This is a genomic window from Arenibacter nanhaiticus, assembly GCF_900141935.1.
Classification (GTDB): Bacteria; Bacteroidota; Bacteroidia; order Flavobacteriales; family Flavobacteriaceae; genus Arenibacter; species Arenibacter nanhaiticus.
Genome location: NZ_FQYX01000016.1, coordinates 1 through 57,671, shown reverse-complemented (window position 1 = coordinate 57,671; position 57,671 = coordinate 1). Strand labels below are relative to the sequence as shown.

At 40.8% G+C, this 57,671-nt stretch carries 45 protein-coding genes (1 of these 45 running past the window's edge); 14 read left to right on the top strand and 31 right to left on the bottom strand.

The window, feature by feature from the left end; translation table 11 throughout:
• From BUA16_RS10870 to BUA16_RS10850, 5 genes are all read right to left on the bottom strand, one after another.
• Positions 1 to 576, bottom strand: the 5' portion of a protein-coding gene (locus BUA16_RS10870) for a hypothetical protein (RefSeq protein WP_072764778.1). Its footprint begins 276 nt before the window's first position; only the first 576 of its 852 coding nucleotides appear in the window; its start codon is at positions 574 to 576; its stop codon lies beyond the left edge, outside the window.
• 64 nt (positions 577 to 640) lie between these two features.
• The gene (locus BUA16_RS10865; protein WP_143150494.1) at positions 641 to 1,537 is read right to left on the bottom strand and encodes a GyrI-like domain-containing protein; all 897 of its coding nucleotides are present in this window, start codon (positions 1,535 to 1,537) and stop codon (positions 641 to 643) included.
• A gap of 86 nt (positions 1,538 to 1,623) precedes the next feature.
• The gene (locus BUA16_RS10860) at positions 1,624 to 2,967 is read right to left on the bottom strand and encodes a vanadium-dependent haloperoxidase (RefSeq protein WP_072764776.1); all 1,344 of its coding nucleotides are present in this window, start codon (positions 2,965 to 2,967) and stop codon (positions 1,624 to 1,626) included.
• A 1-nt stretch (position 2,968) separates the two neighbouring features.
• Entirely contained in the window at positions 2,969 to 6,226 is a 3,258-nt protein-coding gene (locus BUA16_RS10855; RefSeq protein WP_072764775.1) for a VCBS repeat-containing protein, read from the bottom strand.
• Entirely contained in the window at positions 6,219 to 9,566 is a 3,348-nt protein-coding gene (locus BUA16_RS10850; protein ID WP_072764774.1) for a VCBS repeat-containing protein, read from the bottom strand. Before BUA16_RS10850 ends, BUA16_RS10855 begins: the two co-directional genes overlap by 8 nt.
• 525 nt (positions 9,567 to 10,091) lie before the next feature.
• Between BUA16_RS10850 and BUA16_RS10845 the strand changes: the two genes are divergently transcribed.
• Positions 10,092 to 11,672, top strand: a complete 1,581-nt coding sequence (locus tag BUA16_RS10845) for a solute:sodium symporter family transporter (protein WP_072764773.1) — start codon at positions 10,092 to 10,094, stop codon at positions 11,670 to 11,672.
• A gap of 586 nt (positions 11,673 to 12,258) precedes the next feature.
• On the opposite strand, the gene BUA16_RS10835 is transcribed toward BUA16_RS10845, so the two are convergent.
• Together BUA16_RS10835 and BUA16_RS10830 are read right to left on the bottom strand one after the other, a co-directional pair.
• Complete coding sequence (locus tag BUA16_RS10835) at positions 12,259 to 13,833, bottom strand: RagB/SusD family nutrient uptake outer membrane protein (protein WP_072764771.1); 1,575 nt, start codon at positions 13,831 to 13,833, stop codon at positions 12,259 to 12,261.
• 12 nt (positions 13,834 to 13,845) lie between these two features.
• Positions 13,846 to 16,950, bottom strand: coding sequence for a SusC/RagA family TonB-linked outer membrane protein (locus BUA16_RS10830; protein WP_072764770.1), 3,105 nt, complete (start codon positions 16,948 to 16,950; stop codon positions 13,846 to 13,848).
• A gap of 377 nt (positions 16,951 to 17,327) precedes the next feature.
• Between BUA16_RS10830 and BUA16_RS10825 the strand changes: the two genes are divergently transcribed.
• The 6 genes from BUA16_RS10825 to BUA16_RS10800 all read left to right on the top strand — a co-directional run bounded on the left by BUA16_RS10825 (position 17,328) and on the right by BUA16_RS10800 (position 25,250).
• Entirely contained in the window at positions 17,328 to 18,347 is a 1,020-nt protein-coding gene (locus tag BUA16_RS10825) for a LacI family DNA-binding transcriptional regulator (RefSeq protein WP_072764769.1), read from the top strand.
• A gap of 5 nt (positions 18,348 to 18,352) precedes the next feature.
• Entirely contained in the window at positions 18,353 to 19,015 is a 663-nt protein-coding gene (gene pgmB / locus BUA16_RS10820) for a beta-phosphoglucomutase (protein WP_072764768.1), read from the top strand.
• A gap of 55 nt (positions 19,016 to 19,070) precedes the next feature.
• Entirely contained in the window at positions 19,071 to 21,389 is a 2,319-nt protein-coding gene (locus tag BUA16_RS10815; RefSeq protein ID WP_072764767.1) for a glycoside hydrolase family 65 protein, read from the top strand.
• A gap of 20 nt (positions 21,390 to 21,409) precedes the next feature.
• Positions 21,410 to 23,191 carry an alpha-amylase family protein gene (locus tag BUA16_RS10810; protein WP_245795552.1) on the top strand — a complete coding sequence of 594 codons (1,782 nt, stop codon included), beginning with the start codon at positions 21,410 to 21,412 and terminating at the stop codon, positions 23,189 to 23,191.
• 80 nt (positions 23,192 to 23,271) lie between these two features.
• A complete protein-coding gene (locus BUA16_RS10805; RefSeq protein WP_245795551.1) occupies positions 23,272 to 23,961 on the top strand; it encodes a glycerophosphodiester phosphodiesterase in 690 nt (229 codons plus the stop codon).
• A complete protein-coding gene (locus BUA16_RS10800; protein WP_072764764.1) occupies positions 23,961 to 25,250 on the top strand; it encodes a BaiN/RdsA family NAD(P)/FAD-dependent oxidoreductase in 1,290 nt (429 codons plus the stop codon). Before BUA16_RS10805 ends, BUA16_RS10800 begins: the two co-directional genes overlap by 1 nt.
• Here BUA16_RS10800 and BUA16_RS10795 read toward each other — a convergent pair whose 3' ends face one another.
• Both BUA16_RS10795 and glpK read right to left on the bottom strand, forming a co-directional pair.
• Positions 25,251 to 25,985 (bottom strand): MIP/aquaporin family protein, encoded by a 735-nt coding sequence (locus BUA16_RS10795; protein ID WP_072764763.1) that lies wholly within the window; start codon positions 25,983 to 25,985, stop codon positions 25,251 to 25,253.
• A 15-nt stretch (positions 25,986 to 26,000) separates the two neighbouring features.
• Positions 26,001 to 27,500, bottom strand: a complete 1,500-nt coding sequence (gene glpK / locus BUA16_RS10790; RefSeq protein ID WP_072764762.1) for a glycerol kinase GlpK — start codon at positions 27,498 to 27,500, stop codon at positions 26,001 to 26,003.
• Between the two features lie 163 nt (positions 27,501 to 27,663).
• On the opposite strand from glpK, the gene BUA16_RS10785 reads away from it, so the two are divergent.
• On the top strand, positions 27,664 to 28,143 hold the full coding sequence (locus BUA16_RS10785) for a DUF1697 domain-containing protein (RefSeq protein WP_245795550.1): 480 nt from the start codon (positions 27,664 to 27,666) through the stop codon (positions 28,141 to 28,143).
• Positions 28,144 to 28,367: 224 nt separating this feature from the next.
• Here BUA16_RS10785 and BUA16_RS10780 read toward each other — a convergent pair whose 3' ends face one another.
• Positions 28,368 to 28,841 carry a TspO/MBR family protein gene (locus tag BUA16_RS10780; RefSeq protein ID WP_072764761.1) on the bottom strand — a complete coding sequence of 158 codons (474 nt, stop codon included), beginning with the start codon at positions 28,839 to 28,841 and terminating at the stop codon, positions 28,368 to 28,370.
• A 94-nt stretch (positions 28,842 to 28,935) separates the two neighbouring features.
• Here BUA16_RS10780 and BUA16_RS10775 point away from each other — a divergent pair, with 94 nt between their 5' ends.
• From BUA16_RS10775 to BUA16_RS10755, 5 genes are all read left to right on the top strand, one after another.
• Positions 28,936 to 30,018, top strand: a complete 1,083-nt coding sequence (locus BUA16_RS10775) for a diphosphomevalonate decarboxylase (RefSeq protein WP_072764760.1) — start codon at positions 28,936 to 28,938, stop codon at positions 30,016 to 30,018.
• A gap of 73 nt (positions 30,019 to 30,091) precedes the next feature.
• Positions 30,092 to 31,030, top strand: a complete 939-nt coding sequence (locus BUA16_RS10770) for a mevalonate kinase family protein (RefSeq protein ID WP_072764759.1) — start codon at positions 30,092 to 30,094, stop codon at positions 31,028 to 31,030.
• Positions 31,031 to 31,040: 10 nt separating this feature from the next.
• Positions 31,041 to 31,946, top strand: a complete 906-nt coding sequence (locus tag BUA16_RS10765) for a geranylgeranylglycerol-phosphate geranylgeranyltransferase (protein ID WP_072764758.1) — start codon at positions 31,041 to 31,043, stop codon at positions 31,944 to 31,946.
• 74 nt (positions 31,947 to 32,020) lie between these two features.
• Complete coding sequence (locus BUA16_RS10760; RefSeq protein WP_072764757.1) at positions 32,021 to 32,896, top strand: pseudouridine synthase; 876 nt, start codon at positions 32,021 to 32,023, stop codon at positions 32,894 to 32,896.
• Positions 32,897 to 33,024: 128 nt separating this feature from the next.
• Positions 33,025 to 33,591 carry a hypothetical protein gene (locus BUA16_RS10755; protein ID WP_072764756.1) on the top strand — a complete coding sequence of 189 codons (567 nt, stop codon included), beginning with the start codon at positions 33,025 to 33,027 and terminating at the stop codon, positions 33,589 to 33,591.
• 200 nt (positions 33,592 to 33,791) lie between these two features.
• On the opposite strand, the gene argH is transcribed toward BUA16_RS10755, so the two are convergent.
• The 15 genes from argH to BUA16_RS10680 form a co-directional block, all read right to left on the bottom strand.
• Positions 33,792 to 35,078, bottom strand: coding sequence for an argininosuccinate lyase (argH, locus tag BUA16_RS10750; protein ID WP_072764755.1), 1,287 nt, complete (start codon positions 35,076 to 35,078; stop codon positions 33,792 to 33,794).
• Between the two features lie 102 nt (positions 35,079 to 35,180).
• On the bottom strand, positions 35,181 to 36,248 hold the full coding sequence (locus BUA16_RS10745) for a M20 family metallo-hydrolase (protein WP_072764754.1): 1,068 nt from the start codon (positions 36,246 to 36,248) through the stop codon (positions 35,181 to 35,183).
• Positions 36,249 to 36,250: 2 nt separating this feature from the next.
• Positions 36,251 to 37,030: an acetylglutamate kinase gene (argB, locus tag BUA16_RS10740; protein ID WP_072764753.1), complete on the bottom strand. Its 780-nt coding sequence runs from the start codon at positions 37,028 to 37,030 to the stop codon at positions 36,251 to 36,253.
• Positions 37,031 to 37,076: 46 nt separating this feature from the next.
• Positions 37,077 to 38,051 (bottom strand): Rossmann-fold NAD(P)-binding domain-containing protein, encoded by a 975-nt coding sequence (locus BUA16_RS10735; protein WP_072764752.1) that lies wholly within the window; start codon positions 38,049 to 38,051, stop codon positions 37,077 to 37,079.
• A gap of 6 nt (positions 38,052 to 38,057) precedes the next feature.
• The gene (gene proB / locus BUA16_RS10730) at positions 38,058 to 38,819 is read right to left on the bottom strand and encodes a glutamate 5-kinase (RefSeq protein WP_072764803.1); all 762 of its coding nucleotides are present in this window, start codon (positions 38,817 to 38,819) and stop codon (positions 38,058 to 38,060) included.
• Between the two features lie 200 nt (positions 38,820 to 39,019).
• On the bottom strand, positions 39,020 to 40,147 hold the full coding sequence (locus tag BUA16_RS10725; RefSeq protein WP_072764751.1) for an aspartate aminotransferase family protein: 1,128 nt from the start codon (positions 40,145 to 40,147) through the stop codon (positions 39,020 to 39,022).
• A 52-nt stretch (positions 40,148 to 40,199) separates the two neighbouring features.
• A complete protein-coding gene (gene proC, locus BUA16_RS10720; RefSeq protein ID WP_072764750.1) occupies positions 40,200 to 41,003 on the bottom strand; it encodes a pyrroline-5-carboxylate reductase in 804 nt (267 codons plus the stop codon).
• A 55-nt stretch (positions 41,004 to 41,058) separates the two neighbouring features.
• A complete protein-coding gene (gene argC, locus BUA16_RS10715; protein WP_072764749.1) occupies positions 41,059 to 42,033 on the bottom strand; it encodes an N-acetyl-gamma-glutamyl-phosphate reductase in 975 nt (324 codons plus the stop codon).
• Positions 42,026 to 43,216: an argininosuccinate synthase gene (gene argG / locus BUA16_RS10710; protein WP_072764748.1), complete on the bottom strand. Its 1,191-nt coding sequence runs from the start codon at positions 43,214 to 43,216 to the stop codon at positions 42,026 to 42,028. The genes argC and argG overlap by 8 nt, the downstream gene beginning before the upstream one ends.
• Before the next feature lie 74 nt (positions 43,217 to 43,290).
• Positions 43,291 to 43,920 carry a GNAT family N-acetyltransferase gene (locus BUA16_RS10705; RefSeq protein ID WP_072764802.1) on the bottom strand — a complete coding sequence of 210 codons (630 nt, stop codon included), beginning with the start codon at positions 43,918 to 43,920 and terminating at the stop codon, positions 43,291 to 43,293.
• A gap of 221 nt (positions 43,921 to 44,141) precedes the next feature.
• The gene (locus BUA16_RS10700; protein ID WP_072764747.1) at positions 44,142 to 45,503 is read right to left on the bottom strand and encodes an MptA/MptB family glycosyltransferase; all 1,362 of its coding nucleotides are present in this window, start codon (positions 45,501 to 45,503) and stop codon (positions 44,142 to 44,144) included.
• A gap of 140 nt (positions 45,504 to 45,643) precedes the next feature.
• Positions 45,644 to 47,128 carry a cellulose synthase family protein gene (locus BUA16_RS10695; RefSeq protein ID WP_072764746.1) on the bottom strand — a complete coding sequence of 495 codons (1,485 nt, stop codon included), beginning with the start codon at positions 47,126 to 47,128 and terminating at the stop codon, positions 45,644 to 45,646.
• 2 nt (positions 47,129 to 47,130) lie between these two features.
• Positions 47,131 to 47,820 carry a glycosyltransferase family 2 protein gene (locus BUA16_RS10690; RefSeq protein WP_072764745.1) on the bottom strand — a complete coding sequence of 230 codons (690 nt, stop codon included), beginning with the start codon at positions 47,818 to 47,820 and terminating at the stop codon, positions 47,131 to 47,133.
• A 153-nt stretch (positions 47,821 to 47,973) separates the two neighbouring features.
• Entirely contained in the window at positions 47,974 to 49,554 is a 1,581-nt protein-coding gene (locus BUA16_RS10685; protein ID WP_072764744.1) for a 4Fe-4S binding protein, read from the bottom strand.
• 124 nt (positions 49,555 to 49,678) lie between these two features.
• Positions 49,679 to 51,025, bottom strand: a complete 1,347-nt coding sequence (locus tag BUA16_RS10680) for an NAD(P)/FAD-dependent oxidoreductase (protein ID WP_072764743.1) — start codon at positions 51,023 to 51,025, stop codon at positions 49,679 to 49,681.
• Between the two features lie 201 nt (positions 51,026 to 51,226).
• Here BUA16_RS10680 and BUA16_RS10675 point away from each other — a divergent pair, with 201 nt between their 5' ends.
• The gene (locus BUA16_RS10675) at positions 51,227 to 52,231 is read left to right on the top strand and encodes a glycoside hydrolase family 113 (protein ID WP_072764742.1); all 1,005 of its coding nucleotides are present in this window, start codon (positions 51,227 to 51,229) and stop codon (positions 52,229 to 52,231) included.
• 137 nt (positions 52,232 to 52,368) lie between these two features.
• On the opposite strand, the gene BUA16_RS10670 is transcribed toward BUA16_RS10675, so the two are convergent.
• The 6 genes from BUA16_RS10670 to BUA16_RS10645 all read right to left on the bottom strand — a co-directional run bounded on the left by BUA16_RS10670 (position 52,369) and on the right by BUA16_RS10645 (position 56,868).
• Positions 52,369 to 53,076, bottom strand: coding sequence for a TIGR04283 family arsenosugar biosynthesis glycosyltransferase (locus tag BUA16_RS10670; protein WP_072764741.1), 708 nt, complete (start codon positions 53,074 to 53,076; stop codon positions 52,369 to 52,371).
• Positions 53,063 to 53,815, bottom strand: coding sequence for a DUF547 domain-containing protein (locus BUA16_RS10665; protein ID WP_072764740.1), 753 nt, complete (start codon positions 53,813 to 53,815; stop codon positions 53,063 to 53,065). Before BUA16_RS10665 ends, BUA16_RS10670 begins: the two co-directional genes overlap by 14 nt.
• 68 nt (positions 53,816 to 53,883) lie before the next feature.
• A complete protein-coding gene (gene arsM, locus BUA16_RS10660) occupies positions 53,884 to 54,849 on the bottom strand; it encodes an arsenosugar biosynthesis arsenite methyltransferase ArsM (RefSeq protein ID WP_072764739.1) in 966 nt (321 codons plus the stop codon).
• A gap of 73 nt (positions 54,850 to 54,922) precedes the next feature.
• Positions 54,923 to 55,738 (bottom strand): purine-nucleoside phosphorylase, encoded by an 816-nt coding sequence (locus BUA16_RS10655; protein ID WP_072764738.1) that lies wholly within the window; start codon positions 55,736 to 55,738, stop codon positions 54,923 to 54,925.
• 6 nt (positions 55,739 to 55,744) lie between these two features.
• The gene (locus tag BUA16_RS10650) at positions 55,745 to 56,356 is read right to left on the bottom strand and encodes a TIGR04282 family arsenosugar biosynthesis glycosyltransferase (protein WP_072764737.1); all 612 of its coding nucleotides are present in this window, start codon (positions 56,354 to 56,356) and stop codon (positions 55,745 to 55,747) included.
• Between the two features lie 20 nt (positions 56,357 to 56,376).
• Positions 56,377 to 56,868, bottom strand: coding sequence for a rhodanese-like domain-containing protein (locus tag BUA16_RS10645; protein WP_072764736.1), 492 nt, complete (start codon positions 56,866 to 56,868; stop codon positions 56,377 to 56,379).
• Between the last annotated feature and the right edge of the window lie 803 nt (positions 56,869 to 57,671).

The following is a 57,671-nucleotide window of genomic DNA, read 5'->3' as shown; positions in this document are numbered from 1 at the left end:
AACATCTAAATATTCGGCCGCATAGTTGCCTTTCTTGGCCGGAACCCTGTATAGGAAAGCCTCTCCGTTAAAGGGATGAGAACGGTTCTTGGTAATGATATAAAGATGGCCTTTGAAATAAAAAAGCGACTCGGCATCAAATAATAATTTGTCCTTTTTAGGCGGAAAATCTTTCTGCTCAGGATAATAAAAAGTTATTTTTTCGGCCGCTATCTCGCTGCCCGATACCGTTTCGGGATTGGGAATTTTATAAATGCTTAAGTTTTTTCTGAGATTGTCATTATTGCCAAAATCGCCAATGTATATATTTTGTTTGTCGTCTTTGGCCAAATCTTCCCAATCGTGGTTATCTGCATTTTTTACGACCAACGCTCTTAATAACTGCCCTTTATGATTTACCTTGTAAAGGATATTGTCGTTGCCGCTATCTTCTACAAACCACACGGTAGAATCGATAATAGTGGTGATTCCAGAATTTTCTTTGATACTTTTGGGCAGTTTTACGATATAGTTCAGTTGTCCATAATTGGAGCAGCTCACTAAAAAAATCACTGAAAATAAACTGATAAATTTCATCGCTTTGTGCTATTAAGATTCGCTAATGGTAGAAGCGGCAAAGTTAGCGATACCCTTGAGTATTTTATTTTTTTACGGGCATATAAATTTCTGCCTTCCAATTCAATTCGTTCCCTCCATAATTAGGGTTGCTGTAAAAAACCTCAATGGGGTTCTCATCAACCGCAATATTGTTTTTTTTAGCATAGTCTAATAAGGCATACCAGGCTCTGTCCGAAGTGATATAATTGCCGTTATAAATAGCCTTTATGGCCTTCCCTCCCTTAAAATGTTTGTAATGTAAGGATTTGTTTTGGGGCAGGCTGTCATTTTTTATAATGGGAAAACAAAAATTGTATGTAATGCTGTCATTGGTCCTGTCCCAATGGGAAATTTCTATAAACGGCTGTCCGTTTAACTTCACCTGATGATCGACAAGGATCGAGCTTAAAAAAGGATAGTTTTTCATCATGGACGAGGCCTTCCCAAACTGTGGTCCTTCTAAGGGGACATAAGCCGTGTAGGTCGATGGAGTGTCTTCTACGATGCCTACAATACTCACCTTGAAATTTTCAATATGATCGTGTAGCTTTTTATTAAAGTCTACCAAGGTGCTTTTAGTTCTTTTTTCAAAATTAGTAGTGCTAAATGGAATACTCAATCTATTAGATAGACTGTTGTTTAAATCTTTGACCCATACAGTAACCCGACTGCTAGAATCGGTTAAAGGAGTGATTTTCCATCGATATTCGTGAAGGGAATCGTTAAATTGTAGTTGTTGATCTAGTTCCAAAAAGCTTTCTTGTTCTAAGAACTTAGAATGGTTATTGGTACTGCTCCAAAGCTTAATACTTTGGTTGATGGTACCGGGATAGGTTTGGGCCTTAAAAACTACTTTGTAGTCGTATGGCTTAAGAAATAAGTACCAAATCAAATAACCAATGAGCGAGAAGACAATAAAAAATTTTAATTTATTTTTCACTTGAGTAATATTTATGCTGGTATCGTACCTATTATAAGAAAAGGTATCAAAGCGTTCAAAGGTACATTTTTAGAAGGTCTGGGGGCTTATTGGGTAGACACCAAAGATTCGTTTTTTTTCATTTCTAAGGTGTTTACAATAAAGTTACCAAGATCTTTACCTTGTTTTATCCCGACTTCTACGGCAGCTCTATAGTGGATACCCCCGTACATTCTACTCATGGCTGCCTCATTAGCCGCGTGGTAAAAGGAGGTAAAACTGCGAATAGGGAGCCCAAAAGGCACTTCAGTGTCGTCATCAAAATCAAATTCGTCTCCAAAAATACTGGTCAAGGCGGTTGCAGCGGCACCCGAAACAACGGAATGACCACTGGTGTATTCCGGAAAAGGGGGCGTTTGTAATAGAGGTTGCCAGCTGTCATCGATATATTGGTTGATCACCGTTTCTGGACGAATTAGGTTGCTTCTATATTTTTCGTCCCAACAACTGATGAAGCCATCGGCAATTGCCATGGATGTTTTGGTATATGCCAATACGGTTTTGTCAAAATCGGAAGCTGTTTTTTGGCAGGCTATTTTTGTAATTCCCAACCAATGGGCGCCAGGGGTAATCTTTTTGGTAGCAAACATCAAATGTCCACGGGTTACCGAAACATAAGGGTTACAGTCCCAAAATTGGGCAATGGCAACTTCTTCAGAGCTATCTCCTTTGGCCGTAATTTCCTTGTTTATATGATATACTTCCATAACTTCATTATAGAAATCGGATCCTTCTTCCATAGAAAAAGCAGGAGGCGGGGCAGGAACAAATTGATTGGCAGAATCTATCACGAAGGGACGAATCTTGCTCCAATGCGGTTCTATCCCATCCATATAAGAGGGAGGGGTAGGTTGCCAACGGGAAGCATCGTCCGTGTTTATCGTAAATTTAGGCATGGTTCGGGTTTGCTTGTAATTGTCCTTGTCTAACCATGCTGCAATATGTTTGGAAACTCGTAAGCCGTATTCTTTAGAATCGAGAAAGTCACCTTTGTTTTTTTTCTCCCAATGACTGTATAAACTGTCTCGATACACTTCAATTTTGTCTTCAGAGAAAATCAAGTGTTTGCTTAAATCGAGGTGGGCAATTAAGGCTGCCATCTGGTAGTTGACGGGTTTGTCCGGTTTTGGGATAGGCGTTAAATCTGTTACCTGTCCCACTAAGGAATTGTAGCCTGATTGGTGAAGGGCTACGATCTCATAAGCCGCAATATTTGGGTAAGCATATATTCTACTGGCCACAGGGGGCGAAAATATGTCGTGAATCATAACCTCGGTTACCTTATCGATAGCCTTGTGCAGTTCCTCAGCGGAAATAACAATTGGTTCTTCCTTTATATTACAAGAAACGATAAGGGCAACGAGTAGAAATAGTGGAATAAGTGTTTTCATTTTAGTTGTTATTATTTTCCAAGGCATATACTTGGGAACGATCATTATTATATGTTACAAGCAGAAAGGGTTTTTCCCCCATATAAATAATTTTGAGGTGCCTTGCGCTTTTGTGTTCTAGGTCTAATCCTATCTTATTGCCTAAAATTACGTCCTTTTCTGCTTTAATCAAGGCTCCCGGAAAAGAATCGAAGCGACCATGGTATGGTTTTACCCCAAAATAATTACCAGCGGCCAAAACCTCTGTACTTCCGTCCCCATCAAAATCATACTCCAAAAATGCCTGTATAGGAGCTAATTGTAGGGGTGTGGAAAAGGGAACAAAGGTAAATTTACCACCTTTATTTTTTAAATAGCCAGATGCGAGGGTATTTACTTCCAATAAGGTGGCTTTTTGTAAGGCTGGTTCCCCTAAGATTTCGGAAATTGGTTTTCCTGCAAATTCCTTATAATTGGTGAATTTTTTTCGGAGACTTACCAATTGGGACGATAGCTCGTCTAAGCCGTCCAAGGTATAATAGCTGCCATTTTTTGCCATGGCCAAAATAGTTTCGGTACTGCCATTGTTATCAAAATCTGAATAGTACATCTTTAAGGGATATTTCATAGAGGCACTTAGTTTGGTATTGGTACCCCAATTGCCCAACAGATAATCCATAGTGCCGTCGCGGTCAATATCAAAAGGAACAATACTCTGCCATAGCCCGGTATAAGCTTGTTCCAAGGTGAAATGTTCTGATAAATCCCCATTGTTGTTCCTAAAAAATTTAGGAGACATCCATTCCCCTACAAGGATAAGGTCCTTGATACCGTCCCCATCAAAATCGCTCCAAACAGCATCCGTAATCATCCCGGCACCTTGCAATTCCGCATTGGGCACCATAGAAAAAGTCCCCCCTTGATTCCGTAATAAAAAAGAATTTGGAATTTTTCCAAAATCATTGGTCACTGCATGGTTGCCCACAAAAACATCCAGGTCGCCATCGCCGTCAAAATCATATTCCCGAAGAATACCGGCATTTTCAAAATAGGAGGATAGGGGCATCTCTGTAAAAGTATCCTTCTCTTGGCGGTAATAACTATCCGTTAGGGGGGGCATTTGGTCATAAAAATCGCCTCCGCCCGTACCGATAAAAAGATCGTTTAGGCCGTCCTTGTCAAAATCGGCAATGATGGCACTGATATCTTCTTTAATAGAGTCTTTTGCAATGGACGGAATGGCGGTTTCTACATAGGTGCTGTCTTTTTGCAAAAATATTCTGGATGGAATGTATTTGGAACCTCCAAAGAAAATATCTTTTTTACCATCATTGTTAAGGTCCCCAATAGCGACAGCCGGACCCCGATCGGATATCTGATAAGGAATTAATTTTTGACGATTCACATCTAAATAGTGGTCTTCTTCATGGGTAAAATTAATGCCTAAATTATCCGTGGTTCTTTTAAAAATGTTCCTTGTGTCTTTCTTCAAAGAATCATAGTTAAAAGCGTTGGTGCCTTTGGGAGAGAGGGTGAGATATTGATTGGTAGCTACTTTTTTTAATACCTGATAGGTCTTATTAGGCCATACTATCTTAATTGAATCTATGAATTTTTCTTGACCATAACCAAAGTGAATCATCGGCTCCGACGATGCCTGAAACCCTCTCACCGTATATAACTCCTTGTATTGAAGCCTTCCCTTGTGATAAGAGAATGCCTTCGTCCCTATGCCGAATTTGTTTTTATCCGTATACTTAAAATTTAGCTTAAGGTAATTAGCCTTGTCATCGGTTTTGTTGACATACAAGCTAGCCGTACTATTAATGTTATTGATCACAAGGTCCAGATCGCCATCATTGTCCAAATCGGCATAGGCGGTTGCTCCAGAAATAAGGGAGTCTTTGATGGTCCAATGCCCAGATTCGTTGTTAAACTTTAAACCTTCCTCGCCTTTAAAAATATAATTATGCACTTTCCCCGATGGCATTAAATCAAACGCTTGCTGGTCTACGAGCTTGGTATTGTTCATTTTAGTTCTGATTTGCTCGCTAGAGGCAAACTTTATAAAATCGAGATCGTTGGGTCTTTTAGGAATGCCGTTAGAAATAAAGATGTCTTGTTTTCCGTCCATATCATAATCCCCCAAAAGGGCGCTCCAGCTCCAATCTGTGGCAGCCACTCCGCTGAGAAGCGCCGTTTCTGTAAAAGCTTTGTTCTGTTGGTTTACAAAGAGCATATTTCTAGAAAACTGATAATGGTATCCATACCGATCTACCTTTAAATTTTGGGTTTGGGTAAGGTCGTCCCCATCCGATGATTTAAGAACGGTTTCATCTTCCGGAAGCATGTCCAGGGTAAGGAGGTCTGGCCAACCATCATGATTGATGTCTGCGGCATCATTGCCCATAGAAAACCTGCTCGTATGCCCAAAATAGGTGCGTAATTGTTCTGTAAAGGTGCCATCGCCATTGTTCAGGTAAAAGTAGTCGTCTTCATGGAAATCGTTGCCAATATAAAGGTCGGGATAGCCGTCCTGGTTAAAATCGGCTACCGAAATCCCTAATCCATAGCCATTTACCCCACCGTAAATTCCTGCTTCTTCGCTTACATCGGTAAAAATGCCGTTATCATTACGCAAGAGCTTATCACCGGTTTGTGGATCTCTGTTTTTTCTTATATCGGCTTTGCCAAAAGAGGCCTGGGTATGTACCGCATGATTCAGCAAATAGATATCCAGATCTCCATCCAAATCATAATCTATAAAAGCGGCGGTACTACTAAAGTTTTCAAAATCTAGACCGTATTTTTTCGAACTTTCGGTAAAGGTATTGTCGCCATTATTTATAAAAAGTTCATTGTGTCCGTAAAATCCGTTGATTCCTACTACGGCGCATACATAAATATCTAAAAGGCCATCCCCGTTCACATCGCCCATGACGGCACCGGTGTTCCAAGAGCTATTGCCTTCGATGCCCGAAGTGGCAGAAATATCCTCGAATTTTAAACTCCCTTCATTGAGGTACAATTTGTTTTTCACCTGATTGCCAGAAAAAAATATGTCGGGTAGCCCATCGCCATTAATATCGCCTATGGCTACTCCGCCACCATTATAAAAATATAGGTAGTCTAAAATATTAAGATCCTCGGTAGGGGTAAGGGTATTTTGAAAATCGATACCCGTTTCTTCAGGACCGGGATTGCTAAAAAGACGCCCCTGCTTTTGACCGCAGCTCCCAAGGAGCATTATAGATAATATAAAGAGTAAGTGTTTAATCATTTAATGAAAAAATCTTAGGTTGATTATTGTTGATAGCCGTAATGATAAATCGCTTGCCTTGTTTGTCCTTAAACATTTGCAGGTGTTTAATCTCATCCTTGATAAAAAAGCCGCTTTCATCATAATTTTGCCATTCAAAATTTAGTTTTCCATCGCCTAAAAGGATGTTGCCATAGTTAGCGTCTAAACGGGAATACTGAGGTTTAAAGGCAAAATTGTTGCCCCCCATAATGATATCCAAATGTCCATCGTTATTAATGTCGGTACAGTAAATTCCACAGACACAAGAAAATTGAACCCGATTGGGAAGTTTTTTAAGAACAAATTGTCCCTGGCCTTCATTGATGGCAATGACCGATTCTTGGATGCTTGCCTTCTTTACAATGGTTTGCCGTATTTTCTCTGGAGGAAACAATTCTTCTACCGTCCTTTTGGCGTATTCCGAAGCTTTTAAGTTTTGCTTTTTTAAGGATACGATCTGGTTGGTCAGTTCTTTTTTCTGATGGATGGGATAATCTTTGCCATCGAAATTTTGGGACATAATTTGTTCAATGGTGCCGTTATCGTCAAAATCGTTGATCCACAATTTCATGGGGTTTTCCGTTGAAGCGGCATAGGGAACATTGCTCCCCTGATTACCTAAAATAAGATCTATGTCCCCGTCATTATCCAAGTCAGCAGCTTCAATAGCATTCCACCAGCCCGGTAAACTATCTAAGCTAGTGGGCATTAGGACCAACCGTCTTCCCGTATTCCTGTACACCGTTGCCGATCCCCATTCAGAAACAGTTACTAGGTCTTTCTTCTGGTCACCATCTATATCTGTCCAAATGGCATCGGTAACAAGCCCTGCTTTTTTGGTGTCAAAGGCCAAACGTTCCGTAGCGTCTACAAAAGTTCCATCACCTTTGTTTTCTAAAAATAAATGTTCAGGTTCTATACCATAGTTGCCAACTACGCTTCTAGAACCTATAAATACATCCATATCGCCATCTCCGTCAAAATCATACGGGGCAATGACAGATATGTTGTTGTAAACGCTTGGCAAGGTGTTGGAAGAAGCCGTAAACATCCCCTGCCCATTGTTGAGGTACAGTCGGGTTCCATACGATTTTTCGGCACCGGTCTGGTTGCCACTACTGCCTACCAATAAATCCATATCCCCATCCCCGTCAACATCCAAAAAGGCAGCCGCGGTATCTTCAAATACGGCATCTTTTTCCAAGGCAATCTGCTTGGTGGGCGTTAACTTTCCCTTGCCGCTATGCCTATAAATTACCGCACTGGCACTAGCACCACCTCCAATAAAAACATCCTCATGCCCATCGGCATTGATATCGGAGACCGCCAAGGCCGGACCTTCTTGGGAAAGCATTTTAGAAATGAGGCCCTCGTAGTCAAAATCGTTATAAGTGTTTTCCGTATGCGATAGAAGGCTAGTGGTATTCAATTCGGTTAGCAAAGTTTCCTTAGGAGTGTTTTTAATGGGTTTATACAGACCCTGGGCTTCCGGTTGATGTAAAACCAGTACTTGGTTCACCCCAAGTGAATCTAGTATTTGGGTTTGGTCATCGGGCCAAATTACCCGTAGGGAATCTATTATTTGTCGTTGGCCTAAACCTATGGTCATAATATAATCCATGGACGATTGAAACCCTCGAGAAGGAATTAGCTCTTGAACGATAACTTCTTTTTTATGATATAGTTTAACCGTTGCTCCTATGGCAAAAGTGTTGGGGGCAGTGCCTTTTAATTGTACCTTGATATAGTTGTTTTTGCTAAATTTTTCACTGTTATTTTCAAAAATAAAGGCCTGCATATTCACGTTGTTTACCACAAGATCTAGGTCTCCGTCATTATCCAAATCTGCATATGCAGCGCCATTGGAGAAACTTGGAATCTCGAGTCCCCAATTTTTGGTTTCATTGCTAAAGGTAATGTCCCCGTTGTTTCTAAAAGCGTAATTGGGTTGTGGCTCAGAAGGCATTTTATTGATAATAGAATCAATGGATTGCTTTTTCCCGGTCAGCGCCATTTTTTGGATGATTTCGTTGGCAAAAAAGTCTACAAAATCTAGATCTGTAAGGTCATGGTTAATGCCGTTGGTCACATAAATATCGCGTAAACCATCATTGTCCATATCAAATAAAAGTCCGGCCCAACTCCAGTCGGTCTTTGCAACGCCACTAAAATAAGCCACTTCGGAAAAGCTGTTGTTGCCATTATTCAACTGCAAGGTGTTTTGAATGTATTGCTGGAAAAAATCCTTGCTCTGCTTTAATTTAAATATATTATAACCTTCAAATTCCATGACAGATTTTACACGCTGGTCTCCCTCGGGTAACATATCTGTAATAAAAATATCGCTTTTTCCGTCGTTATTAATATCGGCCATATCTACTCCCATAGCCGATAAACACAGGTGGGAGGTCCAATCCTTTATTTCTTCCTCAAAGGTGCCGTCTTGCTGGTTGATATATAGGTAGTCTCGCTCATAAAAATCATTGGATACATAAATGTCCGGGTAAAGGTCTCCATTGACATCACTCACCATTACACCAAGCCCAAAACCAATAAGACTGCCATAAATTCCGGCTTCTTCACTGACATCTACAAACTTGCCATCGTCGTTTCTCAGTAGCATATCTCCAACGCCCCTAAAAATTTTGGGTACTCCTTCCCAGTCCTGAGCCCTAATGTCTCGTTGTTCGGCATAGCCCAAACTACTTACGGGAATATTGCTGTTGTTTAGGATGTATACATCCAAATCGCCGTCTTTGTCATAATCAAAGAAAGATGCATGGGTAGAAAATCCGGTTTTGGCCAAGTTATAGGCTTCGGCACTTTCCGTAAAAGTAAGGTCTCCATTATTAATGTAAAGGTCATTATCGTGGTTGTTGCCTTCCATATTCCCGGCGTTGCTGACATATAGGTCTAAAAGGCCGTCCCCGTTAATATCGACCATAACCACCCCGGTAGACCATGGTTTGTTACCGCTAACCCCGGCCTTTTCGGAGATATCCTCAAATTCTAAATTGCCCTTGTTCAAATAAAGTTTGTTAGGGCCCATATTGGCAGTGAGATATATGTCAGGAAGTCCATCGTTGTTAATGTCGCCAATGGCTACACCACCACCGTTATAAAAATTCCGGTATTTAAAAATATTGAAATCTTTTTGGTTAACCACCTCATTTATAAAGTCTATTCCCGTTCTTTCAGAGGGCAGTAAGGAAAATAAGGTTTTTTCCGGAGCCGTTTCTGCTTCTTTTTTTGGGGAACAAGAACTTACTAAAGCAATGGTACATAGGATTGCTATATTTTTTACTTTAAATATTGTCATATTTTTTGATCCTTCTTTTTTAGAGTGACCGCAATATTAAAATCGCCGGTGATATTATTGGTTTGTTTCCAATAAGTTGCTAGCGCAAGGAACAACGGACCTTGACTTTTTTGAAGACTGCGGTCTTGAATGAAAAATGGTGTTGGTTATGTTAATGCTTTGTAGGGTATAGAAGCGCTATGTTTTCTTGCAGAATTTTGTTTTTACACGAATGAGCTTTCCCCATATGGGCACATTGGATGTACGTTTGAAAGTATCTTTTTTTGGCATGTTTTGGTTGGTGTTAGCTATTTCATAATTCTTTGTTTTTGCCATAATTACGGCGGTCCAAAGACATGTGTAATATAGTTAAAGTAAAGTGAATATGGAAACCAAGGGATGTTAATTATCCTGTTGATAATCTTGTGTTTTAAGGCTAATGCCGTTAAATTTTAAACGAAATTGTCAGAAAATTAAATAGGTTGACTTCTATTAATAAATAATCCAATATATTTATCGGCTACAACCAAAAAAACTTAAGATATAATGTTGGGAATTCTTTCTTTTGCCGGCTTCACAATCCTTGTGGCCATAATAGCTTATTTAGCTACCAGAAAAACAGACGAAAATTCCTCCGATGGCTATTTTTTAGGTGGCAGAAGTTTAACTGCAGGGGTAATTGCAGGATCTTTATTGTTAACGAATTTGTCTACAGAGCAAATAGTTGGGCTAAATGGACAGGCTTATACCGAAGGGCTGTCGGTAATGGCCTGGGAAACTTTGGCAGCTATTGCCATGGTCGTTACCGCAATATTTTTATTGCCCAGATACTTAAAGGGCGGAATTACAACGGTTCCTCAATTTTTAGAGAAGCGTTACGATACTTCGACAAAAACCATTACCTCGGCCTTGTTTTTAACAGGTTATGTGGTGGTGCTATTACCTGTAATTCTGTATTCCGGAGCAGTAGCTATTAGTACTATGTTCGATGTTTCCACCATGCTCGGGGTGTCCGATACGGCCGCCTTAACCATTTGTGTTTGGGGAATAGGGATAATAGGTTCTATATATGCGGTATTTGGAGGGTTGAAGGCAGTGGCAGTATCAGATAGTATAAATGCTATAGGATTGCTTTTAGGCGGACTTTTAATTCCGGTATTCGGGTTGTTGGCAATCGGTGATGGAAGTATTTTCGATGGACTAAATATATTGGTCGATGAAAATCCGAATAAATTCGTATCCATAGGAGGTCCGGAAAATTCAGTGCCTTTTTCAACCATATTTACAGGAATGATGCTGGTACAATTGTTTTACTGGGGAACCAACCAACAAATTATTCAGCGTGCTTTAGGAGCAAAGAACCTTAAAGAAGGTCAGAAAGGGTTGTTGTTGGCCTCCTTTTTAAAGATTTTAGGCCCGTTAATTGTGGTGCTTCCCGGGATTATCGCGTACCATTTGTTCAAGGGAGAGCTAGAGGTTCCAGATCAGGCATACCCTGCCTTGGTCAATGCTGTTTTACCGGAATATTTGGTCGGATTTTTTGCGGCAGTTTTATTCGGAGCTATTTTAAGTTCGTTTAATAGTGTGCTAAACTCTTCGGTAACCTTATTTGGGATCGATATCTATAAACAACACATTAATCCTGAAGCTACGGAGAAAACAGTAGTGAAATACGGGAAAATGTTTGGGATTGTATTGGCCATAGCAGCCATGATGATTGCGCCGTTAATCGCCAATGCCGGAAGTTTGTTCGCGTACTTACAAGAAGTAAACGGAATATACAGTATACCAATTTTGACCATTATCGTGGTGGGGTACCTGACCAAAAGAGTGCCCGCAATCGCCGCTAAAATCGGAATTATCTCGGGTTCTTTACTGTATATAATCAGTCAGTTTATTTTAAAGCCAAGGTATGATGAATACCCACATTTTTTACACGTGATGGCTATACTGTTTGTCCTGAATATCATCATTATGTTGGTCATCGGGAAATTTATGCCTAGGGAAAAAGATTTTGAACTAGAATATACCAAGCAGGTTTCTATAGAGCCCTACAAGTACGTAAAACAAGTCGGAATTGCCATCTGCTTGTTGGTAGTAGGGATTTATATTTATTTTGCGCAATAATAAGATTGTGTACCTATAACAAAGGGTGTCTTGCAAAAGGCACCCTTTGTTGTTTTGCATAGGTGGCAGGTGAATTATTTGGGCGTTCCCTCCTTCCGTCGGGCGGGCCCTTGGCTGTATCCCTTGCGCTGCTTCGGGGATGCCGCCGCGGTCCCTAACGCAAAATAAACGGAATTGAAACTAGGATGTGTTTTGCTGATTCGTCACCAGATTATGTGTGGTCCTTCACAATAGTCGGGTCCTTCTTAAAATATGCTGTGTTGGTTTTGAAGCAAGGAAAGTGGAGGTACGGCCTAAAACCCTTCCTTTCAGGTCTATTTTAAAAAAAAGGCGGATTTCTAATAAAGGAATTGGCATCTTAAGTTATAGGTCCTTATCTGGAATAGTCGAATTTCGCTTGGCGATGCTTAATGAACAATCAAAAAAACAAACGGGCTACCTTTTTAGGGCAGCCCGTTTTTATTGGATTTTATGAGGTATTTTAATCAGCCGTCGTATCGGTAAATAAGGCTTTTTCGACTCTTGTGAAAAAATAACCTGTTCAACTTGGTCGCTTCATCCTTTTTGTGTTATAAATCATCTACTTTTAATACCCTTCGTTCTGAATTAAGTTAGGGTTAGACAATAAGGCTGTTTCCGGAATCGGAAATAGGTTCACCTTAGTGTCGCCACTGACTTCTTTTAGGGACCATGGAGCCGTAAATTTGCCAAACCTTACCAAATCATTTCTTCTCCAGAATTCAATATAAAGTTCCCTTCCTCTTTCCTCTAGTAAGATATCTTCAGTTACCGAAGGTAGGGCAGGAGTATCCGCTCTCTTAGCGCGTAGTTCATTGACTAGGGCGGTAGGATCTCCTCCCATTCGCATGATGGCCTCGGCCTTCATCAAATGTGCATCGGCATAGCGATAGATGATCTGGTGTTTTCGAAAGGAATTGTTTTGGTTATCGGTATCGGTAGGATCAAAGGGATGGTATTTTATAACCCGCATTCCTGTCTCTTCAGAGTTCCCCACCAAAGAAGCAATTTCCTTGGAAAAAGAAAGGGGCCCGCCCTGTCTATTTTTTAATGCACTTCCATCCGAATCGTATTGTTGGTTAATTAGGAATCCGTAACCAATACCCAAGTTTTGATCGTTTGCCGTAGTAGCATCTGGTACAAATCCTCTTCGCTCTTCTTGGCCATCGCCCACATAGTTACTGTTAGGGTCCCCAACAAAGGTGTCGTAAAAATCGGCTAGGGTAGAAAAACCGTTCCATCCTCCACCGGTATTATCGGGAGAATTTTGGTTGTAGTGAAGCGTGTTCCATATTCTCGCGGCCACCTCACTGTTTAAGTGTAAAATGGTTTCAGAATCATCGGTAGGCTCAAAGATTTGAAAATAACCACTTTGAATATCAAATCCCAATGCCTTAATAGCATCAACGGCATCGATCACTTTTTGCATATCGGCATTGTCAGGAGTTCCGCTTCCATTATAGATATGGGCATTTAAATAAAGCTTTGCTATTAAGAAATGCGCCGCTGCTTTGGTTGCCTTGCTGGTATTGGCGGTACCTGGACTGCCATTGGCCAAATCGGCCATTGCATCCGTTAAATCCGTTTCTATAAAGGTATAGGCTTCGGTTCTGCTTAGTACTTTAGGATTGATACTAGGTCCTTCGTCTACTTCCCTAAAAGGGACAGAGCCAAAAAGGTCCATCACAAAGAACATATTAAAAGCTCTTAGAAATTTAGCTTCTGCCAATACTTGGGCACTCGGGTTACTTTCAATAATTTCGGTAGCCCTAAATACATTTTGGTTTAGGGCATTCCATGCATTTTTTATGAATAAATGCGAGGAGGTCCAAGTATGGGTATGTAGTTGTCGCCAAACGCCATTGTCGCCCCAATCCGTTCCTCTGGTCGGAATTAGAAGTTCATCTGTAGTAACCTGTTCTAAGGCATACATGTTTTCCTGTGTTTGGAAATCGCCTCCAACCTTATTGTAAAGATCGCTTAAAGAAGAGGCAGGATCTGCCAAACCGGTGAATCCGCCATCAGTACTTTCTTTACTGACGATAGAATCGGAAGCTTCAATTTCTAGATTGGTACAAGAAATAGAAGCTGTCAGTATCCCAATGGATAAAAGACCGTATTTGATATATAAATTAAATTTCATAGTTAGAGCTTTTTAAAAAGTTACGTTAAATCCTAAGGTAAAAGTTCGTGGCCTTGGAAAAGCACTATAGTCTATTCCGGCAATTGGCAAACCATTTAATAGGTCATTACCTGCAGGGACAACACTAACCTCCGGATCTAGTCCGCTATAGTCGGTGATCACAAAAAGATTTTGGCCAGTAAGGTTTAGTCTCATTGTTTTAAATAATCCTTCGCCAGATAAAGGGACGTTATAGCCTATAGAAGCTGTTTGTAAACGGACGAAATCTCCTTTTTCCAGGAACCTTGTCGATACAGAGGCTTCTGCAAACCTGCCTTCTTGCCCGGCAAGACTAACCACATCCTTGGTTACGTTATTGCCACTTCCAATAGCACCTGCGGTGAAATAAGCGTTGGCCGTATTATTGTAGATATAGTTTCCAAATTGACCGTTGAAATAAAGGGACGCAGACCAATTTTTATAATTGGCACTGGTAGAAAATCCTCCGGTGACATCGGGAAGGGCACTTTTGCCGACAAACTTTTGGTTGTCATTTCCTCCCTCATGAATCGGGTTTCCGTTCTCGTCAAAGCCTACAAATTCTCTCAAATAAAAGGAAAATAGGGGCTGGCCAGAGGCCAATCGCTGAGCAAAGGCATTGGTTAAACCGGCACCACGAATAGTTCCTGCGGCAATTTGTCCGGCAAAATCCTGAATTTCGTTTTTGTTATAGGCAACGTTAAAACCAGCACTCCAGCCAAAATCGTCCCCTTGTAATATGTCATAATTAAGAGCGAATTCTACTCCTTCGTTTAGAACCAAGGCATCTAGATTTTGAAAAAATGTCGGTTGGGGAGAAGGCTGTGCTGCTTCTATATTCAGTAAAAGATCTCTTGTCTCCTTTCGGTACACATCTACACTACCATTTAAACGGTCGTTGCTAAAACCGAAATCGATCCCTGCCGTATACTGGGTTGTTTCTTCCCATTTTAAATCTGGATTGGCAAATTCTACCGTAGTAATCCCCGGGACATTAATAGACCCCCCGTCGGAGACGCTTCCGCCAGAATAACGTTCTCTTCGTACAAAACGCCCATAGCCCAAACCGTCCTGGTTTCCGGTGAGACCGTAACTCAACCGAACTTTTAAAGTAGAAACCGCATCCCCTATAAAATCTTCCTCGTTAATTTTCCAGGCAAAAGCCGCCGAAGGAAAATATCCGTATTGATTATTGGTCCCAAAACGGGAAGATCCATCGGCTCTAACAGTGGCCGTAAATAAATATTTGTTAGCAATGGTGTAATTTATCCTTGTAAAAAACGATTGTAGTTCGTCCGTATTGTTAAAAGTATCTGCGAAAACAGATTTTACGGGAATATTGGCGTTGCCAAGGAAATCGGTAGTGGTGGTCGGGAAAAGCCTATTGACAAATAAATCTTCGCCTGTATCAAAACCGTATTGTTGGTATGGTCCTATAATCTTCGATTCTAAGATGTCGGCGGCGCTCGATAAATCCCTGGACATGTGATTAAGGTTAATAGTGCTATATCCCCAACCTTCTATGTTTCTACCTCTAGTATTAAAATCCTGATAAGAGAAGCCTGCAAGAGCATCTAATACAGAATTGCTAAACTCCTTTTTGTAGTTTAAGGTGAATTCTACCAAACGGTTCTCATTGGTAAGGTCGTTAAGAGCTCCTCTACCATTACCACCGGCACCACGGCCAACATTAAAGGATTGGGAAGATAGCGATGCTTCACGGGTCGATTCCGAAAGGTCGTATCCTAGGGTTACCTTGGCATTTAAATCTTGAACGATATCATAATCTGCCGAGAAATTCACTAAGAAACGGTCAGTGTGGGTTAAACTTTGCCAGTTTTCCAATAGGTTTAAAGGGTTAATCCTATCGCCCGGGTTAAAGGTAGTGTTGGCGGGCCAAGTAGGATTGGCAGAATAGGCTGCTCCTAACAAATCTCCTGTAGACCCTGCACTTCCACTTAATGGGGGCGCCTCATCGTTAATTCTAGAAAGGGTGCTCTGTAGATTTAACTTTAATTTGTCATCAAAAACGCGTTGCGAGAGATTAATACGTCCTGTAATACGTTCTTGGGAAGATTTAGGGACGATACCAAACTGGTTGCCATAATTTAAGGTGGCCCTTACATTTCCACTGCCGTAATTTTGGGAGTAGGCCAGGTTATTGTTTGTTGAGGACGAGTTTCGGGTCACTAGGGATTGCCAATCCGTATTATTTCCGAAATCGGTCGCAGAACCTCCAAAAGCCTGTACCGCATTGAGGTACTCACTTCTATTCAATAGGTCGAAACTATTGGAAGGTTTGGAAAAGCTCACATCCGTGGAAAATTCCCAAATTCCTTTTTGACCTCCCGTTCTACCGCTTTTAGTTGTTATTATAACCACTCCGTTGGCACCCCTCGAGCCGTAAATAGCAGTGGCAGAAGCATCTTTTAAAATACTCATGCTTTCGATATCATTGGGATTTAAAAAGCTAAGTGGGTTTCGGGCCGCACTAGTTCCTACGCCAATGTTAGTTCCTTCGGAGGATGAATCCCCACTGGGAAGCGGAACCCCGTCGACAACAAAAAGCGGATTGTTGTTGGATCTTACCGAGGAAGTACCTCGAATTCTAATGGCAACACCGGAACCTGGTTCTCCACTGCCCTGGGCTATTTGTACCCCTGCCGTTTTTCCCTGTATAAGTTGTTCGGGCGATGAAATTACCCCAGAGTTGAAATCCTCCGAACTTACGGAGGCTACCGACCCCGTGGCATCTTTTACCGTGGTAGTACCATACCCTATGATGACGACTTCCTCCAAAGCTTGGGCATCTTCTTCAAAAAATACATTGATGGTAGCTTGCCCGGTATAGTTAACCTCCTGAGTTTTATAACCGATAAAACTATAAACCAAAACAGCACCATCGGCCAGGTTACTGATGGTGTAGTTTCCGTCAAAATCTGTTTGTGTCCCGTTGGTTGTTCCTTTTTCCAGGATGTTTACCCCAGGTATCGGGCCACTGGCATCAGTTACCGTTCCGGAAACCGTCTGAGCATAGGCGCCACTGAAACATAAAAATGCTCCAAGAAACCATAAGCTTTTGAGAATTGAGTTCTTCATAAATGGTTATTTTAAGGTTGAGTTTTTGTTGAATTATGTTTAAAAGTAGCGATAAAAAAACCGGACAGCCGTTTTATTTGGGTTTTTACCCTTCGAAAACGGTTTCGTGTTAATAACTTTTATAAAAATTACATATATTTTAATAAGTGTATATTATACATGTAAAATTGATAAAATTTAGTGTTTATTTGTCAAATATATTAAATATAATATAAATATACGATATTTTAAGTTGTGTATTATTTTGACGAACTATTGTACTATTTTGTTTTGTTTTAATTTTTTGTGCTTTTTTTGGAGGAAACGAAGGGAGTGTTATTTGTTTCGTATTTTTAGCATTATTTTTAATTCATTTATTTTAAACAGGGAAATCTACTTTGAAACAAAAAATAACTCTTAAGCATATAGCAAGGGAACTTAGTGTATCTATCTCTACTGTTTCCAAGGCATTAAAGAATAGTGAGGAAATAAGTAAGGATACCAAGGATAAAATTCAGGCCTTTGCAAAATTATACAACTATAAGCCCAACAATATCGCCATTAGTTTAAAGAACAGACGCACCAAGAATATAGGGGTCATCATTCCGGATATTGTACATCATTTTTTTACCACCGTTTTTAGGGGAATAGAAAATTATGCGAATGCCAAAGGCTATAATGTTATTTTATGCATGTCTGATGAATCTTTCGATAAGGAGGTTATCAACATGGAACTGTTGGCCAATGGCAGTATCGATGGGTTTATTATGGCCTTGTCTGCCGAAACACAAATAAAGAACGATTACAATCACTTAAAGGAAGTAGCCGAGCAGGGCATTCCCTTGGTCTTGTTTGACAGGATTACCGATGAGATTGAATGTGACAAGGTAGTGATCAATGATATGGAGGGGGCTTACAAAGCAGTGACCAAGTTCATTGAGGATGGAAGAAAACAAATTGCCTTGATTACCACAGAGGATTATTATAGTGTCAGTAGGGAAAGAGCCAAAGGGTATAAGCAAGCTCTTTTAGACCATAACCTGCCCTATAGGGAAAACCTTGTGCTGAAATTACCCTTTATGGATGTCGATGAATTAGCGATCAATGAATTTTTAGATAGGGAAAAGATCGATGCCGTATTATGCGTCAACGAAATCTATGCCATCCACAGTATGCGTCACGTGCAAAGCAAAGGCTTAAGTATTCCTAAAGACATATCGTTTATTGGTTTTACCGATGGTATTTTGTCTAAATATTCTACTCCGGGGTTAACCGCTGTTTCTCAACACGGAGAAAAAATGGGAGCAATAGCGGCCGAAATGCTTATCGAAAAAATAGAGAGTGAAAAAGAGGAAGAAACGTATACGACCACTGTTTTAGATACGACCATAGTGGCTAGAGGATCAACCAATAATTAACTAGGATGGCACAATGCGGTTTTATATTCGATTTGGACGGAGTTATTGTCGACACCGCAAAGTACCATTATTTAGCTTGGAAAAAGCTGGCCAACGAACTAGGATTCGAATTTACCCAGGAACAAAACGAAATGTTTAAGGGTGTAAGCCGTAAACGCTGTTTGGAAATCTTATTGCAGATAGGGGGCATTACGGCCTCTGAAGAGCAGTTTAATACCTGGATGGTAGAGAAAAACACGGATTACCTAGCGTATATAGCCCATATGGATGCCACAGAGATTTTACCAGAGGTACCCAAGGTTTTAGAGTATCTGAAAAAAATGAACATCCCCTTGGCATTGGGCTCGGCAAGTAAAAATGCTGTCCCAATTTTAGAAAAGGTGCATTTAAAGGAATATTTTGACATTATTATAGATGGCAACCAAGTGACCAAAGCAAAGCCAGATCCGGAGGTGTTCTTGAAGGCCGCAAAACAACTGGGGCTAGCACCACAGCACTGCGTGGTTTTTGAAGATGCCGTCGCCGGAATACAAGCTGCAAATACTGCGGGAATGGTCAGTATAGGGATTGGGGAAAAGGAAGTGCTGAATGAAGCGCACTATGTTTTTAATGATTTTACGGAAATAACCCTACAGTTCTTGGATCAGTTGATGAAACCAACCCCCTGAAACACTATTTTTAAATAAAGGATACAAGAACCGCCAAACAACCAATACAATAACAATGAATCAGGATTACATACAGCCCAAGGAATGGTCGATCGTAGAAGAAGGCTTTGAAAAGGATAGGGTAAAATCGTCGGAAAGCTTATTTAGTATTGGGAATGGTGCCATGGGCCAGCGTGCTAATTTTGAAGAGGATTATTCCGGAGATAGTTTTCAAGGGAGTTATATCGCTGGGGTATATTATCCCGATAAGACCAAGGTAGGCTGGTGGAAAAACGGTTATCCCGAGTACTTTGCCAAAGTAATCAATGCCCCTAATTGGATCGGAATTAAAGTGGTGGTGAATGGAGAGCCTTTAGATCTTAATACCTGTCTTGCCGTATCCGATTTTCGCAGGGAACTCAATATGAAAGAAGGGTGGTACAGTAGGAGTTTTATTGCTACCCTGCCCAATAAGGTCCAACTTCATGTAAAATCGGTCCGATTCCTAAGTTTAGAACACGATCAGGTAGGTGCCATAAAGTACGAGGTATGCCCCAAAAACACAGCGGCTTGGGTTGAATTTATTCCCTATTTGGACAGTGGTATAACCAATGAGGATTCTAATTGGGACGATAAATTTTGGAATACTACGCAGGTTTCCTCACAAGGTCGACAAGCTTTTATAGAAGCCCATACCATGAAGACCAACTTTAAGGTCTGTACCTTTATGGAAACGATGGTCTTTTATAATGGTACGCTTCAGACAACCTTGCCCAAAGAGACTTTGTCCGAGACCCTTGCCCTTCATTCTTATAAGAAAGAACTAAAGAAAGGCGATCTCTTTTCCCTTCATAAATTTGGAGGCTATACCGTTGGGGTCTCTCAGAAACAGACAGATTTGCGGGAGGTAGCCAAAACTGTTTTACAAAAGGTTGCCCATCTTGGTTTCGACACCCTGCTCGAAGGACAAAAAAAGGCTTGGGCCAATATTTGGGCCATGAGCGATATTACTATCCAAGGCGACCTGAAGGCACAACAAGGGATCCGATTCAATATTTTTCAATTAAACCAAACCTATTTGGGCAAAGATTCTCGACTCAATATAGGACCTAAGGGTTTTACTGGTGAAAAATACGGCGGGAGTACCTATTGGGATACCGAAGCCTACTGTATTCCCTTCTATATGGCTACAAAAGACCACAAAGTGGCCAGAAACCTTTTAAAATACCGGTACAACCACCTGGAAAAGGCTATAGAAAATGCCGGAAAATTAGGGTTTTCTAACGGAGCCGCCTTATATCCTATGGTTACCATGAACGGGGAGGAATGTCACAATGAATGGGAAATTACCTTCGAAGAAATACATCGTAACGGCGCTATTGCCTTTGCTATATTCAACTATTACAGATATACTGGCGATTATAGTTATATCCCTGAAATGGGATTGGAAGTGCTTATTGGGATAGCGCGGTTTTGGCAGCAAAGAGCTACTTTTTCTGCCCATAAAAATAAATACGTGATATTGGGGGTAACCGGACCCAATGAATATGAAAATAATGTAAACAATAATTGGTACACCAATTATATTGCCCAATGGTGTATTAGGTACACCATTAAACAATTGCACAAGGTAAAAGACGGATATCCAGAGGATTACCATCGTATTATTGGCAAAACTTCCCTTACGGACCGTGAAATAACCGCTTGGTCCAAGGTGGCCAAGGAAATGTATTTTCCATATGACGAAGCCTTAGGGGTATACCTGCAGCAAGACGGCTTCTTGGACAAGGAACTGATTCCTGCTCATAAATTACCTAAAAAAGATAGGCCGATTAATCAGAAATGGAGTTGGGATCGGATTCTGCGATCCCCATATATTAAACAAGCCGATACCTTACAGGGGTTCTACTTTTTTGAAGACCATTTTTCCCGGGAAGCACTGGAAAAACATTTCGATTTTTACGAGCCTTTTACCGTTCATGAATCATCCCTTTCTCCATGTGTCCACAGTATACAAGCTGCTAAATTGGGTAGAATGGAACAAGCGTATTCTTTTTATTTGCGGACGTCTAGGTTAGATTTAGACGATTACAACAAAGAGGTAAAGGAAGGCTTACACATTACTTCTATGGCTGGGACCTGGATGAGTATTGTAGAAGGGTTTGGAGGCATGCGTATCTTGGACGATAAATTGTCCTTCAGTCCAAAAATTCCATCGCAATGGCAATCCTACTCCTTTAAAGTTAACTTTAGAGATAGGATTATTGAGCTTATGGTAACCAAGGAGAAGGTCAGTTTTTACTTGAAAGGTTCCGAAGAAATGTCCCTTAGGGTCAATGGAAAAAGAATAGTGCTCCTAGCTTCCCAAAAGGTGGAGGTTTTATTGGATTTCTAAAAATGCTAACACTGATTTTGATGAACAAATCCCAAAAAACAATAGTTTACCAAGTCTTTACCAGACTCTTTGGCAATACCAATACCACGAATAAGCCATGGGGGACCAAGGAAGAAAATGGCGTGGGAAAATTTAGCGACTTTAGTGATAAGGCATTAAAAGAAATCAAAGAATTGGGAGTTACCCATATTTGGTATACCGGGGTGCCGCATCATGCCCTAATTGGCGATTATTCGGCTTATGGAATATCTAACGATCACCCGGGGGTAGTAAAAGGAAGGGCAGGATCGCCCTATGCGGTAAAAGATTACTACAACGTAAATCCCGATCTGGCCGATGACCCGGCCAATAGGCTGGCAGAATTTAAAGCTTTAATTAAACGGAGCCATGCTGCCGGACTAAAAGTAATTATTGATATAGTTCCCAATCATGTGGCCCGAAAATATGAGGGGGCCAATAACCCTAAGGGGGTGTCCGATTTTGGGGCTAATGACGATACCACCGTTACGTATCGCAAACACAATAACTTTTACTACAATCCACAAGAGTCTTTTTCGCTGCCCGAATGGCGCAATGGGTACTTGCCCTTAGGGGGAGCCTTGGAAGGCCAGTTAAAAGGGGATTTTAATGAAACGCCGGCCAAATGGACTGGGAACGGATCCCGATTATCCCAGCCCGACTTCAACGATTGGTACGAAACGGTAAAAATTAATTACGGGGTCAGACCCGATGGGACCAAAGATTTTGAGGTACTCCCAGACGAGTACGCTCAAAAGGACTGTTCCCGGCACCTTGCTTTTTGGAAGGAAAAGGAAAAGCCGGATTCATGGAAGAAATTTAGGGATATTGCCTTGTATTGGATTGATTTTGGGGTGGATGGATTTCGCTACGACATGGCCGAAATGGTGCCCGTAGAATTTTGGAGCTTTATGAATTCGTCCATTAAAGAGCGTAAACCCGATGCTTTTTTATTGGCAGAAGTGTATCATCCGGATTTGTACAGGGAATTTATTTTTAAGGGGAAAATGGATTATTTATACGATAAAGTTACGTTTTACGATTCCCTTAAACATATTATGAAAGGCTACGGATGGACAGATCATATGCCGGTAGTGCAAAGAGATTTAATGGATATTGAACATCATATGCTTCATTTTCTGGAAAACCATGACGAACAGCGTATTGCAAGTCCAGAATTTCTTGGCGATGCGGCCATAGCAAAACCAGGGATGGTCGTTTCGGCTACCATGAGCACATCGCCCATTTTGCTGTATTTTGGCCAGGAAGTAGGAGAGCCTGGCAGTGAACATGCAGGTTTCGGTTCGCCAAGCCGCACTTCTATTTTTGATTATATAGGGGTGCCGAACCATCAAAGGTGGATAAACAATAAAAAATTTGATGGGGGACAGCTCACCGAAAAAGAAAAGCAGCTGCGGGTATTTTATAAAAATCTTCTTAACTTTTGCCTGAACAGCAGCGCCTTAATGGGGGCGTATCAGGACATACATTATTACAACAGGGATCATACCGAATTTTACAACCATAGGGTGTTATCTTTTGTTCGATGGTCAGCGAAGGAGAAACTAATTATTATTGCTAATTTTGATGCCAATGATAGTTTTGCCTTCGATTTAAAGCTTCCAGAAAACATTGTAAGGGAATGGGGCTTACAGGATGGAGATTGGCCACTGCGGGAAGTACTGTACAAAGAAAAACAAAATACCCTTAGTGTAACTCAGGGAATAGGGAAAACACGGGTAGCCTTAGCTCCTTTGGAATCGCTGATTTATAGTCTAGGATAATTTTAAAATACCGGCTTATGCAACCAAAACTTACATATGGGATCTTGTTTGTTTTATTACTCGCTTTAAGTTGTACGAATATGAATAAATCTTTGGTTATTGGGCATAGAGGGGCGATGGGGCATGAGACCGAAAATTCCTTGGCTTCTATTCAGAAGGCAATGGAAATGGGGGTAGACATGATAGAGATCGATGTTTTTAAGATTAAAAGCGGCGAAATTGTAGTGTTCCATGATGATGAGGTAGACCGACTTACCAACGGAAAGGGAAAGGTAGAATCTTATGAACTGACGGAACTACAAAATTTAAAATTAAGAGGGAATCATAACATTCCTACCTTACAGCAGGTCCTGAATTTAATAGACCATAAAGTACGGTTGAATATAGAACTGAAAGGTGCACATACGGCCGACAGTGTCGACTTTATAATCAATTACTATCTTAAAGAGAAAGGTTGGTCTTTGGACAATTTTTTAATTTCGAGCTTTAGATGGGACGAATTGAAACAAATGCGAACGCTGAACAAACAAATAGGAATTGCCATTTTGGTCGAAGGCGATCCATTGAAGGCCTTGCCCATGGCAAAGGAACTGGGAGCAGAAGCGATAAATCCGCACTATAAAGAATTAAGTCTAGAGAATGTCAAGAAAATTAAAAAAGGCGGATTTAAAATCTACCCTTGGACAGTAAATAGCAAAAAAGATATAAGATCAATGCAGGGGATGGGGGTAGATGGAATTATCACCAATTTTCCGGAAAGAATAAATTAATGTACGACGTACTGATAGTAGGCGGTGGGGCCGCCGGATTTTATGCTGCCATTCATATGGTAGAAGCCAATCCCCAATTAAAAGTAGCCATTTTGGAGCGCGGAAAGGAAGTGCTTACCAAGGTAAAAGTTTCTGGGGGAGGACGTTGCAATGTTACCCATGCAGAATTTGTGCCTAGTGAGCTTTCAAAAAATTATCCCAGGGGAGAAAAAGAGCTTCTGGGGCCTTTTCACTCTTATTGCAGTGGTGATACGGTAGCCTTTTTCGAGAGTAGGGGTATTGCCCTGAACATAGAGGAAGACGGGAGAATGTTTCCGGCGACCAATTCTTCACAAACCATTATTGATTGCTTTGTTTCGGAAACGGAGCGTTTGGGGATTAAAGTATTAAAAAACAGCTCGGTCGTTAAAATTTTACGCAGAGAAAACAATGAGGAACATCCAGATTATTCTTGGAACGTTACTTCCCTGCACGCTACCTATTTGGCCAAAAAATTAGTGGTCGCTACCGGTAGCAATCCTAAAATATGGGACATGCTTCAAAATTTGGGGCATACGATCATACCCCCTGTACCCTCCCTTTTTACCTTTAATATCAAGGATGAAAGAATAAGCGGAATCCCCGGGGTTAGTACCAATGCCAGGATTCAGGTGATCCCTTCAAAGGTAAATACAGGGAAATTTAAGGAAGCCCTTAAAAAATATGGAATTCACCAATCGGCTCTAGAATCGGAAGGCCCGCTATTAATTACCCATTGGGGGATGAGCGGTCCTGGAATATTACGCCTCTCGGCCTGGGGAGCACAGTTGTTAAATGATTTGAACTATAAATTCCGTATCCGGGTCAATTGGTTGCCGGAGTATTACGAAGAAGCAGTACTGAGCCAGCTGCAAGAAATAAAGGAAATTGAAGCCAAAAAAACGGTCCTAAGAACCAAGTCCTTTGATCTTCCAAAACGGTTGTGGATTAGTTTGGTAAAGGCAGTGGGTATCGCCGATACCGTAAAATGGGCCGATATGACCAAAATACAATTGCAAAACTTGGCGCAACAATTAAGTAGTAGCGAATTCTTGGTAGATGGCAAGAGTACCTTTAAAGAGGAGTTCGTTACTGCCGGTGGCGTCGATTTAAAAGAGATCAATTTTAAAACCTACGAAAGTAAAATTCATAACGACCTTTATTTTGCCGGGGAAGTCATCAATATAGATGCTATTACAGGCGGATTCAACTTTCAGAATGCTTGGACTGGTGGATTTTTGGTGGCACAGGCCATAGTTGCCAAAGGGTAGTTATTGGCCAGAAAGGACCAACATTAATACAGCGGCCAAGCCGCCACCGATAAAAGGGCCTACTACCGGGATCCAGGCATATGGCCAATCGTTATCGGCTTTTTCTCGAATGGGGAGCATAGCATGAACGATTCTAGGGCCCAAATCCCGGGCCGGATTTATGGCATAACCAGTAGTGCCTCCTAGGGAAAGTCCTATTCCCCATACTAAAAAAGCGACGGGCAGCGCCCCTAGGGATCCAAGCCCAATGGCGGTTTCGGTATCCGTGATAGAGGCATCGGTAAAATATAGTACTACAAAAACCAATACAAAGGTCCCTACAATCTCACTGAAAAGATTGGAGAGGGGGTTTCTGATTGCGGGGGCCGTACAAAAAACGGCCCTTTTTGTTTCTTTATCCGGGGTGGCTTCAAAGTGATCCTTGTACATAAGCCATACGACTAATGCGCCTAACATGGCACCCATAAATTGCGCTAGTATATAAGTAGGTACCAATGCCCATGAGAATTTGTTGGCAACGGCCAGGCCAACGCTTACGGCCGGATTCAGGTGAGCCCCGCTATAGGGGGCAGCAACTGCTACCCCTATGTATACCGCCAGACCCCATGCCGTGGTAATCACCATCCACCCGCTATCGTTCGATTTGGTTTTTTGAAGCACTACGTTGGCTACCACACCACCGCCTAATAGAAGCAATAAAAAGGTGCCGATGATTTCTGCAATAAATGGACTCATAGGGATTATTTTAATTTAAGAATTATTTCGGGACCAATACTGTACGGCATCTATGGCCCTGTACCAACCTTTGATGTTTTTTTCAATAGCTGCCCTGTTCTCGGTCGGAGTATAACGAACATCGGTCTGCCATATTTCCTGAATGTCTTCTAAGCTGTCCCAAAAACCTACCGCTAATCCGGCGAGGTAAGCGGCTCCTATTACAGTGGTTTCTGTGACCCTTGGGCGCACGGTAACGGTGTTGAGTACATCGGCCTGGAATTGCATCAAAAGTTCGTTTACTGTGGCCCCACCATCGACTCTTACCTCTTTTATCGATAGGTTGGCGTCGGCCTCCATGGCTTTTAGGACATCCATGGTTTGGAAGGCTATGGCCTCGATGGCCGCCCGGGCAATATGGGCATCGGTACTGCCGCGGGTAAGACCAAAAATACTGCCTTTGGCATGTTGGTCCCAATAGGGGGCACCCAATCCGGCAAAGGCGGGGACAAAATATACCCCATCGGTATCGGTGACGGAGGCTGCCAAGGCTTCAATGTCCGAAGATCTTTTTATTATTTTTAAACTGTCCCGAAGCCATTGCACCACGGCTCCAGCAATAAATATACTGCCTTCGAAGGCGTATTGGGTTTTGCCGTTAATTTGCCAAGCTACCGTAGTTAGTAGGTTGTTCTTAGATACAATGGGGGTGTCTCCTATGTTCATTAGCATAAAGCAGCCAGTTCCATAGGTGTTTTTAACCATTCCCGGTTTGGTACACATTTGCCCAAAAAGAGCCGCCTGTTGGTCTCCTGCGATGCCTGCGATTGGAATTTTAGTGGCAAAAAAATTGGGATTGGTATAGCCGTATTTTTCGCTCGACTGTTTTACGGTAGGCAACATTGTCTTGGGGATGGTGAAAAGGCTAAGCAGCTCCTCGTCCCATTCCAGCGTATTAATATTGAACAACAGTGTTCTAGAAGCATTGGTGGCATCGGTAATATGGAGTTCGCCTTTGGTCATGTTCCATACCAGCCAAGAGTCTATGGTTCCCATGATCAGCTCCCCGGCGGCGGCTTTTTCTCTGGCGCCCGCTACATTATCTAATATCCATTTTACTTTGGTGGCCGAAAAATAAGAGTCGATCACCAGGCCCGTTTTTTCTCGTATCAATTTAGATTTTCCTTGTTTTTTCAATTCCTCACAATAGGCGGCGGTACGTTTATCTTGCCAAACAATGGCATTGTAGACCGGTTTGCCACTTTTTCTGTCCCAGACAACGACTGTTTCCCGCTGGTTGGTAATACCTATAGCAGCAATATCGCTGCCGTAAATGCCTTTTTTGGAGGTGGCTTCTGCCGCCATTCCTGCTTGTGAAGACCAAATTTCTACGGGATCGTGTTCTACCCAACCCGGTTTTGGGAAGTATTGGGTAAATTCTTTCTGGGCTGTTGAAATAATAGTTCCTTTTTTATCAAAAATAACAGCACGCGAACTTGTAGTGCCTTGGTCTAGGGCTAAAATGTATTTTTCCATAGAAGAGAACCATAATTAAATGATCTTCAAGATAATAAAATATGTCTTGCAATTTTCGATTTTTCTTGCAATCTTGGAGGAGAACTATTTTTATATAATTGCGATGCCGATTTTTGTAGCCTTTTTGAGAGGGATTAATGTAAGCGGACAAAAGAAAATTAAAATGGCCAAATTAAGGCAGCTGTTGGAAGATTCGGGTTTTTTGAATGTAAAAAGCTATTTGCAGAGCGGAAATATAGTTTTTGAATTTCAAGGAGTAGCTATAGCATTCATAGAAGTGAAAATTAAGGATGCTATTGAAAGTTCCTTTGGTTTTGAAGTTGAGGTGTTGGTGAAAACCCTATCGCAACTAACAGAAATTGTCAAGAACTGGCCTTTTGAAAAAGAAGGGGGGGCGGGGCTTAAAAAAAACTATTTTGTATTGCTAAATACAGAGCCAAACCCCGGATTGGCGCAAGAACTATCAGCGGAAAGTTTTCCGAATGAGCAATTTTTAATTGCCGATCAGTGTATCTATTTAAAATGCCATAACGGTTATGGCCGGGCCAAATGCAACAATAATTTTTTTGAAAGGAAACTAAAGCTAATCGCTACCACAAGAAATTTTACGACCATGGAGCGGCTCTTGGCACTGGCGAAATAGGGATTGATGCAAATGTGATGGTGCATTAGAACAGAAAGAGTAGCTTTATTCTTGGCCATTGGCTCTTATTGAGGAACGATGCGTTAGGGATTGCGGCGGCATCCCCGCAGCAGCGCAAGGGATATAGCCAAAAGCCCGACCGACGTAGGAGGGAACGCCCACATTGTTTTAGCAATGAAAATAGGGATCAGAAATACAGTGAATGGCGGAAAAATCTAACAAAATTAGTTTAGTTCCCAGATTTTATAATTTAGCACGGCCGCAAAACAAAGCCATAAAAAATAGGGGATTAATAGGTAGGCAGCAGTTATGTTCACGACTCTAAACCACTTTATGGTGAAGCCTAGCAGTACGATTAGGGCAATGATGATGAATAGTGCCCCTAGAGTATTTTGGAAACCAAAAAAGGTGATGCTCCAAAGGGCATTTAGCAACAATTGGAAGCAAAAGTGGTAGAGGGCCGTTTTTACCCAAATATGATAAAATCCTTTGGCCCAAACGATTCCGGCGGCAATGCCCATCATAATATATAGGATAGTCCATACCGGTGCGAAAATCCAGTTTGGAGGATTAAAACTCGGTTTTTTTAGTAGTGTATACCAACTGTTTATAGAGGATTGCGTGGCAAAACTCGATAGAAATCCAACCAATAGGCATACCGCCACTGCTATTCCGATATAGGTTATTTTTTTTTTCAAAGTTTAGTTGTAAGACGTCTAATTTAACAATTTATTTTAACTGCGACTATGGTAAGATGGGTTAAAAACTATCTTTGTAAAAATTCTTTGTATTATGACTGAAAAAGATTTTATTCCTGTAGCGTATACAAATGACAAGGCCACGGGAGTAGTTTCGTATAAAGCGCCCAGTAATATCGCCTTGGTAAAGTATTGGGGGAAAAAAGACCATCAGATTCCGGCAAACCCATCCATAAGTTTTACCTTGGACCATTGTGCTACGACCACAGAAGTGGCCTATTCCAAATTGGAACAGGCGGCTGGTGATTTTTCGTTCGATCTTTTTTTCGAAGGCAAGTCCAAAGAAGATTTTAAACCAAAAATTAAGACATTCTTAAATAGGATAGAAGGGTATTTGCCCTTTTTAAAATCTTATCATTTTATTATACGCACCTCCAATTCTTTTCCCCATAGTAGTGGTATAGCGTCTTCGGCAAGTGGCATGTCGGCCTTGGCCCTATGTTTAATGGACCTGGAAAGGGAACTGAATCCAGGTATGACGGACGAATATTTTAATAAAAAGGCGTCCTTTTTGGCTCGACTGGGTTCTGGGAGTGCTTGTAGAAGTATCGAAGGCGATATTATACAGTGGGGCAATCACAAAGAAACCCAAGGAAGTTCTGATCTGTATGGCATTAAATATCCGTATGAGGTCCATGAGGTTTTTAAAGATTTTCAGGATACCATTCTTTTAGTAGATAAAGGGCAAAAACAGGTGAGTAGTAGTGTAGGTCATAATTTAATGCACGATCATCCTTTTGCAAGCCGGCGTTTTGCGCAGGCACACGAAAACCTGTTTAAATTACAGTCGGTCTTTGAAGAAGGAAATTTAACCGAATTTATAAAGATCGTAGAGAGTGAGGCCTTGACCTTACATGCCATGATGATGACTTCCATGCCTTATTTTATTTTGATGAAACCCAATACTCTTGAGATTATCAATAAAATTTGGTCCTTTAGGGAAGCTTCCAACACCCATATTTGTTTTACCTTAGATGCAGGTGCAAATGTGCATGTGCTGTATCCGGCCAAAGAAAAAGATTTAGTAATTCAATTTATTAAAGATGAGTTGGTTGCATATTGCGAAAACGGGCAGTATATTTGCGACAAAATAGGATATGGTGCAAGAAAACTGTAACTTAATATCATATCTAGGATTTTTAAACGTTATTAATAAACATTATCCCAGGTATTAATATGCCTACTTAATTATGAAGGGACCATTATTTTACTCAAAAATATTATTGTTCGGAGAATATGGGATTATTAAAGATTCTAAGGGACTATCTATTCCTTATAATTTCTTTAAGGGAGCCTTAAAATCTGATACCCAGCTTAGCGAAGTGGCAAAATCCTCGAATAACAGTCTAAAGGCCTATGCCGAATATTTGGCGGTGATGCAGGAAGAAAATACTGATTTGGTCTCTTTTGATATAGAGGCTTTAAACCAGGATATCGCCAATGGCATGTATTTTGACAGTTCTATTCCTCAGGGGTATGGCGTTGGTAGTAGTGGCGCATTGGTAGCGGCTATTTATGACAAATACGCCAAGGAAAAGATTACTGTTTTAGAAAATCTTACCCGCGAAAAACTGCTTAAACTAAAGACTGTTTTTGGTAAAATGGAGTCGTTCTTTCACGGGACCTCTTCGGGCTTGGATCCTTTGAACAGTTATTTAAGCTTGCCAATCCTTATAAACTCCAAAGACAATATAGAATCTACGAGTATCCCATCTCAGAATTTAGAGGGCAGGGGCGCCGTATTTTTATTGGACAGTGGCAGTACGGGAGAAACTGCTCCCATGGTGCAATTGTTTATGGATCAAATGAAACACGAAGGGTTTAGAGCCATGCTTAAAAACCAGTTTATTAAACATACCGATGCCTGTGTTGAAGACTTTATCAATGGCAACGTAAAGTCTTTATTCGGCAATTTGAAAGAATTGTCCAATATTGTTTTGGATAATTTTAAGCCTATGATCCCCGTAGAATTTCACAAGCTTTGGAAACAGGGCATAGATTCTAATGACTACTATTTAAAACTCTGTGGCTCTGGTGGCGGCGGATATATTTTAGGCTTTACCGAAGATTTTAAAAAAGCACAAAAGGCCCTTAAGGGGTATAAGTTAGAGGTAGTATATAACTTCTAAAGAATTTTTTATGCTTAATAGAAAAAACAAGCTCTTGATATTAAAATTCCTGAGCTTGTTTTCTGTAGTTCGGGGGTATAATATTGTTATTATTGTATTGGCCCAATACTTGGCCTCCATATTTATTCTGGCCCATGATCTCCCAGTTAGAAGGGTCGTTTTTGATCTAAATTTATTGTTTATAGTGATAGCTACTTCCTTGGCTATTGCTGGGGGTTATATAATCAACAATTTCTACGATGCCGAAAAAGATCTGATCAATAAGCCTAGAAAGAGCCAATTAGATCGGTTGGTGAGCCAGCATACCAAGTTAAGCACCTATTTTCTCCTTAATTTCCTATCGGCCTTTATGGCCAGTTATGTTTCCTTTAGGGCAGTGGTATTTTGTTCTGCCTATATCTTTGGAATATGGTTGTATTCCCACAAATTAAAAAAGCTTCCGTTTTTAGGCAATTTTGTTTCGGCCACCTTGGCCATTGCTCCTTTTTTTGCCGTTTTTGTGTATTACAAAAATTTCGACACGGTTATTTTTGTACATGCTACCTTTTTGTTTTTATTGATATTGGCCCGGGAAATGATCAAGGATTTAGAAAATATTGCGGGAGACCTAGCTCAGAATTATAAAACCATCCCCATATTGTACGGCGTCAAATATTCCAAGATAGGGATAGGCCTATTAATAGCGTTATCGTGGCTTCCGTCCTTGCTTTTAATAGGGTATTTTGATGTGGGATATATGTATTTGTATTTTATGGTTTGTATGTTTTTGCAACTGGGGTTTTTGATCTTATTGAGGAAATCGAACTCTAAAAAACACTATGTTTGGTTACATAATATTCTGAAAATGATCATTGTTGTAGGGGTATTTAGCATTTTATTGATCGATGTGGATTTGGTTCTCAATAGAATTTTCTAAGAATTAGGAATAAACGCCACAATAACAATATCATATTGTTTCCTTTGCTACCTTTGCAATAAATAAAAGTACATATGAGTAGGTCAGAATCTAATAATGACAAAAAGGCTTCAGGTAGACAGGGAGGAAATTTCAAGAAAAAGAGCCATGCCAGGGGAAACGCCCCTTTAGGAAAGAGTAATGCGAGGGGGAAGGCCCCAATAGGAAAGAAAGAAGCGCCAAAAAGGCCTTCAGATCCTAATACAATGAGATTAAATAGATATGTGGCGAATTCTGGAGTTTGTTCTAGAAGGGATGCCGATATTTATATCTCTGCCGGGAATGTAACGGTTAACGGAAAACCTATTACTGAAATGGGTTTTAGAGTAAAGCTTACCGATGTAGTAAAGTTTGACGGTCGTTTATTGAATCCTGAGAAAAGAGAATATGTATTATTAAACAAGCCAAAGGATTTTGTGACTTCGGCTAAGGATGAAAGAGGAAGAAGAACAGCGGCTTCGTTAATATCGAGTGCTTCAAAATCTAAACTTTCCATCGTTGGAAAAATGGACAATTTGACCACAGGTTTAGTTTTGTTCACCAATGATGGCGAACTTACAAAAAGACTTACCACACCAAAAAATGGTCTGCGTAAAATATTTCACGTAGAACTAAACAAGAATTTAAGAGGAGAGGATCTTCTAAAAATCAAGGAGGGGGTCATGGTCGATGAAAGTATCGTTCGAGTAGACGACATTAGTTTTATAGAAAATGCCTCTAAGAAAGAAGTGGGTATTGAGCTTAAGAGTACTAGGAATAACATTGTACGTCGAATTTTTGAACAATTGGAGTACGAGGTCGTAAAGATGGACCGGGTAGTGTATGCCGGACTTACTAAAAAAGATTTGCCACGTGGGCATTGGAGATACCTTACCGAGCAGGAAATAATTAATCTTGGGATGATCAGATAATTATTCTTTTCACAATATAAAATGCCCTTTGGAGAATTTCTTTAAAGGGCATTTTTGTTTTCCTTGGCTTGTTGTCTTCGGGCGCCTAATGTACTTGCCATCCTTGAATAATTGCATATCTTGGAGGCATGAAAAAACTCCTTTTTATTTTATTGGCAGTACCGCTCCAAATGATGGGGCAGGAGGTGCCTGGATCTGTTCAATTTTGGAATTCGTTAACCACCCATTGTGGTAAAGCATATGAAGGGGTGATTGTTGCCGGTGGCAAGGAAGGCGATGGTTTTACAGGAGAAAAATTGATCATGTACGTTCGTTCCTGTGGGGAAAACGAGATAAGGATACCGTTTTTTGTAGGCGAGGACAAGTCTAGAACTTGGGTGCTTACCAAGGGCGACGATAATTTGATCTTATTAAAACACGACCATAGAAAGAGGGATGGTTCCGATGATGAGGTAACGCAGTACGGCGGACTAAGTCCGAATACAGGACTGGCGGGAATACAATTTTTTCCGGCAGATCAGTTTACTTCCAACCTGCTAGCCCATGCCTCTAATAATGTGTGGTGGATTACTTTGGACGATACCTCTTTCACTTACAACCTACGAAGAATAGGTTCGGAGAGATTCTTTTCCGTAAAGTTTGACCTTTCCAAGGAAATGGACAGGCCGAGTGCACCTTGGGGCAGTGAGGACTAATTGGCAGTTAAGGAGTATTAAATATAATTCTAAGCCATAAATGCTCTTAATAATAGACAAATTACTGTTCAGGAATTAACTGACTTAGGTATAATAAGATAAGGCTGCTAAGCAGGCTTCTCTAAAGTAAAAAGCCCCTTCTTTTTTAAAGAGGGGGCTTTTTGTTTTTGTCGACTGACCTAGTTTAAATGGTTTGAGGATTATTTCCCAATTATTTTTTCCATTTTTTTGCTGATCTCAGCCAGACATAAATTGCCTAAGCTGCCCTCGTGGGTATGTTTAATATCGCGCTTAGGACGAAAGGTGCCGGCATTGATTTCCTGTCCCATTTTCTTATAGGCATCTCTAAACGGCATTCCTGTCAATACCAATTCATTTAAGGTATCGACACTAAATAGGTAATCGTATTTTGGGTCCTTCAATATACTTTTGTTCACCTTAACTTCCTTTAAGCTAAAGGTAAGAATCTCTAAACATGCCTTTAAATCCTGAATAGCGGGTACGATCACCTCTTTTACCAATTGCAGGTCTCGGTGGTAACCACTGGGCAGGTTGTTTGTAATAAGGATCAATTGGTTGGGTACCGACTGTATCTTATTACATTTGGCACGGATCAATTCAAAGACATCCGGATTTTTCTTGTGTGGCATTATGCTCGAACCTGTTGTAAGCTCATCGGGGAAGGAGATAAAGTCAAAATTCTGGCTCATATACAAGCAGATATCCATGGACATTTTAGAAAGGGTAGCGGCGATACTGCTCATTCCGAAGGCGGCAGCTTTTTCTACTTTTCCACGCCCCATTTGCGCGGCCACAACATTGTATTTCATAGCTTGGAAGCCCAATTCCTCCGTAGTATAATTACGGTCTATAGGGAAAGAACTACCGTATCCTGCAGCACTGCCCAAAGGGTTCTGATCGGCGACCTTATAGGCGGCATCTACAAAATAAAGATCGTCTATTAAACTTTCGGCATAGGCAGAAAACCATAGTCCGAAAGAAGAAGGCATGGCAATTTGCAAATGGGTGTACCCAGGTAATAGCGTTTCCTTATGGGTCTCGGCAAGTTGAAGCAATAAATCGAAAAGGATTTTTGTTTCTTCCTTTATTTCTGAGAGTTCATTTTTCAGGAATAAATGCATGGCTACCAAAACCTGGTCGTTACGAGAACGTGCCATATGGATTTTTTTACCGGTATCGCCCAATTTTTCAATGAGGAGATACTCAATTTTAGAATGCATATCCTCAAAAGAATCCTCAATGGTAAAATCGCCATTGGCTATGGTCACAGCTATATTGTCCAATTCTTGTACCAAGGATTCAGATTCCGTTGCAGTCAACAATCCTATCTTTCCAAGCATTTTGGCATGTGCCTTAGAGGCAATCACATCGTATTTTGCTAAAAGCAGGTCCAACTCCCTATCGTTCCCCACGGTAAAATGGTCTATTTTTTTATCGGTGCTAAATCCTTTATCCCAAAGTTTCATGTTTTCTATACTTTTTATTAATCGTTTCGGATGCTGCCGAAACCGACAGATTACTCTTATTTCTTATGGCTCACTATTGATTGAAAAGTGATTTTCGCCTAATTACTTTTGTAAAAATCCTTCAAGAATTTTAATATACAAGGCTACGCCTTCTTTTATTTCTTCGACATAAATAAACTCATTTGCCGAGTGAGAACGCGTACTATCGCCAGGCCCCAATTTCAGGGATTGGCAAGTTAATGTAGCTTGGTCCGATAGGGTAGGCGAGCCGTAGGTGGTACGCCCTAAATTTATACCAGAAAGTACCAAGGGGTGAGCTTTGTCTATAGAAGACGAGTTTAGGCGCAAAGAGCGTGGTTTTACTTCGCAAGGCGCCTCTTTGGTCAATATATCGGCGATTTCCTTGTTGGTATAACAGTCATTGACCCTAACGTCTATTACCAGGTCTATATGTGCAGGAACAACATTGTGCTGGCTTCCTCCATTAATCTGGGTAACGGTAAGTTTTACCTCGCCCAAAACCTCGGAGACCTTTGGGAATCTATAGTCCTTAAACCATTGCAAGACCTCTATGGTATTGTAAATGGCGTTGTTGTTATTGGGATGTGCTGCATGCGATGGGGTTCCGCTCACCTTGCCTTCAAAAACAACCAAGCCTTTTTCTGCAATGGCCAAATTCATTAGGGTAGGTTCCCCAACAATGGCAACATCAATTTTAGGAAGAACAGGCAGCATGCTATTTAATCCGTTCGGACCAGAGCTCTCCTCTTCTGCAGAAGCAACTAGAATAATATTGTGGTTTAAGTTTTTGGCACTGTAAAAATGCGTAAAAGTTGCTATTAGCGACACTAAACACCCTCCGGCATCATTACTTCCCAGACCATAGAGTTTTCCGTCCTCGATGTGTGGATGGAAAGGGTCTTTGGTATAGGCAGAATTGGGTTTTACGGTGTCGTGGTGCGAATTTAAAAGAAGGGTCGGTTTACTTTCGTCAAAATACTTATTAAAGGCATAGACATTATTTTTTTCTCTTTTAAAGGGGATATCGAAACTTTTGAACCATTGTTCAATAGCATCGGCCGTTTTATCTTCTTCAGAGGAAAAAGAAGGAATAGAAATGAGTTTTTTTAATAATTCCAGGGCTTTTTCCGTAAGTATTGTTTGGTCCATATTTATAGGGTAATCGTAGTGTATAAAGTAGATGAAGGCTGTAGCATGGAAATATCTCCAATACATACTTTGTTCACCTGTTGGTTAAGGGCATGAAAACAGTTTTCTAGTTTTGGCAGCATGCCGTCTGCAATGATGTTGTTTTGTAATAACTCCTGATATTTTTTCGGTTCTATATGGGTTACCACAGAGTTTTCATCGGAAATATCCAATAAAACGCCTTTCTTTTCAAAGCAGTAGTAAAGGGTAGTTTCAAATACGCCACTCATACCTATGGCGATTTCCGAAGCTATGGTATCGGCATTGGTATTTAAAAGCTGTCCTTGGTTGTTGTGGGTAATGGCACAAAAGACCGGGGTGAAATCTGCCTTCAGCAATTTTTCAATCGCGGCGGTATTCACCTTTTCCACATCCCCGGCAAAACCATAGTCGATTTCTTTTACGGGTCTTTTTACAGCCTGTATGGTATTGCCATCGGCACCGCTGAGGCCTATGGCATTGGTGCCCTTTGCCTGTAGTTGTGCTACGATGTTTTTGTTGGCCAAACCACCGTACACCATGGTGATAACCTTTAGGCTTTCCTTGTCGGTGATTCTTCTTCCTCCAACCATTTGGGAAGTTATTCCTAGTTGGTCTGCAATTTGCGTGGCTAATTTTCCGCCACCGTGCACCAATATTTTAGCGCCTTTTAATTCCGAAAAGAAATCTAGAAATTTATGGAGTTCAGCTTCGTTTTCGATTACGTTGCCGCCAATCTTTACAATGGATAGTTTTGGTTTCATCGCCTTGCCTTAATATGCTCCCGGAGGAGTATTTACTAATATGTTCTTATTTCTCTGTTTTCAAAGTATTGGAAGTCTTGTTGTTTAGTCCTTCCAATAATTTTTTCAACACTATTTGTGCTGCATAGGTCCTGTTATTGGCCTGTTCTATGACAAGCGATTGAGAACTGTCTAGCACCTCATCGGCTACTACGATATTTCTCCTTACCGGCAAACAGTGCATAAATTTGGCATTGCCCAATTTTTTGGCGTTCATGGTCCATTTCGGATCTTGATTTAACACCTTTCCATAATCCTTATAATTGCTCCAGTTCTTCACGTACACAAAATCGGCTCCTTCCAGGGCTTTTTCTTGGTCGTACTCTATTTTGGCACCTTTGGTCACTTCGGGGCTAAGTTCATAACCCTCGGGATGGGTAATGACAAACTCGGCATCTTGTAAATGCATCATTTCTACAAAGGAATTTGCCACGGCATGGGGAAGCGCCTTAGGGTGTGGCGCCCATGAAAGGACAACCTTAGGCTTTTCCTTGGTGTTTTGTTCGGATAGTGTAATAGCATCTGCTAGGGACTGTAGCGGATGGCCTACGGAGCTTTCCATGTTAACTACCGGGATACCGGCGTATTTTTTAAAGCCGTTCAAAACAACTTCTGCCTCGTCTTTTTCCCGGTCCGTTAAGGAAGCAAAAGCCCTAATGGCTACAATATCGCAATACTGGGCCACTACCTGTGCCGCTTCTTTAATATGTTCGGAGGTACCTTGGTCCATGATGGTGCCATCGCCATATTCCAATGCCCAACCTTCGCTGCCAAAATTCATGACAATAACCTCCATGCCTAAATTCATAGCGGCCTTTTGGGTACTAAGGCGGGTTCTTAAGCTATTGTTGAAAAAAAGAAGGCAGATGGTCTTGGCGGCGCCAAGGGATTTATAGTGAAGTGGATTTGCCTTTAATGATTTTGCCTCTGCCACCCAATTGGGCAGTGAATCTATATCTTTTAAGGATAAATAATGTTCCATTGTAACTTATATTATTTTAGTAAAAGCGCTTTGGTTTCCCATAGCGTTGATGATAAAATTATCTTTAAGACCGTTTACGATCCATGTTTCTATTTGGGCGTTCCGAGCAATGGTCGCCGCTTCTATCTTAGATTGCATACCTCCGGTACCATGAGAAGATTTTTCCGAGCTGACCTCTTTCTGTAAATCACTCAGACTACTCACCAGCTCAATGGTTTTCGGATCCTTGTTGGTAATGGAATCCTTGGTGTACACACCGTCCGTATTGGTAGCTATGATCAGTAAGTCGACCTTTAAAAGCGATGCGGTAAGGGCGGCCAATTTGTCATTGTCCCCAAACTGTATCTCATCGGTAGCCACAGTATCGTTTTCATTAATAATAGGAATAAAATTATTGGCTACCAAAACATTGATGGTATTGCAAATATTTTCCTTGGATACTTCCTTCTCAAAATCGGAATACGACAAAAGACATTGTGAAGTAAATAGACCCAATTCCCTGAAATTTTCTTGAAAAATACGCATTAAATGGGGTTGACCAATAGATGCCAAGGCTTGTTTTACGGTTATTTCCTGTCCGTTGTGTTCTAGTTTTACAAACTGTTTGGCCGCAGCGATGGCACCAGAACTTACAATGATAAACTCGTACTCGTCCTTTAATTGGGCTATTTGTCTGCCAATATCCTCGATTTTCCCACGAGAAATATGATTGGTTTCCTTGGTGAGGGTGTTGGACCCTATTTTTAATAAAATGCGTTTTTTCTTCATTTTTTCCATGGCTCCTTTACTTTCTTAGGTGGCTTCTGATCTTTTTATCCGTGCATTCTGAAAGATGGAGAGGCTAGGGCAACAAGACCGAATCCTTCCACTGATTATACTGTAACGGTAGGCCAATGGCTGGGACCATTAGTCTAGCCATTGGCCAAGGTAAGGGTATTGCCTTCAGTACCCCTGTTGTAACAATACACCTATGCCAATTCTGTTTTAAGGGCTTCAAAAAACAGGTCTAAATTTTCTTTGGTAATATTTAAGGCAGGTAGTATTCTAAGCACGTGCTTATCGCTAGCGCCACCGGTAAATATAAATTGGTTGTGAATTAATTTTTTGCGCAGTTCTGCAACTTCAAAATCAAATTCTAATCCCAACATCAGCCCCATTCCTTTGACACGTTTTACTTGAGGTATGGTAGCAGCCTTTTCTTTGAAATATTCGAAAAGTCGGGCAGAATTTTCGATTAGGTTTTCCTTTTCCAAGACTTCCAAAACTGCCAATCCTGCGGCACATGCCAAATGGTTACCGCCAAAAGTGGTTCCCAAAAGACCATAAGAAGCCTCGATGCTTTTATGAATAAGTACCCCGCCAATAGGAAAACCGTTCCCCATTCCCTTGGCAATGGTGATAATATCGGGCTGGATGCCAAAATGTTGAAAGGCAAAAAATTTACCGCTTCGTCCGTAGCCACATTGAACTTCATCGGCAATAAGGATAACCTGGTGTTCCTTGCATAGGGAAGCTATATTTTGATAGAACTCCTGCGATGGTTGGTCTAAACCTCCCACGCCCTGAATCGATTCTAAGATGACTGCACAGACATCGCCCTTGCCGATTTCGGCTTTAAAGGCCTCCAAGTCCTCGAAGGGAAGAATCGTTACTTTCTGTTGCTTGTTTAAAGGGGCGTTTATTTTTTCGTTGTCCGTAGCCGCTACTGCAGCAGAAGTACGTCCGTGAAAACCATTTTTAAAAGCAATAACCCTAGATTTTCCTGTTTTAAAAGAAGCTAGTTTCAAGGCATTTTCATTGGCTTCGGCCCCAGAATTGCACAGGAATAAATTATAGTCTTCACAGCTAGAAAGTGCGCCTAATTTATGGGCCAGTTCTACTTGGATAGGGTTTTGTACCGCATTGCTGTAGAAGCCAATTTTGTCTAATTGGTCTTTTAAGCGCTTTACATAGTGAGGGTGCGAATGCCCTATGGAAATAACGGCATGACCACCATAAAAATCCAAATATTCCTGGCCTTTGTCATCGGTAACTATAATTCCTTTGGCAGAAACGGGAGTTACGTTGTATAGGGGGTAAACGTCAAATAATTCCATGAGTAATATTGCTATTTATATTATGATTGATTAGAGGCTAATGTTTGCCAAATTAATTGGGTTGGTTTTTTTTAATGTCACTGATCTTTTCAAAGGAAGTCACGATCCCTCTGATTAAGGAAGAGCTTAAACCTTGGTGTTCCATTTCGTTTAGTCCAGATATGGTACAGCCTTTAGGGGTAGTAACCCTATCGATCTCCTTTTCCGGATGGCTTTCAGATTCTATGAGCAAGCTCGCTGCCCCATTACAGGTGTACATGGCCAGTTCCTGGGCTTCCTTGGCATCGAAACCTAATTGGATGGCACCTTGAGTGGTAGCACGGATCAATCGCATCCAGAAAGCAATCCCGCTAGCACATATGACCGTAGCGGCCTGCATTTGGTCTTCGGGAATCTGCATGGAATGCCCCATTCTGTTAAAAATGGCCAGGGCCAGATCTACTCTTTTAGTGCCTTTTTGATTGCAACAAATACAAGTCATCGATTTTCCTACCGAAATAGCCGTATTGGGCATGGCTCGGATAATATAATTGTCCGCTCCTATAATGGATTCTATCTTTTCAATACTAAATCCGGTAATGGTCGAAATAATAACGTGTTTATCCGTGATCAGGTCCTTTACCTCCTCCAAAATCTTTACAAAATGCCCAGGTTGTACCGCAAAAATTAGGATATCCGATTTTTCTACGGCTTCTCTATTGTTTGTGGTGGTAGTAACCATGCCATATTTTTCATAAGGCTGTAGGCTTTCTACATTTCTTTTGGTTAAAAACATGGTCGTGGCCCCATTAGAATTTAAAATTCCTTTGGCGATGGACAGTCCTAAATTTCCCGCTCCAATTATGGCTATTTTCATTTGATGCTCTTAGTCGTTTTGATGATTGGTTTTCAATGGTCGGTTTGTGGGTATTTTAAAAAACACCGGCCTTCAACTGTAAGCCTTCCGTTTCTTTAAATCCGAAGATCAGGTTCATATTATGTACCGCCTGTCCCGATGCTCCTTTTAATAAATTATCGATGGCCGAGGTAATCAACAAGGTATCGTTATGCTTGTGCAGATGCACATGGCATTGGTTGGTATTGACTACTTGTTTTAGATTGATCTCGTTTTCGGTCACTTGGGTAAAGGCGGCATCCTTGTAAAAATCGTTGTACAATTCATAAGCTTCTTCCAAGCTGCCTTCAAAATGGGTGTAGGCAGTGGCTAAGATCCCTCTGGTAAAATCACCCCTGTTCGGCAGAAAAAACAATTCGCCCGTATGGGGCTGTAAGCTTTGTAAGCTCTCGTTTATTTCTCCCAAATGCTGGTGGGTAAAGGGTTTGTACCAAGAAACGTTGTTGTTTCGCCAGCTGAAGTGCGAGGTAGGCGATAGGCTTACTCCGGCGCCAGTACTTCCGGTAACGGCATTTACATGTACCGCTTGGTTTAGCAGATTGGCCTTGGCCAAAGGCAATAACGCCAATTGAATGGCCGTGGCAAAACAGCCAGGATTAGCAATATACTTAGCCTTTTTAATAGCTTCTTTACGAAGTTCCGGCAAACCGTATACAAAGGTCTTGTCGTTTATGACAGCATCTGCGGCTAACCTAAAATCATTGCTTAAATCAATAATTCTAGTGGTTTCGGAAAATTCGTTTTCAGTGATAAATTTGGTAGAATTCCCATGCCCAAGGCATAGGAAAACTACATCTACATCCTTGTTAACTTCGCCGGTGAACACAAGATCGGTAACTCCCAATAAGTCGGGGTGTGCCCCAGATACTTGCTTCCCTGCTCTAGTCGTACTATATACAAAGTCTATCGTAACTTCTGGGTGGTTTAAAAGGATTCTAATAAGCTCCCCACCAGTATAGCCCGATCCGCCAATGATACCTGCTTTAATCATGATTTTGGTTTACGTGGTTATAAATTTTTCCAGAGTTAGAAAGTATTTTTATAAAGCCTTTGGCATCATCTGCCGTCCAGCCCTTGTTCATTTCACCATAACTACCAAAGGAGGCATTCATCAAATCGTGGGATGAATCTATACCGTTTAATTCAAATCTATATGGGTGCAGTGTAACATATACATCACCGGAAACATTTTTTTGGGTATCGGTTAAGAACGCCTCAATATTTCTCATTACTTCGTCCAGGTAATTTCCTTCGTGCAAAAGCATACCGTAGAAATTTCCTTGTTGTTCCTTTTGGAACTGTTGCCATTTGGTCAAGGTGTGTTTTTCTAAGAGGTGGTGTGCTTTAATGATAATCAAGGATGCAGGAGCCTCAAAACCGACTCTTCCCTTAATACCGATAATAGTGTCCCCTACATGGATATCTCTTCCTATGGCATATTTAGAAGCTATGGCCTCTAATTTAATAATGTTGTTGACAGGGATATCGTTCTCCCCATCTATGGCAATTAATTCTCCTTTGTTAAAAGTAAGTTTCAATTGTTGGGCTTCCGTTTCCTGTAATTGGCTTGGGTAAGCATTATCTGGTAAAGATTTGTGAGAAGTAAGGGTTTCATCACCTCCGACCGATGTTCCCCAAAGCCCTCTGTTGATAGAGTATTTAGCTTTTTCCCAAGGATAATCTACGCCATTTTCTTTCAAATAGGCGATTTCAACTTCTCTTGACAATTGATTGTCACGGATAGGAGTGATAATTTCTATTTCCGGGGCAATGATCTGAAAAATCATATCGAACCTCACTTGGTCGTTTCCTGCTCCGGTACTTCCGTGGGCGATATATTTTGCGCCAACTTTTTTCGCGTAATTGACAATCTCAATGGCCTGCACAATTCGCTCTGCACTCACCGATAAAGGGTAGGTGTTATTTTTTAAAACATTCCCGAAAATAAGGTACTTTACTACCTTGTCATAAAAGGTCTGTACGGCATCGATAGAAGTATATGAAGTGGCCCCCAATTCTAAAGCCTTTTGATGGATAGTGTCTATTTCTTCTTTAGAAAAACCACCGGTATTTACACTTACGGCATGTACTTCAAATCCTTTGTCTTTAGATAAATATTTGGCACAGTAAGATGTATCTAATCCACCGCTATAGGCTAAAACTAATTTCTTCATTTTTCTTGTAGCTTTTTTATTCTTTTATAATATGGTTCAATAAGATAGGTCGCTCCTTTATTAGGAGGATTTTTTCAAGAGGTTGTTTTTTTTTTCAAGAAAAGAGATTCCTTAATACTTTTCAATCTTGTAAAGGTTTTGGAATTTACCTTTTCTTTTTCCTTTTCTTTCTCCTTTGTGTTCAAACTCGGATCGTAAAGCATGCCGGTACACAGGCACATTTTTTGTTCGGTTCTGGTAAGGATATCAAAGTTTTTACAAGTTTGACAGCCTTTCCAAAACTCGGGGTCATTGGTAAGCTCTGAAAATGTTACCGGTTTATAACCCAATTCATAATTCATTTTCATTACCGCTAAACCAGTGGTAATTCCAAAAATTTTGGCATTGGGGAATTTTTTTCTCGAGAGTTCAAAAATTTCCTTTTTAATCATTTTCGCCAGACCTTGATTTCTGTAGTCTGGATGAACAATAAGTCCGGAATTAGCAACAAATTTTTCGTGTCCCCAAACTTCTATATAGCAGAAACCGGCAAATTTATCGCCATCAAGGGCAATAACAGCATTGCCGTTTTGCAACCTTTTTTGTACATATTCGGGAGTCCTTTTAGCAATACCAGTACCCCTTACTCTTGCAGATTCTGCAATGGTATCACAAATGACTTCGGCATATTTAAAATGCGACTCGTTAGCAATTACAATCTTCATTGAATGTTGCTTTAAATTAAAATTAAAATTATTTGTTGGTTTTTCGAGAGGGGAAATGGACACACCTATTTCCATGAAAGAATTGCACCCTTACGGGCGGCGACGTGTAGGCGTAAATGAATAAGTAAGGTTAGTAACCCCCTTAAAATTAAATATGTGCTTGTTGTTATTCATTGTTAAACCAAAAGTACAAATAATATTGCACCAAGAAGAAGAATGAATTAAATTTTACGAAATATTGCCTTTTTGTTATATGCTTTAATAATTTCATAAATCATAAAACCATAAATTGCTATATACTCAACGATTAAGATTATCTTATGCTCCTTATAATCGGGATTCGAGTAGGTCCAATAGCTTAAAAACACAAAAAATGACCAGATAACGGGGTGTTTAATATCTGTAAATAAGCAAGTTAGTGCTAAGAACACAATATACCATGGGTGTACGGTTGTGGCTAATAGGTAATAAACACTTAAGATCCATACCATGGAGGTGAGGAGGGTGGGGGTCTTTTTATTATCGGCCAAAAAGGTGAATAGGCCTACCGTGATGATAACGATAGGGGGCGTTATTTTTCCATATACCTTGATAAGTTCCCAAGGCTTGGCGCCAAAAGAAACGGCTATGTGTTTCACAAGATTGTACAGCCCGGCATTAAACTCAAAATTTGAAAACCATAGTCCTATAGTCTGAGAGTAGTTCTCTAAAAATTGTACACTGAAGAAAGGAAAGAAAAACAAAACGGATACTCCGGCTACAAGGCTGTAAAAAATCAGGCTTTTCTTTAGTCCCAAGTGTTTTATAAAAAGGGGCAGGAATATTAAAGGCACCAATTTTACCGCGATGGACATGGCGTAAACCGGAGCAGCTATCTTCCATTTTTTGGTGTGCAAAAGATAGATGGACCATATAAAAAAGAACAACATTACTCCTTCAAAATGAAGGTTTCCGGTTAATTCTATGATAATCAAGGGATTTAAGAAATACCAGAAAATAAGATGGACGGGTTTGTTCAGTTTAAGGAGCAATAATCGGCCAAAATAAAGAATCCCTATTTCTGCAAGAATTATAAAAACCCGCATGATTAGTAGGGAGCCGGCAACGCTTTTTCCTGATAATAAGGAAGAAATGGCAAAAATTAACTGGTTTAACGGAGGGTAGTTGCTATAATTGGAAGCACTGAGTTCGCCCATGCCTACTACTAATTGTTGGGCATTGTTTAAGCTAAAGTCTTCTTGAGCGATAAGATTTATGGGCAGATGTAAATATGGGTTTAGTCCTTGGACAATAAGGTTGCCGTCCCAGATAAACCTAAAGAAGTCCTGTGACAGATTGGGTGTGGCCCCGAGAAAAATAAGCCTAAAAATAATCCCGGTAATCACTAGGAACCTAAAGTTCCACTTTTCGAACTGTATGAGTTTGTAGCAGAAAAAAAATAATCCTGCGAATAGGGTAATCAGCCTAGTAAAATCCTTCCGCTCCAAATCGTAGGCAAAACTAGTGTAGAAAAGGACACTAACAAGGGCCAATAGGATTGGAAATTTATGAAGGTTCCAATAAGTGATGATTTTATGAAACATAAAAAAGATTTAAAATCAACCGAGTCTTGTGTGCAGCTCGGTCAAATTTAAATCTTTTTTTATTAGGAATCCCACTTCTCCTGCCCTTGCTTATAACGGAGCGGGAGAGTCATTGTTTTCTTGTACTTACAATGCCAAGTTTAGGCTTTTGAAGTAAGCGATTTGAAAAATACAAAACCAAATCCTAGGAATAACATAAAGTGGAACGGAAAAAGTCCAAAGTCGTTCAAGGGGATGGCACTATACATTCCAAATAGGAAATAAATCATTAATGCGGCCTCTAAAATCATGTTTGGCGAAAGTTTTTTTGCCAAGTATTTGTTGCCCTTCCAAGTATCGGTTAAATTATTGATGTTGAATTTAGGGGTTCTTACAAACTCACTGCGTTTGCCCATGTGGCCTTCGATAACGGCCATGGAGTTGTGCAATGAAAATCCGAGGGCTACGGAGAAAAAGGTAAAGAACAGCTTTATGTAATCTATGAATTTCTCAAAGCTACTTCCCTGTATGCTCTTATAAGTAAACCAATAACATACAAATAGGATCACGGTACTTACGATAAAGAAACTGGTGGCTTCAAAAATCCATGCCAAGTGACCAAAAATATTCTTAATATAAAGCATCGGAATGCTTAAGACCGCTACTATAAAAACACAAAGGAACATAGAGCTGTTAAGCAAGTGCATTACCCCGTGGAACTTGGTCTTAAAGGAGATGTTCTTAGAGGTAATAACCTTCCACACTGTTTTTCTGAAGTTCTCGGCCCCACCTTTATTCCATCGGAACTGTTGAGAACGCGCAGCACTGATCACAACAGGAAGTTCAGCTGGAGTTTCTACGTCTTCTAAATATTTAAATTTCCAATTCTTTAATTGTGCTCGGTAACTAAGGTCTAAATCCTCCGTAAGGGTATCGCCCTCCCAGTTTCCGGCATCCAAAATACATTCCTTTCTCCAGATACCTGCGGTACCATTAAAGTTTATAAAATGACCTTTTGCATTTCTTCCTACCTGTTCCAAGGTAAAATGTGCGTCCAAGGCAAAAGCTTGGATACGGGTCAGGGTAGAGTAGTCCCTGTTGATATGCCCCCAACGGGTCTGTACCACTCCTATCTCTTGATCTTTAAAATAAACAACGGTTTTCTTTAGCCAATCTCCATCGGGTAAAAAATCGGCATCAAAAATCGCTATGAAATCGCCCTTTGCAATTTTTAAGCCTTCTTTTAAGGCTCCGGCCTTGTATCCTTGTCTATTGGTCCTTCTTATGTGGGTAATATCCAATCCGGTAGCTTGTAAGGCTTCAATACGTTTGGCGGTATCTAAAACCGAATCGTCCGTAGAATCGTCCAATACCTGGATTTCCAATTTATTGGAAGGGTATTCTATTTTTGCAATATTTTCCAATAAGCGTTCAACAACATACTCTTCGTTGAATATAGGAAGTTGAATGGTGACATAAGGAATCTCTTTAGGGTCTAGAAGATTGTATTTGGGAGCCTCTAGATTTTTTCTTTTGTTGCCCAAATAGTTAACCAAAAGGTTTAACTGAGCTAGGCTGTAAAAAAAGATCAGCATTAAAGAAATGCTATAAATAGTAATAATGATATAAGTAATTGTTAGTGCCATTTTTATTTTATGCTGTATTTAAATATCCAACTTAGGATTTTTGCGCCTGCAAATATAGTTCCTTTTATGGTTCCTGATACTTTTGAAACGCCAATTCTTTTTTTGTAACGTACTGGTACTTCGGTGTATGTAAATTTATTCCTCAACGCTTTTAACTGCATTTCTACCGTCCACCCATAGGTCTTGTCTTCCATGTTTAAAGCCAAGAGTTTTTGGTATTTAATGGCCCTAAAAGGCCCTAGGTCGGTGTAGGTGGCGTTGAACATCCATTTCATTAGGGTGGTAGCTAAGGCGTTGCCAAATACCTGCTGTGGGGTCATGGAGCCTGCTTCCCGTAATTCTTTGGTTCTTGCGCCGATGACAAAATCGATGTCGTTTTTTAGAATTGGGGCTATAAGCTTGGAAAGTTCTTCTGGGTAATCAGAATAATCTCCGTCCATAAATACAATAATATCGGGAGAACTGGACTGTTCCGATATGTAGTTCATGCCGCATAAACAGGCATGGCCATACCCTCTTTTTTGTTCTGTAAGTACCGTCGCGCCTGCTCCTTTGGCATTGATTGCGGTGTTATCGGTAGAATTATTGTTGACTACAATTATTTCGGTAACAAAATCGGGAATATCCTTAATTACCTTGGCAATGGAATCTGATTCATTATATGCCGGAATTATGACTCTAATATCCGTCATTTAAGTTAGGGGATTGTTGTTTTTCATGCGGCAAAGGTATAAATTGTTTGTTCGATAGATACTTTTTTGATAAAAGTTCTACAGAAAATCCTATCTTTTTTAACAAGGCTAAATCCTTGCCTGATATATATAAATTTATAGCGCCTTAACCGCCTATTTTTTGTTTAAAAGATCCATTAAGTCTACGTCATTCCCCAAGAGTATTTCGGTCGGATTTATTCTTCCTTTTTCAGGGCCGTTTTCCAATTTTAGGACACCACGGGGACAAACAGCAGCACAAATACCACAGCCCACACAGCTCGATCTTATGATGTTTTCTCCTTTTTGTGCATAGGCACGAACGTCTATTCCCTGCTCGCAATAAGTAGAGCAATTGCCACAGGAGATACACTGTCCTCCATTGGTGGTAATTCTAAAACGCGATTTAAAACGTTGTACAAATCCTAAATAGGCTGCCAGAGGACATCCAAATCGGCACCATACGCGGTTTCCAAAAATGGGATAAAATCCCGTGCCGATGACCCCGGCAAAAATAGCGCCAATAGCCAGACCGTACACATTCTGTACACTTTGGGTCCTTATACCCAAAACAGTGCCGCTGCCAGTAAAGAAACTGTATAGGGTCATTAAGGTCATTCCTACCACAAAAACCAAAACTAAATGTACCAACCAGCGCTCTACTCGCCATGAAAATAAGGATTTACTGGAATGTTGACGGTAAGGGTCTCCCAATGTTTCGGCCAGTCCGCCACAACCACAGACCCAAGAACAATACCAGCGCTTGCCAAAAAAATAGACCATAACAGGGACAACGATCAAGGTTAGGGCTATACCCCAACCCAAAATAAACAATCCTATGCCACCGCTGCTGATCAACGATTTTAAATTCCATTGAAAAAAGAAATCATAATCTAAGGGAAAGATGTTTTTAAAATCATAGTAGGGCATTTGTAGCCGTACCATTATTTCGGGGATAAGGAAGGCAAATACAATTTGAAAAAACAGTACGGATGTGGTCCGTAACATCTGGTACGCATTATGTCGGTACTTAATATACATTCGGACGGCCATGACCGTCATCACCGTACAATACATAAAACCATAAACAAACCAATGGCCAGCTTCATTGCCGCTTAAGGAATTGCTGATTGGGTCGACCAAGAAGGTCCAATTTACGGCAAATTCTGGACGGAAGTACAACACTAGATAAAAGGTAACCAAGAAAACAAATACCATCCAGGCAATCCAGCCTCTATTGGTGGCGTTTTGGAGATAGATACCATTGTTTTTGATGCCTTTTTTCCCCAGTAGGATCACATTTGGCAGTATAAATAATAAGGCCCCGATAATGCCTAAACCAAAGGTAAGCCACCACAAGAGCCCCTTGTTTTCGACGATAAAACCTTTGGCAGATTTTTTGGCGATAAGCGCCGTCATGTCGTGTGCACTGGTATAAATTACTTTATTGTACTCCTTGTTTTTGCGGTGATGAGCATTTGCCTGCGCTAAGTTTGTGGCGATTTTGGGCGATAAGGAGAGCAAACCAGAAAATTCCTTTCCGACCACCCCAGTGTGAAGGTTTTCTAAAAATTCCTCGCTTTTTATGTTTTTTTCTTGGACGATGGTATCCAAAGTGGTTTTGGAAAGTTCAAAGGAACCAACAAAAGGCAAGAGGGAGAATATGGTAAGGCCAAGTAAAAATATGAAGAGACCTATGTTTTGTATCGTTTTCATTTTTAGATATGTGTTGTTTTTTTAACGAACATACTTCGGCTGCGCTCAGTACAAGGATGTAATTCGCATAGTTGAATGTGTCTTTGCGGTAAGTTTTCGCTCATGCTCATTTCATGATAGTCTTTTATGCGTTGCTAAAAATGCGTTTCCAGCTTTTCTTTTTTGGACGAATCGAGGTGTTAAACTCCTTATTGTAGGAGGCAATGATGGCCTTTTCGTATGACTTATAAAATTCTGGGTCAAAGTTGGCGTCTTTTAGGTGGGTAAGGATGTGGTCAATAGCTCGTTTCTCGGTCAGCCAACGATCTATAACATCGTGTCTCATTCGGATGCCAAAGGTATTGATCCCTAAAAATTGTTTGCTGTCCTTATGGAAGGCTATGGTGATACAAATCTTTTCCTTCTCATGCCTCCAATGAAAATGAGCCTCCTCTGCTGGCTTCCCTTTATTGCCATGTACCCAACCATAGGTTTGGTATTCTATGTCGAGAAATTTGGCAGAATTAAACCAATGCCCCGGATTGTACGGTATCTTATTACCGCAAATGGTCTGTGCAACTACCTCGCCCATCATTCTGCCGGTATACCAAACGGCTTCTACAGCTCTTCGGTGGCCAATGGCTCGGTGCTGTTCTGCACAATCCCCTATGGCATAAATATTGGGAATATTGGTCTCGAGATATTGGTTGACCTTAACTCCTTTGCCTAGGGTTATACCAGAATCTTTTAGGAAATCTATGTTAGGGGTAACCCCCGGGGCAAGGCCCACAAAATTGCAGGCAATGGTTTCCCCCTTATCTGTGGCGACAGCTTTTACTCTGCCCAATTCATCAGGGAGTATGGCCTCAAGGTTGGTGCTCAGCCGTAAGTCTATATGATGTTCTAAAATATGCTCGTTTATCATTTGCGATTCTCCCTGGGGCAGTACATTGCTCCAATAGCTGTCTTCCCGAACTAAAAAAGTAACCGGAATATCCCTAGAACGCAGCATTTCGGCCATTTCAATCCCTATTAGGCCTCCTCCGACAATAACGGCCCTCTTGCAGATTTCCTTGTTGGGGGCTATGGCTTCCATGGATTCTAGGTCTTGCTTGGAATATAGGCCTTGTACGCCCGGCAAATCCTGTCCTGGCCAACCGTATTTACTGGTCTTAGAGCCAGTAGCGACGATTAATTTGTCATAAGGGATTTCTTGGGAATCCTGAAGGTGTATGGTATTGTTGGCAACCTCTACGCGAACTACCAGATTGTTGATGAGTTCGATCCTATTTTTTTTCCAAAACCAATCTTCATAAGGCTTTAGATGATCAAACTTCATATGTCCCATATACACGTACATTAATGCCGTACGAGAAAAAAAATGTTCGGATTCCGAAGAGATCACCGTAATTTTTTTATCGGACCGTTTTCGGATATGTCGCGCCGCAGTAATTCCTGCAATACCGTTACCAATAATAACAATATGTTCCATAGGTATATAAACTTCTAGTGTATGTGTCGCTAATAAAGTTAGAAACTTAATTTTAAACCGTAATTTAGGGACAATAAAACAATCTTATGATGTCGGCTATTAAAAAGATATCGACGTATAGGTCAAATATACCTGCTGTCGTTTTACTTTTTGGGAATATAAAGTTAAAGAACTGTTGTAGGAACTAAATTAAATATAAAAATGCGCAGTCTGGGAATACTTTTACTTTGCTTATGCCTGCTGGGTTGCTCCAACAAGGCTAAGGAAAAAATAAACGGCCTTAGTTTTGTAGCGGCCCGTGAAGAAGTGCGTTCAGAGCATATTAAGCCAATACTAAAGGTTTATGCCAATTTTGCAGCGGTAATGCCCTTTGGTTTTATAAGGGATAAAGAGTCGCCCGATATTATTTTCGACACCGAAAGACAATGGTATGGGGAAACCATAAAAGGCGCAGGACAGTATATAAACATGCTCCATAAAAATGGGGTTCGGGTGATGTTAAAACCACAACTGTGGATCTCTAGGGGGCAGTTCACGGGTGGCTTAACAATGAAAACCGAGGCCGATTGGAAGGCCTTAGAAGCATCCTATTCCAAATTCATCTTGAGGAATGCGGAGTTGGCAGAAATGACCGATACGGAAATATTCTGTATCGGTACCGAATTGCAATTATTTGTGCAGAATAGGCCGCAGTATTGGGAAAGCCTGATAAAAGAAATTAGAAAAAGGTATAAAGGAAAATTGACCTATGCGGCCAATTGGAACGAATATTCCGAAACACCGTTCTGGGAGTCCCTAGATTTTATAGGGATCGATGCTTATTTTCCCTTGTCTGAGGCCAAAACACCCGATGTAATTAGCTTGCGAAAACAATGGCAACCCCATAAGAAACAAATTGAAACCCTGGCCAAAACTACCGATAGGCAAGTGCTTTTTACGGAATATGGATATAGGAGTACCGATTATGCTGCCGATAAACCATGGCATACCGAATATAAGGAAGCAGCGATAAACCTAGAGGGCCAGGTAAATGCGATCACTGCTGTTTTTCAGGAATTCTGGCAAGAAGATTGGTTTGCGGGCGGATTTGTTTGGAAGTGGTTTATCGCCCATGATAGGGTAGGCGGGCCTACGGACAACCGCTTTACCCCTCAGAACAAACCTGCGGAAAAACTGATACAAGAATATTATAAAGCCTATCGATGAGGTATGGCCAAAAGGGCAGTGGAGAAATGAGTGCCGGCTGGTAAAGAGGCCAGCAACAAATTTTGCCCCTCAGATAATAGACAGCCAACGCCCAAACGGATATCGGAAGGAGTGCTGTTGGGGTGTGAAGCTATCCGCTAAGAAACGATTTTTCGTCGGTAGTAATCGTATAATTTATCCGGACCTGCCCCAAACATATTTTTTAGATGGATGACCCCAAAATGATACTGCAATCTCAATAACCCTATTTGGCGGTATTTACGGGCCGAGGTGGTGACGTTTTGTGGCATTACCTTAAAGGCCGTCATTTGGTATAATCGACCAATAAATTCACTGTCTTCATAAATTATATACTGCTCATTATATCCTTTGGCGCTTTGAAATAACGCTTTGGTGATATAAAGGGATTGATCTCCCCCGCGACAAATTTTAAGGTTCAACCGAGAAAGGAAGGCGAAAAAACGCAGAAACCAATGTCGGCTGTCAAAAACCATCCTAAAACAACCTGTTTCATAGCCTTGGTCTACTTCTTTTAGAATGTGCTGATCAAAGTTGTTTGGCGGAAAAGTATCGACATGTAAAAAATAAAGGATGTCTCCCAAAGCGTGTTTTGCACCATGATTCATTTGTTTGGCCCTGCCTTTTTCGGACTTTAATAAACGAACGCCCAATTCCATGGCAATGGATGCGCTCTGGTCTTCACTTCCGCCGTCGATGACCATGATCTCTTCGATGTTTGCTTTATTGCTATTGGCCTTTAAATAATCGATTAATGTTCTTAGGTGCTTTTCCTCGTTTAAAACAGGGATAATAATACTGATGGTTTTTTGGTTATTGTTTTTCATTTAAGGCCCAATTGTATTTAAGATAACTAATTTTTGTATCCGAAGATAATACCTTGGTACTGTAGCGGTTGATATAGGCTGTTAAGCTACCATTTTTGGTGAAATCTTTTTTGTACCATTTAAAAATTTGTGACAGGGATACCTCTGGGCCGGAAAGTTGGTTCCTTGAGGGGTCGTTGATGAAACCCCGGGCGGCCTTGTCCAATTGGGTATCTATGGTGGAAGAAATAAAAGCTTCGTTCAGTAATTTGGGGCAGGAGTAAGAGGCGCAATTAATGGCAAAGTGTATTCTAGGATCGTCCATCTTCCGCAAGATTCGGTGTTCCAAATGGCCCAAGGATATTGTGTCCTTTCCCAGGGGTACGATTTTGTGGCCCCAAGGGCTTTTGAGGTCCTTGATACTTTTAAGAGGGTAATGGTCCAATATTAGCTTTACCGTTGCCGCATTGTACAAATTGATGTAATAGGCGAGCTTTTCCTGTTTTGTCCAGCTTTCCAGGGGGGCGTTCTTGGTCAGAAAAGACAAATATTGCGCTAGGGCAAGGGAATCGGCAGCAAATTGCTTATAGGCTACATTGCCCGCCGCATCGACATGTTTTTTAAGCAAAAGATCCCATGCAGAATGATCGAGCGGTACTTGTTGTTCAAGCCTTTCATCAGGCAGCTTCCCATAACTTATAGGATGTGGGGTGGCACTAACGAAAAAAATAAATACTAATACTGCTGTTATTCGTTGCATGGGATCTCAAATTATCTTACCCTATAGTAGTATGTAAGGATTTTTAATCCTTAGATCGCAAAACTACCTTAGCAGCATCCGCCACCATTATAGTGCCAAGTGCTATCGCTAATATGGATCTGGCTATTCGACCCTTGTAGAGCCGATGCTGTTTTGTCGCAAACCGCCAAAGGTTGGTTTTGCATTAATACATGGCCGTTTTTATCGTCAAAGTATTCTTCGTCTCCGTAATAAATGGCCGTTTTTCCGGTAAAAATACAAGGCCCGTCCTTTGGCATTGGATCCTTAATGGCGGCAATTTCTATAGATTCTATAAAGATTAATTCGTCTGTTGGATAATGGTTGGGAGATAAAACCCGGTACGATTTTCTTGCCCGTACTTCAATAGTGCCAAAACCGGCATCGGTCAGCACTTTAATATAGTCCTTAATAGGAATACTGCCGCTTAGGCACAAAGCCCTTAGCCGATCATCGTTCCTTAAGGTCTCGTTCATGGGCTGCTCGCAAGTAGGGTCGCTCATCACCAAGCGGCCATGGGGTTTTAATACCCGGTACATTTCCGCTACGGCTTTCTTAAGGTCTTCGGCCTTAAAAATATTAAACAGACAATTCTGTGCAGCCACGTCTATACTGCCATCGGGAATAGGAAGATTAAGGGCGTCGCCTTTCACAAGGTTTATGTACTCGCTCTTAAACCAATCGTTTTCTTGCTCGGCGATTTTAAAGTTCTTTTTCGAGGCTTCTAGCATTTCGTCAACCACATCTACTCCGGTAACACCTCCTTTTTGCCTAGAAAAATAGGAGAACTGTAATAGTTCCATACCTCCACCGACACCTACATACAATACCTTAGGGTTGTTAACCAGGTCCTGGGCAGAGACCGTACTGCCGCAGCCGTAGTTCATCTCTTGCATTATTTTTGGAATCGATAGTCCAGGAAACTGCCAAATAGGATTGGTGGTACAGCAAAGCCCAACATCTGGGGTCAGGGCAGCTTCTCTATATAAATCATTGGTAGCGTCTAAATAGCTCATAATGTCTGTTGTTTTAAGATTGATATTTCGGAATGCGAAAATCAGCCTGTTCCCCTTTCGGGATTGGTGAATTTTAAAGGGTTCTTATAAGTTCCCTAAATAAGGTAATCATTTTTGGCTCGGTACTTTCCGCGATCTGAATAATTTCCGAAATATTAACAGGTTTTAAATTGTCGGGATCACATTCGTCCGTTAGTACGGAAATGGCCACTACTGGCAATTGCAGGTGGTTTGCCACGATAACTTCTGGTACGGTGCTCATTCCTACGGCATCGGCACCAATAATTTTTAACATTCTGTATTCGGCCTTGGTTTCCAATTGAGGGCCAACAACCGAAACGTATACGCCTTTTTGCAGGGTGATGTTTTCTTTTTCCGCAATTTCAATCAAGCGTTTGCGCATCGATACATCATAGGGGTCGCACATATCTGTAAAGCGACTACCGTGTTTGGCGACATTTTTAAAGGCCAAGGGAGAGCCTCCCTGTAAATTAATATGGTCTTCGATCAGCATGAGCTCGCCTTTTTTAAAGTTGAGGTTAATAGCGCCGGAAGCATTGGAAATAAAGAGTTTTTTTATCCCCAATTGATGCATTACCCTAATGGGGTAGGTGACATCTTGTAAATCGTAGCCTTCATAAAAATGAAAACGACCGTGCATCACCACTATTTTTTTGCCTTCATAGGTCCCGTATATCAATTTGCCGGAGTGAAATTCTACCGTGGCCAATGGGAAAAATGGAATATGGTTGTAATGGGCCTCTATGGGATTTTCTATTTCATCGGCAAGCTTGCCCAAACCTGTACCTAAAACAACGCCTATTTCGGGGGCGTCAAATCCTTTGCCTATTAAGTACTCTTTAGATTCTTTTAATTGTTTTTCTAGCATATAATATTATTTCTTTAAAAAAGGATCAAAAGCGTCAATGCCCTTAAGGTCCTCGTAATAATCAATGTCGTTCTTGGGAGGCAATAAAGCAATGCGCTCCCCTTTAATATCCTCCAATGTGTCTTTTAAAACCGATGAGGTTCCCCATTCCTTGTTCTCAAAAAGAGATGGCGCATAACGGGTCATTCCCAATAGGTAGTACCCACCGTCTATGGCCGGGCCAACTACAAAATCGTCCTTGTCCAAGGTCTCAAAGGCATGGGCCAGATTATCGGTACTTAAATCGTACATATCACTCCCAATAATAATGATTTTTTTATAACCCTGAGCAAAACCTTCCTTAAAAGCATTGCTCATACGTTGTCCCAAGTCTTCACCTTCCTGCAGTCTCTTTTTATAAATAGCCGGGTCCCAAAGATCGTTTTCCCAAATGCCTTCGGAATAATATACCGCTTTGGCAGCCTTTAAAGGAGCTGTAATGTTTTGAGTATGGCGTAGTAAAAACGTATAAATAGCCAGTGCCGGCTTGTCGCCTATGGTGGCCGCCAATCTTGTTTTGCATTTTCCTAACTCCGGATTTCGGGTAAAAATCAAGAGCAGCTTTTTATTGTTTGTCATTGTTAAGGGGCAATTTTATCTTAGTATATTTTATCTGCATTGGTCAAGAAGGAACCCCAATACTTGTTATAAGCATGTACTTTATTGGTTTTTTGGCCCTGTGGGTCATACACGGTAAAACCTGAATTTTTCCATAGAAAAATACCGCCGTACAAATTGTAGACCTTCGAGTAGCCTTTTGCAATAAGCTTTTCGCCTATTCTTTCGGAACGTACGCCTATAGAGCAATACACCACAATAGGGGTGTTTTTATCCGTAATTTGAAGAAGGATTTCTTTTAACCGATTTTTTTGCCGGCCTACCCAAAGGGCATCTTTAAGGTGGCTTACTTGATATTCCGCTAGTGTTCTTGCGTCTAAAAGCACTAAATCATGGCTAGTGTTCAGGGTTTCGGCCTGTATATAAGGAACGCTATTAGTATTGAGTTTTTCCAGCGTTTTCTCAATACTCCTTTGTCCGTAAGTACTATAAATACAAAGAAAACAGGCAAGGATATGAAGTGAAAATCTCATTTAGGGCAACTTTATACACAAATATACGGTATTGAAAAGATTTTTTGTAGGGCTCATTGTTTTGTTTCCAAAGCTGCTGCGCTACGGGTATAGTTGTTAGGAAGTATCATGTTCATATACCTTATAAATGGTTTTATGCTTTGGGCGTTCCCTCCTTCGTCGGGCGGGCTCTCCGCTGTATCCCTTGCTTTGCTGCGGGGATGTCGCTACGATCCCTAACGCGGCACTCAATTAGCAATTGGCAATAATCAATTATCAGAAACAGAGAAAGGAGAAAAGAAAAACTCCTTGTCTTTAATTATCAAATTAATGTCTAAAAACGCTCAACGCTAATCAGGGAAGTTCATGGTGGAGTTTGAAAATGGTATAATGTAGCAATTGATTAATGAAACTAGTAGTGGAATGCACGGAAAGGATTCGGGGGAATTATTTTTTTACTCTTTTATTGTTTAGTAAAACATCCTTAAAGGTACCGACATCTGTTTGTTTCTCCCTTGTCCTGCCACGAATGCATTGGTGCATACAGAACGGGGGATTCCGGTTTATTAAATTTTAAGGTAAATTGGATAGTTTGAATTTTTTAGTGGTCAACCAATATCAGGGACGTACACATAACCTAATTTTAAAAGCAACTCATTCTCAGATATTCAAATTGTTTGTTGCTAATTGTTCACTGGATTTACTATCATATGACTTAACCTGTTATATATCAGTTCTGTCCTAAATACTAATTCTGTTCATTTTTTCCATTGATGAAATGCGGAGCATTCATGAATTCCTTTAAAAAACAATAGACAAGCCAT

Bases quoted from the DNA above. Each gene is read 5' to 3' on its own strand.
- BUA16_RS10860 (WP_072764776.1), bottom strand. From the start codon at position 2,967: ATGAAAACACTTATTCCACTATTTCTACTCGTTGCCCTTATCGTTTCT.
- BUA16_RS10855 (WP_072764775.1), bottom strand. From the start codon at position 6,226: ATGATTAAACACTTACTCTTTATATTATCTATAATGCTCCTTGGGAGC.
- BUA16_RS10850 (WP_072764774.1), bottom strand. From the start codon at position 9,566: ATGACAATATTTAAAGTAAAAAATATAGCAATCCTATGTACCATTGCT.
- BUA16_RS10845 (WP_072764773.1), top strand. From the start codon at position 10,092: ATGTTGGGAATTCTTTCTTTTGCCGGCTTCACAATCCTTGTGGCCATA.
- BUA16_RS10835 (WP_072764771.1), bottom strand. From the start codon at position 13,833: ATGAAATTTAATTTATATATCAAATACGGTCTTTTATCCATTGGGATA.
- BUA16_RS10830 (WP_072764770.1), bottom strand. From the start codon at position 16,950: ATGAAGAACTCAATTCTCAAAAGCTTATGGTTTCTTGGAGCATTTTTA.
- pgmB (WP_072764768.1), top strand. From the start codon at position 18,353: ATGGCACAATGCGGTTTTATATTCGATTTGGACGGAGTTATTGTCGAC.
- BUA16_RS10815 (WP_072764767.1), top strand. From the start codon at position 19,071: ATGAATCAGGATTACATACAGCCCAAGGAATGGTCGATCGTAGAAGAA.
- BUA16_RS10810 (WP_245795552.1), top strand. From the start codon at position 21,410: ATGAACAAATCCCAAAAAACAATAGTTTACCAAGTCTTTACCAGACTC.
- BUA16_RS10805 (WP_245795551.1), top strand. From the start codon at position 23,272: ATGAATAAATCTTTGGTTATTGGGCATAGAGGGGCGATGGGGCATGAG.
- BUA16_RS10800 (WP_072764764.1), top strand. From the start codon at position 23,961: ATGTACGACGTACTGATAGTAGGCGGTGGGGCCGCCGGATTTTATGCT.
- BUA16_RS10795 (WP_072764763.1), bottom strand. From the start codon at position 25,985: ATGAGTCCATTTATTGCAGAAATCATCGGCACCTTTTTATTGCTTCTA.
- glpK (WP_072764762.1), bottom strand. From the start codon at position 27,500: ATGGAAAAATACATTTTAGCCCTAGACCAAGGCACTACAAGTTCGCGT.
- BUA16_RS10785 (WP_245795550.1), top strand. From the start codon at position 27,664: ATGGCCAAATTAAGGCAGCTGTTGGAAGATTCGGGTTTTTTGAATGTA.
- BUA16_RS10775 (WP_072764760.1), top strand. From the start codon at position 28,936: ATGACTGAAAAAGATTTTATTCCTGTAGCGTATACAAATGACAAGGCC.
- BUA16_RS10770 (WP_072764759.1), top strand. From the start codon at position 30,092: ATGAAGGGACCATTATTTTACTCAAAAATATTATTGTTCGGAGAATAT.
- BUA16_RS10765 (WP_072764758.1), top strand. From the start codon at position 31,041: ATGCTTAATAGAAAAAACAAGCTCTTGATATTAAAATTCCTGAGCTTG.
- BUA16_RS10760 (WP_072764757.1), top strand. From the start codon at position 32,021: ATGAGTAGGTCAGAATCTAATAATGACAAAAAGGCTTCAGGTAGACAG.
- BUA16_RS10755 (WP_072764756.1), top strand. From the start codon at position 33,025: ATGAAAAAACTCCTTTTTATTTTATTGGCAGTACCGCTCCAAATGATG.
- argH (WP_072764755.1), bottom strand. From the start codon at position 35,078: ATGAAACTTTGGGATAAAGGATTTAGCACCGATAAAAAAATAGACCAT.
- BUA16_RS10745 (WP_072764754.1), bottom strand. From the start codon at position 36,248: ATGGACCAAACAATACTTACGGAAAAAGCCCTGGAATTATTAAAAAAA.
- argB (WP_072764753.1), bottom strand. From the start codon at position 37,030: ATGAAACCAAAACTATCCATTGTAAAGATTGGCGGCAACGTAATCGAA.
- BUA16_RS10735 (WP_072764752.1), bottom strand. From the start codon at position 38,051: ATGGAACATTATTTATCCTTAAAAGATATAGATTCACTGCCCAATTGG.
- proB (WP_072764803.1), bottom strand. From the start codon at position 38,819: ATGAAGAAAAAACGCATTTTATTAAAAATAGGGTCCAACACCCTCACC.
- BUA16_RS10725 (WP_072764751.1), bottom strand. From the start codon at position 40,147: ATGGAATTATTTGACGTTTACCCCCTATACAACGTAACTCCCGTTTCT.
- proC (WP_072764750.1), bottom strand. From the start codon at position 41,003: ATGAAAATAGCCATAATTGGAGCGGGAAATTTAGGACTGTCCATCGCC.
- argC (WP_072764749.1), bottom strand. From the start codon at position 42,033: ATGATTAAAGCAGGTATCATTGGCGGATCGGGCTATACTGGTGGGGAG.
- argG (WP_072764748.1), bottom strand. From the start codon at position 43,216: ATGAAGAAATTAGTTTTAGCCTATAGCGGTGGATTAGATACATCTTAC.
- BUA16_RS10705 (WP_072764802.1), bottom strand. From the start codon at position 43,920: ATGAAGATTGTAATTGCTAACGAGTCGCATTTTAAATATGCCGAAGTC.
- BUA16_RS10700 (WP_072764747.1), bottom strand. From the start codon at position 45,503: ATGTTTCATAAAATCATCACTTATTGGAACCTTCATAAATTTCCAATC.
- BUA16_RS10695 (WP_072764746.1), bottom strand. From the start codon at position 47,128: ATGGCACTAACAATTACTTATATCATTATTACTATTTATAGCATTTCT.
- BUA16_RS10690 (WP_072764745.1), bottom strand. From the start codon at position 47,820: ATGACGGATATTAGAGTCATAATTCCGGCATATAATGAATCAGATTCC.
- BUA16_RS10685 (WP_072764744.1), bottom strand. From the start codon at position 49,554: ATGAAAACGATACAAAACATAGGTCTCTTCATATTTTTACTTGGCCTT.
- BUA16_RS10680 (WP_072764743.1), bottom strand. From the start codon at position 51,025: ATGGAACATATTGTTATTATTGGTAACGGTATTGCAGGAATTACTGCG.
- BUA16_RS10675 (WP_072764742.1), top strand. From the start codon at position 51,227: ATGCGCAGTCTGGGAATACTTTTACTTTGCTTATGCCTGCTGGGTTGC.
- BUA16_RS10670 (WP_072764741.1), bottom strand. From the start codon at position 53,076: ATGAAAAACAATAACCAAAAAACCATCAGTATTATTATCCCTGTTTTA.
- BUA16_RS10665 (WP_072764740.1), bottom strand. From the start codon at position 53,815: ATGCAACGAATAACAGCAGTATTAGTATTTATTTTTTTCGTTAGTGCC.
- arsM (WP_072764739.1), bottom strand. From the start codon at position 54,849: ATGAGCTATTTAGACGCTACCAATGATTTATATAGAGAAGCTGCCCTG.
- BUA16_RS10655 (WP_072764738.1), bottom strand. From the start codon at position 55,738: ATGCTAGAAAAACAATTAAAAGAATCTAAAGAGTACTTAATAGGCAAA.
- BUA16_RS10650 (WP_072764737.1), bottom strand. From the start codon at position 56,356: ATGACAAACAATAAAAAGCTGCTCTTGATTTTTACCCGAAATCCGGAG.
- BUA16_RS10645 (WP_072764736.1), bottom strand. From the start codon at position 56,868: ATGAGATTTTCACTTCATATCCTTGCCTGTTTTCTTTGTATTTATAGT.